Genomic DNA, 57,671 nt, shown 5'->3' with positions numbered 1-57,671 from the left:
ACGCCCTGGCGGTTATGTATGGGCCGCCAGGCAAAGGTAAATCCTTTCTTGCGCTGGATATGTCTTGCTGTATAGCCACTGACACACCCTTCCATGGGCATTCTGTGAAGAACGGCGCCGTGTTTTATATAGCGGGTGAGGGTCACAATGGCCTGGCCCGCCGGCTGCGGGCCTGGGCGGAACACAACGCCAATGAAATGCCCGAGCTGTTATTTGTTTCGGAAGCGCCTGCTGAGCTTTCGAGCGCTTCCAGCGCGGCCAGTGTTGCCCAGGCTGTAGAACAGCTGGCGGACATCACCGGTGAGGCGCCAGCATTGATTGTTGTGGATACTCTGGCCCGCAACTTTGGCGGTGACGAAAACAGCGCTACGGATATGGGGCAATTCGTTCGTAACGCTGACGCACTGCGCCGCCGATGGAAGGCAACTGTACTTATCGTCCATCACAGCGGAAAAGATGGAGACAGGGGCGCACGCGGATCTTCAGCATTGAAAGGTGCGGCTGATGCTGAGTATGAGGTTAGTCGCAGCGAGGAAGACGAGCTTATTCGCCTCACTCCGAGAAAAATGAAGGATGCCGAAGAACCCCAGCCGCTCGCATTCGAACTGGTGACGGTGCCAATACATGATGACACTGGAGAACCAATCGCAGGTGCTGCGCTGAGAGCTTCTGAATACACCGCACCTACGCCTGTGACTGCGAAGTTGGGCAAACAGCAAAAAGCGGCTCTTGGGATATTGGAGCAACTCCACTGCCAAATTGCGGAAGAACTTGCCAGCCAGGGGAGAGAGGATCACGCCGTCAACGTGACGGTGGATCTATGGAAGAAGCGTTGCGAGAAGGAGGGCATTCCTCGCCAGCGGTTTCATGATGCCAAGAATACTTTGGCCGAGCGTGAGCAGGTGCGGCTTGATGGGCCTCACGTTTATTTTGTCCGTCCGGTTCGGAGTTCCTTAGAGACACCGGACAGGACGGACAGCCCCAACAAAACCAAAATCGGACAAACCGGACGGGAACCGGACAGAAACCGGACGCAGAACGGACTAAAAAAGACTCGACGGATCAGCGGAGAATGTGACCATGAGTGATATGAAGTCAGACACGCAGCATGCGGCTCCGCAACGTCAAGAAAGCGCCCAACAGGCGTTGTCCCGGACGATCACTACCCCAGAGTGCCTGAGTGCTTCTGTGCTGACGATTTGCCAGAATGTGGATCAATCTCAGATCGCCGAGTTGGTGAGTGAACTCAAAAGGCAGTCAGCCGCGATTAACTCCGATGATCTATCGCGAGCAGAGGGCATGCTTACGGCGCAGGCTCACACACTCGATGGCCTGTTTGCAAAGTTGACGAGTGATGCCCTCACAAGCGGGGATCTCGACAGGCTTGAACGGTATATGAAACTGGCCCTCAAAGCCCAAAGCCAAGCCCGAACCACCCTGCAAACTCTAGTTGAACTCAAGGCGCCCAAGAGGGTGGCATTTTTTCAGCAGGCCAACATCGGCAACCAGGTACAGGTTAACAATGAAGGACAACGCGCGCGCACGCGAAAAAAGCGAAAAGCGCCAAACAAACTATTGGAGGCAGACCATGGCGAACGGCTGGACACCCGAGCGGCGGGCAAGACAGGCGGAGTTGATCCGGCAATGGCAACCGTGGAAAAGCAGCACCGGCCCCACAAGCGCTGAGGGAAAGTCGCAGGTTGCGCGGAATGCCTGGAAGGGAGGAGTTAGGCCACAATTACGGGAGTTGGCAAGTATGCTCAGGGAGGTAGAGCGGCAGCAGCGGGACCTCTTGTAGGCCCCGCCCCCTTTTACGCTGGCCAAGGCGCTACTCGTAGTAACGATCCAGGTATCTGGATATCCGGGCATTGCTCCAATCGTTGGCCGCTGTCAGCAATTCATCTTGCAAGTAAACCACCACATCATCCTCGAATACTGGGTAGCTCTCGCGCTCTTCTTCCAGTTCGGTGTCCCAATCATCACCCCTCTGGGTGCGCAGCCATAGCGCATCTAGTTCATAGGGCTGAAGTTGGTTTACCCGTTGCTCGATATACGCTTCCATTGCAGCCACGTAGGCATGCCAAGAGAAAGAATGCTCCCGTTGCTGTTGGACACAAATTTCATCCCAGGTGTTATCTAAACCGGAATCTTCTCCTGCCAGAAGGGTATCCTTCATAGCCTGAAGGTCACGAATACAACTGGAAATCAGCCGTTTTCGCAGTGCCTCTGCTAGGTCGCGGGCGATTCGATACTCTGAAAGTTTCCGTGTCATAGATCATCCTTCTGACTGGGGCTTTGTTCGGGATTTGCGTATGCCAACTACCTAATTCAGTGACCGTAGGGCGCGCTATCAGAAGTGGGGCGATACCCCAATAAGCTTATTGTCGCGCCCACCTGATCCATGAAGTTCGAGCGATACCTTTTGCTCAGAAGGTCGGTCGCGGCGCCCAGCACTGACGTCCAGTAGTCTACCTGAGCCTGCGGCGCTTCATCTTGCTCGACGAGCTCATTAGAAGCTTTCTGAAGCTGAAACAAACCGTCATTTCCCTCGAGTAGGAGAGTTAAAACCACTCTGAAATATGCTTCCTCGCGAACAAGCTCTCGGAACATCTTTTTGGTATGCGGTTGGATTGTGTCCCAAGCTTTATCTACCGTTACATCCTGGCGCAGAAGCGACTCAAAAAAGCTGGTGTCCCTTTGCTTTTGTGCCAGCAGCCAAAGAATGGCTCTGGAGAGTAGCGGTGGCACATCGGGGTTTGATGAGTAAACGGCTCCTGCCTCCAGTAAAAGCCGCTCAATTTCACGCAATGAAAGCGTATAGGATTCAGCCAGCCGAGCAATGAAATCGGCAGAAAAAGCGTTCCGATCAGCGTTTGCTAAGCCTCGCCCTTCGAAAATGTCTGCCATGCTGAGTCGTTTGATCGTATTCAAGCAAAATGCCGTAAGGTCTGGCTCGGGCAGTTTGAGCTGTAAATGAAAGAACTTGTTCAGGTATCGGTGCCCATCGTAACCCTGGCCATAATGACCTTTTATTGCTTCTCCAAGCTGGTCAATATCCACTCCGATTACGAAGACGACGCCATCGACATTGAAGAAGTGCTTAATTGACTCAAGGAGCTCTACGGCATAGTTGGGGCGACAGCGATCCAGCTCATCCACGATGATCACCAGGGGGAAACCGTTGTTCTCTTCCTCAAGCTTCTTGGCGTATCCGCTAAGTGATTCCCGGAACCGGGTTGCGGAAAGCTTAGCGTTCTCGTGATCTGCCAGTTTCTTTTCGACTAGTTTTTCAGTGAGTTCATCAACCCCGTTGATATCGACCAAGCCACTGGTCAGAGCCTTCAAGGCAAGGGGGCCTAGGTGTCGCAGTAATTCGCCCCCTTTGGCCTTGATTAGTTCAATCGACCTGGAATCGCTATCGCCATCATCAGTTAGTTGCTCGCTCAGTTCCTGAATCAGCGCAACAAGAGCATCGTGTGTGTAATCAACTTCCCAGGCGCTGAACTTGACCACCTTCGCGCCATCCAACCGGAGCGACGCTGACCACATATCTAAAAAGCTGGTCTTTCCCGTACCCCATGGGGCGGTAAGGGAAATAACCGCTGGCCCCTCAGCTTGCTTAACGAGATTGGTAAGCCGTTCCCCCGTATCGCTCAGCTGAAAGGCGCTGGCCGCCCATGGGTCGCTGTCGATGATTTCCAGTTTTTGTGGCTCGAATCGCATTAGTCCGTATGCTCCGTAATAGTGCTCGCTCGCATAGCTGGCGCCAGGCTAAGCGCTGGCAGTTAGATAGCTTGCTCGTCAGGTTTAGCCCCGTTCTATCACTTCTCCGGATCGGCTGGTAGACTTTCGTGTTGATCACTTTCCTGGTTTCAATTAAATCAGCACCTTACGAGATTGTTGAAGGCGTATTGTCAATGAACGCAGTAGAAATCGAAGAAGCAATATCCGACCTTGCCCTGGAGGCGTTCGACAAAGAAGAATTCCCCTTTGCTTTCCTGCGCGCCTTTGGCAACAAAGAAACCACCATCAAGCGGCTGAGGGCTGGGGCCACCAACAAGTCAGACGTTGGCGGCGTGTTACAGACCAACAACATCCACATTGCCGTGGCCGATGTTGGAGAGGTTACTCATAAGCTGGATGAGCTAAGGGGGCGCCCGGCGACTGCCCGGGCTAAAGCGCGGTTTATCCTCTCTACAGACGGCGCTGATTTTGAGGCTGAGGATCTGGAGACGGGTGAAACGGTTGCCTGTGAGTACCAGCAGTTCCCTGACCACTTCGGTTTCTTCCTGCCGCTGGCGGGCATTTCTGCCGTTAAGCAGCTGCGTGACAGCTCTTTTGATATTCGGGCCACCAGCCGCCTGAACCGCCTGTATGTTGAGCTGCTGAAAGACAACCCTGACTGGGGAAGTAGTGAGCAGCGCCATGAAATGAACCACTTCATGGCCAGGCTGATCTTCTGCTTCTTTGCTGAAGATACCGATATTTTTGCCGGTGAAAGCCTGTTCACGGACACCGTGGAGCAGATGAGTGCCCGGGATTCCTCCAACACCCATGAAGTGATCAGCGAAGTCTTCCGAGCCATGAACACCCGGGCGGCTGATCGCCAGGCTGAGAATCTGCCAAGGTGGACGGAGCGCTTCCCCTATGTAAATGGCGGTTTGTTCTCCGGCGGCGTCCAAGTTCCAAAGTTCAGCAAGATCGCCCGCTCCTATCTCCTTCACATCGGTAATCTGGATTGGACTCAGATCAATCCGGATATCTTCGGTTCAATGATCCAGGCCGTTGCTGATGATGAGGAACGTGGTTCGCTGGGAATGCATTACACCAGCGTTCCAAACATCCTCAAGGTGCTAAATCCTTTGTTCTTGGATGACATCCGAGAGAAGTTCGAGGAGGCTGGTGACAGCCCTCGCAAGCTGCTGAATCTCCGTAATCGAATGGCTCGGATTCGTGTGTTTGATCCGGCATGTGGCTCCGGAAACTTCCTGGTAATCGCCTATAAGCAGATGCGAGAGATTGAAAGCGAGATCAATGAACGACGGGATGAGCCGGGGCGGAAAAGCGATATCCCACTGACGAACTTTCGTGGTATTGAGCTGCGGGACTTCTCGGCAGAGATTGCCCGGCTGGCGCTGATAATTGCGGAGTACCAGTGCGATGTACTTTACAGGGGGCAGAAAGAAGCGCTTCAGGAATTCCTTCCGCTTGACGCTGAGAACTGGATTACTTGCGGCAACGCGCTGAGATTAGACTGGCTGACGGTATGCTCCCCCACAGGTAGTAGCATCAAACTCAGTTCGGACGATCTTTTTGAGACGCCCCTGGATCAAGCAGTAATTGATTTCGAGAATGAGGGGGGCGAAACATACCTCTGTGGCAATCCCCCGTATCTGGGATCAACGTGGCAGAGCAAAGAACAGAAAGAAGATCTGAGAAGGCTTTTTGACGGTCGACTGAAAGGTTGGAAATCGCTCGACTATGTGGCCGGGTGGTTTGTTAAAGCAGCCGATTACGGGCGCCATACGCCCAGTGCGGCAGCATTTGTATCGACAAATTCAATTTGCCAAGGACAGCAGGTGCCGATCCTCTGGCCTCTGATTTTTGATACCGGGCATCGAATAACCTTCGCGCATACGAGCTTTAAGTGGGCCAATCTTGCAAGCCATAATGCTGGTGTAACGGTTGTCGTTGTGGGTATCTCCAATCTTTTGGGAGCCACGAAGCGTCGGCTGTTCACCCCGTCAGCAGAGGATGCTAGTGCTGCCGGCAACTCTGACGTTCGCCCTTCCTCTGATGGCACGGTTTGTCGAGTGGTATCGAATATAAATGCGTACTTGATTGCTGCTCCAGACATCATCGTCAACAAGGCTTCGAAGCCCCTGACAAGTGTCCCTGAGATGAGCTTTGGTAATAAACCTGTTGATGGAGGGAACCTTCTCTTAACAAGGAGCGAGGTTGATAGGCTGGGGTTAACTACAGAGCAGCGAAAGCGGTTTATTAAACAAATTTTTGGCTCGGCAGAGTTCATTCGTGGCCTTGAGAGATACTGTATTTGGATTGAAGGTCAAGATCTTGATGAGGCCATGGCAGTCGATTCAATTCGTTTGCGTATTGAGGAAGTAAAGTCTGTGCGTCTGGCGAGTCGCGACAAGAGCGCCAACGATTTGGCTAAACGAGCGCACCAGATGAGGGAAATGAATATCGGCTGCTCACACACCATTGCGGTCGCTGCGATTTCATCCGAAGGACGAGAATTTTTACCATGCGGTCTTCTGAGCAATCAGCAGGCTGTCACGAACAAACTCTACGCCTTATACGATGCTCCGCTTTGGAACCTCGCTATTCTGGCATCACGCATTCACTGGGTTTGGATTGCCGCCGTTTGCGTGAGGTTGGAAATGCGTTTTTCGTATTCAAATACATTGGGGTGGAACACATTTCCCTTGCCAACACTAACGGAGAAGAACAAAGCTGATCTTTCTAGGTGCGCTGAGGATATTTTGCTGGCCCGTGAGGCTCATTTCCCCGCCACGATTGCTGAGCTTTACGACCCGAAAAGCATGCCTGCTGATTTGCGGGAGGCTCATGAGCGTAACGATGAGGTACTTGAGCGCATCTACATAGGTCGCCGGTTCAAAAACGATACTGAACGGCTGGAAAAATTGTTCGATCTCTACACTAAAATGACATCAAAGCAGCGTGATCAAGCAAAAAGCGTGAAACCCGAACAAGGACGTAACCAGTGAGCGAACTGATCCTCTACACCTCCGAAGATGGCCAAACCCAGCTCCACCTGCGAGCAGAGAGTGGCAGCGTTTGGCTGAGCCAGATAGAAATTGCTGAACTGTTCCAGACCAGCAAGCAGAACGTCTCCCTTCACGCAAAGAATATCTTTTCTGACGGAGAGCTAAAGCAGGATTCAGTTGTCAAGGAATCCTTGACAACTGCCTCTGACGGAAAGGATTACCGCACCAAGCTATACAACTTGGATCTGATCCTTGCCATTGGCTACCGCGTCCGCTCTCCAAGAGGTGTTCAGTTCCGCCAGTGGGCCAGTGCGCATCTGAAGGAATTCCTGCTCAAAGGTTTTGTCATGGACGACGAGCGCCTGAAGAATCCTGGCGGCTGGGATTACTTCGATGAACTGCTCGAGCGTATCCGCGAGATTCGAGCATCGGAGAAGCGCTTCTACCAGAAGGTGCGTGATCTCTTTGCGCTCAGTTCGGATTACCGGGTCAGGGAGCGGGAAACCTCGATTTTCTTTGCCGAGGTTCAGAACAAGCTGATTTACGCCGTAACCGGTTACACAGCCGCTGAGCTGGTGTTGAAGCGTTCAGACCCGGATCAGCCGAACATGGCGCTGACCAGCTGGAAAGGCTCCCGGGTGCGCAAGAATGATGTGCTCACGGCCAAAAACTACCTGACCGCCGATGAAATGGACAGCCTCAATCGTCTGGTGGTGATCTTCCTCGAGCAAGCGGAGCTGCGGGTGAAGAATCAGAAAGAGCTCACGCTGGATTTCTGGCGAAATAATGTAGACCGAATGTTGGCGTTCAACGATCAGCCGATTCTGCAAGGGACGGGCTCTGTAAGTCACGACAGGATGGAAAAGATTGCTCACCAGCGTTATGACGAGTTCGACCAGAAGCGTAAGGCCAACGAAGCCAGGTTGGCTGATGAGGAAGACCTCAAGGAGCTTGAGCAGCTGGAGGAACAGGTAAAGCGCCAGGCCCGCACGCCAGATAAATAATCAGACCGGGATTAAAACAGGAAGTACCCAATGACCAAAACCGTTCCGTCCGTTTCAGTCTCTTATGCCAGCAACGGCAGCTCTACCAAGTCCAATGAGCTGGGTATGCGGCCAATGCAAGAGCGTGCCTTTGAGCGGCGCGGAGAGCAGTATCTGTTGATCAAATCGCCACCGGCTTCCGGCAAAAGCCGGGCGTTGATGTTCATCGCTTTAGATAAGCTACACAACCAAGGCTTGAAACAGGCGATTATTGTGGTGCCGGAGAAGTCCATAGGCTCCAGTTTCGCCGATGAGCCGCTGAGCGAATTTGGCTTCTGGGCAGATTGGCATGTAGAGCCGAAGTGGAACCTGTGTAATGCGCCCGGTTCTGACAACGGTGGCAAGGTGAAGTCGGTTGGTGCCTTCCTGGCCAGCGACGACAAGGTGTTGGTGTGTACTCACGCCACATTCCGCTTTGCCGTGGATCAGTTTGGTGTTGAGGCGTTCGATGACCGGCTGATTGCCGTGGATGAATTCCATCACGTTTCTGCTAACCCTGATAATCGGCTTGGCTCTCACCTCGGGCAGTTCATTTCTCGGGATAAGGTCCATATCGTGGCCATGACTGGCTCTTACTTCCGGGGTGATGCGGAGGCGGTGCTGGGCCCCACAGATGAGGCTCGCTTTGATACGGTCACCTATACCTATTACGAGCAGCTTAATGGCTATGAGTATTTGAAGCAGCTCGATATTGGTTACTTCTTCTATTCTGGCGCCTACTCAGACAGCATCTTGGAAGTGCTGAACCCGAATGAGAAAACCATCGTTCATATTCCTAATGTGAACTCTCGTGAGAGCACGAAAGACAAAGTCCGGGAAGTCGAGCATATCATTGAGGAGCTGGGGGAGTGGCAGGGCACAGACCCGGAGACCGGGTTCCAGTTGGTAAAAATCGCAAGCGGGAAGGTGCTGCGTATTGCAGACTTGGTGGATGATGATTCGTCCAAGAGAGACCGAGTATCCGCAGCATTGAAAGATCCCGCCCAGAAGAACAATCGTGACCATGTGGATATCATCATTGCCCTGGGCATGGCCAAAGAAGGCTTTGACTGGATCTGGTGTGAGCACGCGCTGACCGTTGGCTATCGTTCGAGCTTGACCGAAATTGTTCAGATCATTGGCCGTTCCACCCGAGACGCTCCAGGCAAAACCCGCGCGCGTTTCACAAATTTGATTGCAGAGCCGGACGCTTCGGAGCAGGCGGTGACGGAGGCGGTGAACGACACCCTGAAGGCCATTGCCGCCAGTTTGTTGATGGAGCAGGTCCTGGCCCCTCGCTTCGAGTTTAAGCCTAAAGCAACAGCCCTTGGCCCGGTAGAGGGTTATGACTACGGTGAGGGAGGGTATGATCCCAAAAAATGCAATGTCGGAATCAATGAAGAGTCCGGCCAGTTCCAGATTGAGATCAAAGGATTGGCCGAACCCAAAAGTGAAGAAGCCAGTCGAATCTGTACGGAAGATCTGAACGAAGTGATTGCCAGCTTTGTTCAGGACAAGACTACGATTGAGCGGGGTCTGTTCGATGAGGAGATGATTCCGGAAGAGCTGACCCAGGTTTCCATGGGCAAAATCATAAAAGATCGTTACCCGGAACTGGATGCTGAAGATCAGGAGGCAGTCCGACAGCACGCCATTGCAGCATTGAATATGACTCAGCAAGCGCAACAGGCATTGCTTGAAACCATTGGCGGCGGGGATGGTGAGACCACTGGCACCGGCAGTGAGCCCGATGCGAAGCCAAACACGGCGTTGATTGCCGGCGTGCGTAAATTCGCTATGGATGTCACCGAACTAGATATTGACCTGATCGACCGGATTAACCCGTTCAGCGAGGCCTATGCGATTCTGGCCAAAACCATGAGCGAGGACAGCCTGAAGCAAATTGCTGCGATTATCTCAGCCAAACGAACCTCGTTGTCGCCGGAAGACGCCAAAGAACTAGCTATCCGTGCGGTTAAGTTCAAGCGAGAGCGGGGCCGAGCGCCTTCAAATACCTCTCAGGATGCCTGGGAAAGGCGAATGGCAGAGGGTGCTGCTGCGTTTATGAGGTACAGAGAAGAGGGCCGTTACGATGGATCTTGATGATCTGAGCGCTGAGCTACAGGAATTTGCCCAGCCCAAGAAAGAAAAGAATCTGACAGCCCGGGAAGAGCGAATCATTGCAGGCTTTGTAGAGGTTCAGCGCTTTGTAGAGGAGCATGGCCGAGCACCGCAGCATGGGGAAGATCGCGATATCTTTGAGCGTTTGTACGCTGTGCGGCTGGATCGTATTCGTGCCCTGGAGGAATGCCGAGAGCTAGTGGCTGGGATTGACCATCAAGGTTTGTTAGAGGGCGGCGCCACTGTTCAAGAAGAATCTGCGGAGAACATGGATGATGACGAGCTGCTGGCGGAGCTTAGCCACATGGTGCCTGGCGGTGAGCTGACGGAATTGCGCCATGTTCGGTCTACAGCTGAAAAACGTGCGGTAGACGATATTGCCAACCGGACTCTTTGTGAGGACTTTGACCAGTTCAAGCCATTGTTCCGCCAGGTTGAGGCCGAGCTCAAGGCCGGTATTCGGGAAACCCGGCGCTTTGGCCAGGATGCCAGTATCGAGCAGGGCAATTTCTTTATCTTGAATGGCCAGATGGTTTATGTCGCGGAAGTGGGGGCAATGTTCAAGGCACCTAATGGAGACAACGATGCCAGGCTGCGGGTGATCTATTCCAATGAAACGGAGAGCGATATCTTGCTGCGTTCGCTTCAGCGTGCTCTTTATAAAGACGAAACGGGCCGGAGGATCACAGAGCACGACGCTGGGCCACTGTTTCGGGATACTTTGGAGGATGACGACGTTGAGGCGGGCACAATCTATGTGCTCCGGAGTAAGTCTCAGAATCCTTTTGTGGCTGAGCATCGGGAATTGATCCATAAGATTGGCGTGACCGGTGGCAAAGTAGAAGCTCGCATAGCCAATGCCGAGCATGACGCGACATACCTGCTGGCGGGCGTGGAATTGGTGGCCACATATAAGCTGGTGGGGGTCAACCGCACCAAACTCGAGGCGCTGATCCATCGAGTGTTTGCCCCTGCTCAGTTGGATCTCCAGATCAAAGACCGGTTCGGGCACCCCGTTAAGCCCAAGGAATGGTTTCTGGTGCCCCTTTCGATAATCGATGAGGCCGTTGAGCGGATTCGGGATAGATCGATTACCCGATTCATTTATGATCCAAAGAATGCGAGGCTGTCCGAATAGCTTGATATTCGCTTTTGATCGGTGGAGTCCAGATATTCCGTTCCGGGAACTGGGCTTTCAGAGGATTTTTGAAAGTTTGGGGGTCAAGGGGCGGAGTACAGAGTTAACGGGGCTTTTCCATTGCTGCCAGCCTATCCTTATGATCGAAGTCGTCTTCTCCGAGTAGCAGTTCCCTCATGTACACCTCCGGCAGCACCAAAAGATCTTCTTGCCGAATACAGAATATCAGGAGTTGGTGCTCTATTGACGTCGCCAGAACTCCCTTGGCGAACTCCAGCGCCCGTCTGTCGTGCTCCGTGAACTCGGCCAATTTTCCAACCTGTCTTTCCTTAAACACGCTTGCCGCCGTGACGGCCTTTGCCTTCATTTTTTCTAGATCCGCCACTGGCCGTATCCGTTGATCGTCAATGTCAGAAATAAAGCCTCGCTTCAGAGACCTTTCCATTCGGGCAGAGTATGACATTGCTGCCTCGTATAAAAGAAAGCGGTTGAATCAGGTCTCACAGGCTGGCGATCTGCGATCATTGAGGTAGCTCAGCAGGTAGGGCGATGAAAAACGAATTGTCTGATTTGGTGGGGCAAAAAGTGGGGCAAAAAGCTGAAGTGGCAAAAATTGCTAAACATAAAAAAATCCAGACACCGCTAAGCGACTGGATTTTAAAGGGAATTCTGGTCGGGACGGTAGGATTTGAACCTACGACCCCTTGCACCCCATAAAAGTTAATAGCCATCCAACAGGGTCTAATCCAATCTAGCCTAAAACCCTTTCTAACTGATTTAATTGATTTTTCCGTTTTGTGTTTTCCAACGGAATCCAATACCATCCAGTTTAAGCGATCGAGAAACGGTGACCAAACGGTGACGAGAATCCGGCCTTAACTGAGTGGGTGGTAATGGGAACGATTACAGACAAGCAAATGAACTCTAAGCCAGGCAAGTCGGTCTGGTTGACTGAGGATGCTCCGAGGGGGTGTGGGCGTTTTATGGCTCGTATTCTGAAAAGCGGAGACAGGCTGTTTTACTTCCGATATACAAATTCCCAGAGCGAACGGGTTTTCCTTCCCATAGGCAATTACGATCAGTCCGGTAAAGACGGCTTGACCCTGAGAGAAGCGCGAACGAAGGCCGGTGAGCTTTCCCGCTTATATCAGGCTGGCATTCGGGATTTGAGGGAGTATCAGGAAGCGGAGGAAGACGCACGTAAGGCCACCCATGAGGCAGAGATGGCCAGGCTGCGGGCTGAGCGAGAGGCTGCAGAAGCAGAAAAAGCACGCCAGGCCGCGCGTAAGACGGTGAAAGAGCTTTTTGAGCATTGGGCGGATATTGACCTTAAGAACCGAAAAGATGGCGGTGTAGAGGTTCGTAGACTCTTTGAAAAGGACGTGCTTCCTAAAATTGGTCAGCTTGCGGTTGAAGATGTCAAAAAGGGCCACGTCATAGAGGTCGTTGATGCACAGCTTAATCGGGGTGTGACCCGCATGGCCAAGCTGACGCTGAGCCTAATTCGGCAGATGTTTCGTTTTGCAGTCGACCGGGATTTGATCGAGTACGACCCCACAGCCAGTATCCGGAAGTCAAAGATTGGTGGCAAAGACGTTGAGCGCGACAGAGTATTGAGTGACGACGAAATTAAAGCACTTGCCAATCAGATTTCCGATGCTCAGATGTTGCCTTCCACATCCATCGCTATCTGGATCATGCTGACAACCTGTTGCAGAATTGGGGAATTGATTAAGGCAGAGTGGGTCGATGTGGATTTGAAACGAGGTACTTGGAAGATACCCGCTGAAAACAGCAAGAATGGCAAACCTCACGAGATTGCCTTATCCAGCTTCGCAATAGCCTGGTTTAAAAACCTGAAAACTCTTACCGAGGATTCCCGGTGGTGTTACCCAAATTCATCTGACTCTGGTCCTGTGTGTCCAAAATCGATCACCAAGCAAATTCGTGATCGACAGTTGCCAGCGGGCAAGGAGCCGAATAAGGGACGGAGCTCAAAGGCCCAGGCACTGATCCTTCCAGGAGGGAAATGGACCCCACATGATCTCCGGCGAACTGGAGCGACGATAATGACAGCATTGGGTGTCATGCCTGAGGTTGCCGAGCGATGCTTGAATCATACGGAAGAGAACAAAGTTAAGCGGGTCTACCAACGTCATAGCTATGGTCCAGAAAAGAGGGGGGCATGGGATACTCTCGGCAATCATCTTTCAGAGGTTCATAAGGCTGGTTTGCGATTGGGCTCACCGGAGGTTGTAAGTGGTAAGTAAGGTTGACCAAGTTGAGATGACGTTTCTGACGGATCTCCCCAAAGGCACCGGGCTCGACGTCAAAGAGTTTCTGAGGGCGCAGATGCGGAATGGAAGAGATGTTTGGTGCCGTATTCCTGACCACCTCCAGGCTTTTGTTCGCAGGGTGTCATATGGGATAGGAGGTGAAGTGCAACGAACGGAGCATTTCCCCTTGTCGAGTGACCACCGGTATCTATCGGTTCCCGATCAGGTTATCAGAGAAATACTTGCTGTCGGTCGGAGCGAAGTAAGCAAAACGGAGTTGGTTGCCTCGATAGATGAGAGCCTCGAACTCATAAAATCGGACCTGGGACGTGCGGCGCTCGAAAGGTGGAGAAAAGACCTATCGGAGAAGCAAACCTTTATTAAAAGTCTCCAAAGTTCGTCAACACGAAGGATGTCGGACCAAGAGGTGTTTGTCGTTGGAATATCTACCAAAAACGACGAAGATGGCATCGTTTCAGGCAAGGTGAAGGAACGGAGCTTCTCAATCAAACTGTCAGACTTATTCGTCTTGGGGACTCACTACCAGAAATCCTTGTCGGAAGCTCAAGCTAATGATGCCGTGCCTTTTATGGACGAATGGATGCCTGAAGATCTGCGCCTGCTCAATCGCTACGCTGCTGATTACAACAAAAAGTATCCTGAGCCTGGCCAAGCGAGTATGGATAACGATGCGCTTAAAAAACTACGTAAAGATTTGACGAGTGATTTAAAGGCGAGGGATTCAAATGGACCGAAGATAACGGCTGCAATCAAGATTATACTTGGCAAGAGAGAGTATAATCCGAAAGCACCTATTAAAGCGATTCCCGGGGAAGCGAAGGTTTCTTTGTTGGACATTGCAAATGCGCTGGCGCGGTCCTATTGGAAAGGTACGGTGGATGAAACGCAGCGAACTTATAAAGCTGATGTTGATCGATTCAATCAGAATATTGAGCAACTCCTCGGAAGTCATGGAGTAATTAAGCCTGCGGCCTTAAGTAGAGAACTCAGTCGGTTTATCAGATTTACTCGTTAGTGGCACATTGATTTTGACGGGCTCATATCTCACGGTAACAATCCTCATCGGGTTTATCCCGTTGCTGCTTTTTGATTACATCCCTGTAATATTTTATTTTTGATGGTAAATTAGTGGTTAGAACTACCAATTATGGGTATGTAGGAAACGTATCAATGTGCCAGGTTTTGGTTATATCCCGATAAGTCTTAATATATCCATGGCATTCAAGATAATCCAGTGCTTCTCTGAATCTACCTTGCTGTCTAAGTGGGCCGGAGCAGTACTGTCGGGCGTATCGTTTTTGTATATACCGGAGACCTTTCTGTCGGATATGTACAGTTAACCAATCGTTTAGCATCATGGCATCAAGGAAAAATTGAGGTTGAGTGTTGAAAATGCTGAGATATTCTTTTGAAAAAAATATGCATATTTGTATGCTGATATTTAACGTTTCCCAGCTTATATCTCCCTCATACCCATTTACGACGTGAATTATTGCTGATAATCGGGCAATATTTTCCATTAATTTCGATGCGTGGTCGCTTGCATTCTCATATAACCCGCCGGGCCTCGTATTTTCCTCGATTTCGTTAAAAGTTTCGACATAAAGCTGATGCGCCTGCTCATCAAAACTGAGTACAGTTCGGCTCTTTTTTGGATTTTGTCCTCGTTTCAAGTTCTTTTTTAATAATTTTTGGAGTCGGTCGAAATAGTGAGATGGATCGAAAAATTCTTGCTTATTTTCTGAAGCCAAACGATAGCCAATAGTTGATGATTGTGCGCTACAAGTAATTGCTCTCGCCCAGAGTCCGGCAGACTTTGCCATGTCTGATTTACGTTCCCGATACTCTGAAAATGGTCCTGGCTGAATGGACAGCAAGAAAGCTATGCGTGGATCTGGAAGATTGAAAGACTCGGAAGTCTTTCTTCCGATGGTTATCTCCATCATGCTCCATGCGGAATTTAACATGGACATCCCCGGGGTCACTAAACGGTTAAGAGTGCCGGTACCTTCATCGGCAAGTACACAGACGTTTTTGCAATTTTCATGCATCCCCTCAATTAGGGCTTGATAAGTGACGTCATCTTGGATGAATTGTGTTTTCCTCGGCTTTTTCGGTTTAGCCGTCAGGTGCGCGGTTAGGAGCTTTTGTGCTTTTGCTTCGTTTATTTTGGCCATAAGCCATTAACCCTCCATGCTTGAATTTAGGTCTTGACTGATAGCACTGGTCAGCGCTTTTTCTAACACTTTGCACCGCAGATCCCAGATGTGAATTTCTTGCTTCCATTTGTTGAGCAGGGCGTTATATTCTTCCTCTGCGAGAGTCTCAGCCTCCCGAATTGGACGAAAAAAATACTTGATTAGGCTGGATTTTCGCTCCCCAGAGTTCGCGATCATCAAAGTAAACAGAGATAGGGACGTTTTTCCTCCTACAGGCTTTTCTACATCACACAGCGCCTGGGTTACCGTGGAAGCTGCAGTTACAGCTACAAGGAGTGTATGTGGATAGGGCGCTTGAATAGACTCGCCAGCATTCCCCACTGCCTGCCCCAGTAAACCAAGACATGAAAGGTCTGGTAGTCCTTGGTACCGATCGAATAAATTTAGCTGTGGGCTCGATACCGGTCCCCAGCGACTATTTGTTGTTTGCTGGCCTGAATACATGTTCTGACTCCTCTCTTTAATGTCATGATCAACCACGTGTAATCTCAATCTGATTCAGCATCCAGGCGTCGACCTCACATTCGATCCATGCTACCGCTCCGCCACCAAGCCTGATTTGATTAGGAAAGGTCGGGTCGAAGTATTTCGAATCCGACTTAATTTTGTTGTATATCGTTGAGCGCGACAGGCCGGTCTTATCTATAACGGTCCTCAGCCGTATAAAGCGGATGTTTTTCTTTGGTTGGCCTGACATTTATTGTCTCCTCATCAGTATGTTGATCAGGCTAATCGGAAGGACGAGGCGTGGGAATTTTGTACCGGGAATAATCCAGAATATTCTGAATCGCTTTTTTTTTGCGAAGGATAGTGGCGAAGATGTTGCTACGTTTGCTACGCGTAGCAAACGTAGCTGGTTATTCGGTCATTCCAGAATTTTTCAAACCTATATCACCTCTGTGAACCAGGGCACTGACTGTGCCTTGCCTCCCAATTCACAGAGGTAACTCCAATGTCTGAACAATGCCCCAACTGCCTATCCGTCCGGATCGGCAAGAATAACTACGGCAAGAAAACCGCTGGCGTGGTCGGTGCGTCCGCAGGTACCTATGGAGGATTTGCAGCTGCCACGGCTGGTGCTAAGGCTGGTGCCGCCCTCGGAATTGTCGGCGGTCCGGTAGGCGCGACTGTCGGTGGTATTGGCGGTGCCGTCATCGGTGCGCTACTGGGTGGCGCAACCGGCGCTTCCGCTGGCGTGATTCTTGGCGATGTCCTGGATGATCGTGTCCTCGACAACTACCGCTGCCTCGACTGCGGCTATTCCTTCGGCGATGACCCTAACTCCAATGGGGAATAGCGCTAACGCCCGAGGGCGACCCCGAACTCCCACGGGATGAATTACCGACGCCCGAGGGCGAACCCGAAATCCCACTGGATAGATTACTGACGCCCAAGGGTGTGCCCGGTATCCCTCGGGTGAAGAGACTCACGCCCTCGGCAAAGACGTTAATTTTATTAGGAAAATTTCAAAGGAGAACAACCATGGCTCATCTCATCGAGCAAATGGCCTACGTTGGCCAAACCCCGTGGCATGGCCTGGGGAATGAACTGACTTCAAACCAACCCCTGGAAGTCTGGGCAAGGCAAGCCGGTCTGGACTGGCAGATTCAGGAAAGCCCGGTGCGCTATGTCACCAATTCTGGTGGCACCCTGGGCGAAATTCTGTCTTACCCTGATTCAAAGGTGCTTTACCGTTCGGATACACGGGCACCGCTATCGGTGGTCGGTAACCGCTTCAAAGTGGTTCAGCCGGAAGAGATCCTGGAGTTCTATCGGGATCTGACCGAAGTCTCCGGTTTTGAGCTGGAAACCGCCGGTGTTCTGAAGGGCGGCCGAAAAATGTGGGCACTCGCCCGCACTGGTCAAACCGGCATGCTCAAGGGAAATGACCAGACCAATGCCTACGTGCTGCTGGCCACGGCCTGTGACGGCACCATGGCAACCACTGCGCAGTTCACCAGTATTCGTGTGGTCTGCAACAACACCCTGGCTGTCGCCTTGAAGGGCTCCACCGCCAATGCCGTCAAGGTAAAGCACAACACGGCCTTCGATGCTGACCTGGTGAAGAAGCAACTAGGTATCTCAGTCTCCGCCTGGGATGACTTCATGTACCGCTTGAAGACCCTGAGCGAGCGGAAGGTGAAGACCACTGAGGCCAGAAACTACTTCCTCAAGGTGTTCACGGATGATTCCGGTGCTGGTGTGGGCAAAACCAACGAACGTTCCATGGCGAAGGCCCTGGGTCTTTATAAAGGCGAGGGCATGGGTGCCAATCTGGCGTCCTCCGAAGGCACGGCCTACGGGCTACTGAATGCAGTAACTGAGTTCATCGACCATCAGCGCCGTGCCAAAACCGTTGACCACCGGCTGGATTCCGCCTGGTTCGGAACCGGTGCGGCCGTCAAGAACCGTGCATTAGAGCAGGCCATGTCACTTGTGGCCTGAGCCAACCCTACAAATCTCAAAACCGCCATAAAGCCCACCGGAGCCTGATGCTCTGGTGGGCTTTTTTTATGTCTGGAGGAAAACACCATGGGCATGAGTGCAAACACAATTCAAAAGCAACGACCGGCATTGCGCCTGGTCTCCACCAAGGGCCTTAGCAGGGATGAGTGGCTGAAAGTCCGCAAGCAGGGCATAGGTAGTAGCGATGCGGCTGCATCTGTCGGCATGAATCCTTACCAGTCCCAACTGGAACTTTGGATGGTCAAGACTGGCAGGGATGCTGGCTTGCCCAAGCCGGATTCGGATGATCCCACGTCACCGGTCTACTGGGGCCATATCCTGGAACCGATAGTAGCCGAGCAGTACAGCCAGCAAACGGACAGAAAGGTGCGACGGGTGAATGCGGTGCTGCAACATCCTGATCCGGAGAAGCACTGGATGCTGGCCAACCTGGATTACTCCGTGGTGGCCGATGACGACGTGCAGATCCTGGAGTGCAAGACGGCAGGGGAGTTCGGGGCACGGCTCTGGAAAGAGGGCGTACCCGATTACATCCAGTGCCAGGTTCAGCACCAGCTGGCTGTCACCGGCAAACAGTCGGCAGATGTCTGCGTTTTGCTGTGTGGTCAGGAGCTGAAGATCTACCGCGTTGAACGGAACGAGGAGCTCATCGAGGCACTGTATGTGCTGGAGCGCCAGTTCTGGGATTTTGTCGAGACGGATACGCCGCCCCCTGTTGACGGTTCGGATTCTGCCGAGCGCGCCTTGCGCCACCTGTATCCGGTGGATAGAGGCGAGACACTGGACTTCAGCCAAAGCAAGGAACTGTCCGATGCGTTCGACGAGCTGCTGGCCATCCGCTCGGAAATGGAAAGCCTCAAATCCACTGAATCCCACCTGAAACAGCGAATCGAAAGCCAGATGGGCGAAGCGTCAAAGGCGACCTTCCCCAGTGGCAGCGTGAGCTGGAAGCGGAGCAAGGATTCCGTCGGGCTCAATGTGAAGCAACTGTTGAAGGATCAGCCGGGGCTTCTGGAGCAGTACCCAATCACCAAACCGGGCAGTCGGCGGTTTCTCATTCAAGCATAAAACCCCCATTGGCCACGCGGGCGTGACGAGCGCCCCGTGGTCCTTTTTCCCAGGAGAGACATCATGATTAAAGGTTTAGCCATAACGCCTCCCGTGTTGGGGCGTATCAGCATTGGTCGGGTCGTTGAAAAGAACGGCATCCGGCTGCCGCAGAAGGATGATCAATTCACCATCACCTCCCAGATCCAGGACAAGGACGCCGGGTGGGTTTTGCACCCCATGGACGAAGAGCTCAGAAAGGATGCGCCGAACGGCAAACTGCGAACCATCCCGGTACGCATGCTGTTCAACGACGCAGATCTTAACCTGCGAGCTGAGTACACCATGTTCGACCGCAAAAGTGGGCGACCCATGTGTGTAGGTAATGGCGACATATGCAAGCGCCTGACACAATCAGGAGTGCAGTCCTTACCATGCCCCGGGCCGACGCTCTGTGAGTTCGGCAAAGGTGGTCTGTGCAAGCCCTATGGCCGCCTGAACGTGAAGGTCGGTGACGACAATGATCTCGGCACCTTCATCTTCAGGACGACCGGTTACAACAGTATCCGGACGCTTGCGGCCAGGCTGAGCTACTACCAGGCAGTCTCTGGTGGTCTGCTAGCGTACATGCCGTTGGAATTGAAGCTGAGAGGGAAAAGCACGACGCAGAGCCATCGAACTCCAATCTATTATGTGGATCTGGTGATCAAGGAGGGACTGTCACTGCAGGAAGCCGTAGTTGAAGCGAGGGAAAAGGCAAACCAAGTAAAGAAGGAGGGCGTTGACCAGGCGGCGCTGGATGCGGCGGCTGCCAGGGGATTTGGCAATGCGCTGTTCGAGTACGACGAGGATGAAATAGCGCAGGTCATCGAAGAGTTTTATCCGCCACCAGCAGACGAGGGATCGACGGGGAATGCTGCCGTCGTGTCGAAGTTGCGGGAAGATCTGGGCTCTGCTCGTTCGGCTTCTGGGTAGAGCTTGAGCGAGCGGCCGGGTTCGGCCGCTCGTCTCGATCTGCAGGACGCTTTAATTTTTTGTTGGAATTGCACCGTGTATCAATACTAGAAGTCCTGGACAGCGAAGCACATGCTGCTGACTGTTGATTCATTGGTAAAACTGATCAGCTCACCATATTTTGGCCAGTGTCAGAATGAATTTGTCCGCTATGACCACAAAGCGGACCTTTTTGCCGTGCTTTGATATCGGCATTTGTCTCTCGTTCAAAGTCGATCAAATGGGCTGATGCTTCCCGCTCGTTTGTCTCCGATAATGTGCGTGTAGGTCTCAGTTGTGCGGATATCGCTGTGCCCCAGAATATCCTGAGCGGCACGGATGTCACTTCCCGTTTTAAGAAGCTCAGTTGCAAAGGCATGTCTGAAGGTATGTGCGGTCACACGCTTCTGGATCCCAGCTGGCAAGCATGGCCTCTCGAAGTCGCTTGGAAAAGGCAGGGTAAACGGATTTAATGGTTGATGGGGCACTTTAACACCACCAACCGGATACCACTCTCAGATGGTTGATAGATCGACCCCGTAGTTGAGTTCTTCTGCGAAGTCCGGTAATCCGTACCCGATGGTTTTCTTATAAAACGTAGAGACCTTCGCAGCCGGAGCCTTCTTCCTGTGCCTGTGCTTCGTGGTGCAAAGCATTCGTCCCCGCATCACTTCGAAGGAGTAACCGCGCCCTTCACGGTTCTTGTCCTTGGCCGGTCGGTTTATGGTCTCAGTTTAAGCGTTGGTGACGGGCATGTCCGTCTCGAAGTAGGTCATGATCTCTTCGTGCCAGTTGCCCACAGCCCTGACCAGATCGTTCCAGACTTCCTTCTGGCCTTTCGAAATGGTGGCCATCCACTCATCAAGGGCAGCTTCTTCCTGAGGCCGTGTGGTGGCGTCCCAGATGCCGTAGAAACGTTCCGTTTGCTTGTAGGCGGCTAGCAGTTGCGGAAATGCGCCTGTCCAAATCTCCATGATAAGCCATTCCCGATCTGACTTATCGTGAGCGCGTTTCAGCAAGATTTTCCGGTCACCTTTGAGGGTTCGGCTTTGGGATGGATTCAGCTCCTTTCTGAGGCCCTTGCGCACCTTCTCAAGGGCATCGTTGGCCATGCGCACTACATGGAATTTATCGACCACAATGCGAGCTTGTGGCAGCACTGTCTTGACCACAGTCCGGTAAGGGTTCCACATGTCCATGCTGACGATCTCGACCTTCTGGGGGTCTTTCAGCTTCATCAGGTAGTTGATCACTACGTCCTGACGGCGGGTGGCCAGCAGGTCGAGCAGGGTTTTCTCCTCGATGTTGGTCAGGATGCAGCGGTAGCGCTTGTTCAGGTACAGCTCGTCAATACCCAGAATGCGGGGCGTCTCGAAGCGATGCCAGCGGCCTAAGAATTCGGCACGAGCGCTGAAGATGTCGCGTACGGTCTTCTCGTCCAGGCCGGTCTGGGCCGCCACGAAGGTGTAGGGTTGGTTGAAGGACTCCTTCTCCACGTATTCATACAGACGCAACGTCATGCGAAAGCCGTCCACCATCTCAGGTAATAACGGCCTGAATGTAGACTTGCAGGCTCGGCAGGAGTACCGGCGGCGGACCACCCAAAGGGTGACCCGCTTGCCGTGGATCGGCAGATTTCGATAGGGAACATCACGCTTTCCGAACCGCACAAATTCATCGTGCACGCCGCATTCTTCGCAGGCAATAGGATCAGGCGCGTCCACCTGAAAGTGCATGTCGTCGTCGGTGGAATCGTATCCCAGCACCTCATATGACGGCAGATGCAGAATATTGTCAGGCATTCGAGCCATCAGCACCCATCCTTCAATGACCTTCAGATCGACAATGCAGGTGTCGCTCGCAGCAACTTAACCAACCTGATGTTCACGATACTTCGTCCCGCCCGGTCCATATCTCCTTTGCCAGCCGGTGCTTCTGGCCTGGCACAGGTGCAAAGCGTTCATCTCGTAGTGCCCGCACCATGCCCACCACCATGGCCAGCATCACAGCGGAAAACGGCAGCCCAGCGGTAATCACCGCATCCTGAAGCACCTGAACGCCGCCGGCGACTAGCAGCACTGCCGTCAGTGCGCCGACACCCAGCCCCCATAGCACCCTCTGAAGCCGGGGAGGCTCCGGGTCGCCGTGGGCCATGATGGTGGTAATCACCAGCGTGCCCGAGTCTGCTGAAGTGATGAAATAGACCGCGATTAACAGGGTCGCCACACCACCGGTGAGAGCAATTGCCTCGCTCGGCATGGGCAGTGTGCCGATGGTCTGATACAGGGCCACGGCCACGTCCTCGCGAACCGCCTCCAGAATCGTGCCGGTGCCGGTCAACTCCATATACAGGGCCGTTCCGCCGAGTAGCGCGATCCAGACGAATGTGATCAATGAAGGCACCAGAAGAACCCCGAAAACGAACTCGCGGATGGTGCGTCCTTTCGACACCCGGGCGATAAACATGCCTACGAAAGGCGCCCAAGAGATCCACCAGCCCCAGTAAAACACGGTCCAGTCAAACTGCCATTGGTAGTCGGTGCTCACGCCGGTCCAGAAGCTCATCGCCAGCAGCGAGTCCAGATAGTCGCCAGTAGCCTGAACGAGCATCGCACAGAGGACGACTGTGGGACCGGCCACCAGGAAGACAAGCAGTAATACCATCGACAGCCCGAGATTGAACTCACTCAATCTTCGCACGCCGCGGTTAACGCCGGTGACGACCGATCCCGTGGCGATGACGGTGACAACGGCGATGATTACCAATTGGGTCGTGGAAGTCACGCCGATGCCAAAGAGCCAGTCCAGTCCAGTGTTCATCTGACTTGCGCCCAGCCCTAAGGTGGTGGCGATACCAAAAACCGTGGCCACCACGGCAAAAATATCTACGGCATGACCAATCGGGCCGTTGATACGGTCGCCCATCAGTGGGTACAGCGCCGAGCGAATAGTCAGCGGCAGCCCTCGCCGGAAGCTGAAATAAGCCAGCGACAGCCCGACCACGGAGAAAATCGCCCAGCCGTTCAGTCCCCAGTGGAAAAACGACAGGCTCAGACTCTTGATGGCGGCCGAAGGCGTGCCGGCCTCCTCGCTAAATGGGTTGCCACCAAAATGCGTTATCGGCTCAGCAATGCTCCAGAACAGCAGCCCCACCCCCGTTCCGGCCGCGAACAGCATCGCGATCCATGGAAAGGTGGCAAACTCTGGGGGTTCGTCGTCCGGACCCAGGCGCACGTTCTTGTATCGGCCCATCCCCAACCACACCACGAAGACGAGAAAGAAGCCCACCAGGGCAACGTAATACGTCGCCAGTATTGGGGACAGCGCCTCGCGCAGCGACGTCAGCCAAGCCAAGCTTACCTCGGGCAAAGTAATGGCCAGGGCCATTGCCGCCAGAGTCAAGGCGGCCGAGCCCAGGGTGACAATCGGATTCATGCCGCGCAAGGGGCCGCGCTGTGCCTTTCCGGTGGTCATACTTTTTTCGTCGTTATCATTTTCAGTGTTCATTGTTTCAATCCAGAATGGTGGCGCTGCGCTGACTTTCCCTGGTAAGCAGGAGATACAGGCATGGCACGATGATGAGAGAGAGCGCCGTCGAAGCAACCAGACCGAAGATAATCGCGTAGCACAGTGGCGCATACATCGGGCTACCGATGGCGAGCGGTACGAGCCCGACAACGGTGGTTATCGAGGTGGTGAGGATCGGGCGCAATCGTGTTGCGGCGCCTTCAGCCGCAGCCTCGGCGATTTCAGCGCCGTTCCGCAACAGCCGGTTCATGGTGTCCACCATGACGATGCCATTATTGGCGACGATACCGATCAGCGACACCACCCCGATGACGGCGAAAAAGCTGAGTGACATGCCCGTCAGCCAGAAACCGAGAAATGTACCGATCAAGGCGAGCGGCATGGTTGTCATCAGTATCAGTGCCTGACTAAATGAGCCGAACACAATGACCAGAACGCCGAAGACCATGATCAGTGCTACTACCAGCATGGCCCCTGCAGATCCAAAGGTTTCGGCCATTTCTTCTGATTCGCCGCCAATCGACCAAGCATATCCCGAGGGCCAATTACGTTGCGCCTGATCAAGCTTCGGTGTCAGTTCAGCGATGATCTCGTTGACGTTGCGACCATCAATTTTCGAAAGGACGGTAATTGTTCGTTTACCATCCTTATGTATAACCGAAATAGGCGCTTCCGTGACGTGTGGATCGAGCAGCGACAGGAGGGGAACGGTCTCACCGCCCGGGGTGAAGGCGCGGATCATCGACATTTCTGCAAGCTGGGTTGGACCGCCGGCCCCACCATCTCGACTTTGCCAGCTGAGGCCCAGATGAATGTCGAGATCGTCTTCCGTGCCGGTTGTTGCGAAAGAGCCGATTTTGTCGTTAGCCATTGAAAAACGGACTTGGGTAGCGAGATCCTGTTGGCTCAGGCCATAGAAATCTGTTGCTTCACGGTTAGGTGTTAATGTTATTTCAGATTTGACGCTGCCCAGATTATCGCGAACATCGGTTGTGCCAGCGATGCGGTTAAGCATGCCCTGTATTTGGGATGAGAGACGCTGCAGTTCGTTCATATCATCACCGGAGACGGCAATGGAAATGGGATCTTCCGTGCTCGGCCCCCCAGTTTCAGCTTGCACGAGAAGAGAGGCACCTGGCACGTTCGCCTTCAGATAGCTCGAAAGTTCGGCGCGGATATCCTGTGCAAGTACATAACTGGGCTTCTCGCGTTCGCCAAGCTCAACCAAAGTGATCGAAAAGCCGATAAAATTTTCCGCATCGGAAGGGTTCAACGCGGATGATATCGAGCCGCCGACCATTGGACTCTTGCTGCCAACCAGCTTGATGACCGTGTCAAAGGAGGGCTTGTCGCGCAGCAATTCACCCACGGCGTCGGCCACTTCTTGAGAGGTGTCGAGGGTCGTTGAGGGGGGAAGCTCGATATTGATGCCAAGGTTAAGCCCGTCATTATCAGGGAAAAGAACAAGCGGCACACGGGTTGCCGCTAGCATCGAGAGTACAAACAGAACAAGCGCCCCCGCCACCATGGCACTCGCCCTTTTTTTGCTTACCAACGTTGTTTGCAGGCTCCATGTCTTAAGCCTGTTGGCGATGTTGTTCATGGCACGGTCAGTGCGCGTCTCCTGGGTGTCAGCTCCCTGACGCGCAACACCGCCGAGAACAAACCTTGAAAGCGGCACGCTGGCGAGCATGGCGACAATGAAGGCGGCCACAAGGGACACAATGGCTGTGACGGGTAGCACCTGAATGAATTTGCCGGCCGTGCCGGCAATCGCGATCAGTGGCGCAAGGGCAAGGATGGTGGTTAGCTGTCCGGCAAACGCCGGCATACCATATTTTCCAATCGTAGCGAGCGCGGCTTGCCCGAACGTTTTTTTGTTAGTGTAAATTTCCTCGTGCAAACCTTCCATCATCAGGATGAACACATCGACGAGCAGGCCAAGCGCGAGTACCATGCCGATAATCACCAGCTCGTTAAGGCTGTAATCAAGCAACCAGAGCGCAAGCATGGCGGCAAAAAATGAAAGTGGTATTGACAGGCTGGCGACCAGGCCCTCACGCCAGGTGAGGATCAAAAACAAAATGAAAAAAACCGCCACCATGGCCTGCAGGCCGCTCATAAAGACGTTCGACAGAGAATCCCAGATCTGTTCGGCTTCGTCCTGAGTGACTTTGTAGCTCACGCCTTGCGGCCAGAAATTGTCGCCGTGCCAGAGGCTGAGGTCTGCTTTGATCTGCTCGATCAGTTTTACCGTGTCGGCACCGGGTGCCTTTTTGATACTGACTTCAATGGTCTGGCTGAAAGGGCTGCCCGCTTCACTGAAAAAAGCGCGAGTCTCCTCTTTCTCAAGTTGGCGGCGTACTTGACCGATATCGCTCAATCGAAGCAATCGTTCGTTGATGGTGTTGCCAAGTCGCACCACGGGCATTTGTGCAAGGTCTTCAATACTCTGAAATTGCCCGGCGAGACGCACGACCGCGCCGATATCATCGCTCTCGATTTCCCCGAAGGGTTGATCAAGATTGGCGGCGGATATGGCCTGGCTGACCTGGTTCGGTGGAATGCCGAGCGCGAGCAGGCGTTCAGGGTCAAGCAGGATCTGGATGATTTCGTCCCGTGAGCCACCGAGGTTGACTTCGTTGACGCCACTAACGGTCTCAATTCGCTCCTGGAGGGTTTTAGCAAGCTTGTTGAGCTCAGCATCAGACGCTGCGCCATGCAAAGCGATAGTCATAATCGGTCGGTCGTCTACGGAAACCTGTTGGATGGAGGGTGATTCAGCATCGCCAGGAAGCTCGCCTTCAGCATCCGAGACGGCAGTGCGCAAGCGCTGCATCGCCTGATTCGAGTCTGAGTCTGCAGTGAACTCAACCGCGATAATAGAAAAAGAATCAAATGATGCACTCGAAAAGGTCTTCAAACCTTTTAGTGTCGCAATCTCATCCTCTAATTCCTTGGTGACCTGGCTTTCAATCGTCTGAGGGTCGGCACCGGGCCAGGCAGTGGTGATCATTGCCATCGGAATGTCGAGATCAGGAAGGGATTCCTTGACCAGATTCGTATAGGCGAAGTAGCCACCTGCAGTCAGCAAAACGGTAAAGAGAACCGCAAATGTTGTCTGCAGGAAAAAGAAACGGGCAAGAGGATGGGCGCGTGTGACCTCATCCGTCTCGCGTGGCGTGTTGCTGGTTGTGGATGATTCGTCGATATCGCTCATTGGCTGTTCACCCCCTTGTCGGTGCCACCAATGATCCGAACGGTGTCGCCATCCGATAGTCGAGCACGGCCTTCAGTGACGATGCGGTCGCCTTTGTTCAGGCCCTGCAACACCTGTTGGTGTTCGCGCCCCTGCAAGCCAAGGGTGACATTGACGCGTGAAACCTCATTTGCCTCAGGATCCGCCCTGAATACGAAGGGCTGGTCATTGTCAAAACGCGTCACGCCGAGCGGGATGAGAAGGGCATCTTCCGCATTGGGCCCCGCAATCCAGGCCGTCAGGAATTCGCCGTCCTGTAAACGGTCGGCGCCTTGGGTGGTGCGCAACTTCACTGAAAAACTGCGCGTTTGCGGATCAACCGATGGGCTGATCGCATAAACCTCGCCACGAATGTTGAAACGTTCAGGCACACGGGATGGAGCTTCTGTACTTTGCGAATTGAGTCTGCCTACACCGCCTTGCCCCACGCCAGGCTGAAACAGAACCGGGGAGCCGACCGTCACCTGTCTATGAGCGTAAGAGGGCAACTTAACCGTTACTTCAAAGGCCGACGGGTCGATGATGACCACTGGTACTGTATTGAGAGCACCCGCCTCACTGTTGGACTGAATTTGCTGTGGGGAAAAATAGAAGCCCTGCTCGACATTAAGACGTGCAAGCACGCCACCGATCGGCGACACAATGCGTGATTCATCCGCGATGACTCGGGCCCGGTTCGCTTGTGCCTTGGCGGCCTCAATTTGAGATGTCGCAGCTGCAAGCTGTCGCTCTGCGCGAACCTTGGAGGCGCGTGCCTGCTCAAGTTTCGCTCTGGCGTCCTCAAGTTCTTGCTGCGATGCGGATTTTTGCTCAATCAGCGTTTGAAATCGCCGAAATGTGTTTTGTGCGACATCCAGGTTGGCTGCGGCCTCTTCGACTGTAGCTTGCGCAATGGCTTTCTGGCCTTGTGCATCCACGATACTGGCGCGGGCATTTGCGACATCTGCCTGCGGACGATCCTGTTGCTGATACGCGATGACTTGTCCCTGGCTGATGGAATCACCCTCTTTCAGGTCAGGATCGACATAGGCAATTCGGCCTGCGCTTTCGAAACTGAGAAACTCCCGTTTTACAGCGCGGGCAGTGCCTTCAGCAAAGACCCATGTCTGAAGTGCACCACCAGAGTCTACTTCAGCAATACGAACACTGATCGCCGTAGCTTCTGGATCATCCGTCCCGGATGTAGTTGAGCTGTCGCAAGCCGACAGTATCAATAAAACGAAGGCGCCCATGATCAGCGAGCGGTAGATATTCATTCGGTTGTCTCCTGTGATGAACCAAAACCACCGCCGAGGGCGAGATGCAGATCCACGCGGTTGTCGAGGCGGGCCCGCCGTGCGGCAATCCACGCGCTTCTTGTGTCAAGGGCTCGCTGCTGCGACTCCAGAACTGTGATAAAGGGCGTCAAGCCCTGCGCATAGCGATTGAAAGCGATGCGCTGCGCATTTCCCGCGGCTTCGGCTGCCGCTCGAAGCGATGCCTCGCGATCTGCCAGGTAGCGATCGGCGGCCAGCGCATTTTCAACTTCACGCAGCGCCTGTAAAACGATTTCAGCGTAAGCTTCCGCCGCCTCTCGCTGTCGTCCCTCGGCAAGGTCCAGACTGGCGCTCAGACGGCCGCCCTGGAAAATTGGCTGAACGATCTGGCCGGCAATGGACCACACCGAAAAACCGCCATTGAGAAGATTGTCGAGCTCGCTGCTCTGCCTGCCCGAGGATCCGGTCAGGGTAATGGCGGGCAAAAAAGCCTTACGGGCTGCCTCCGTTCGCAGTCCCGTTGCACGAAGGTTGCGCTCAGCCGCGGATATATCGGGGCGGCGCAGCAAGAGCTCGGCGGGAAGTCCCGCCGGAGGAGCGGCCGGTATGGGTGGGAGCGCTTCCGGCGCGTGGATTTCGCCGGCCGGATAATCCCGCAGGATGGTTTCAAGCTGTCTTGATGAGCGTTGTTCGGAGTCCAGGCGCTGCTGCAGTCCACCCCGGGCGGTTTCCAGGTTGGTGATGGCAAGCTGCTTGTCGGCGGGGGAAATGGCTCCGACATCGGCCCGGTTTCCGACCTGGCGTGCGGTCTCGGCGAGGGCAGAAACCGTTTCTTCCGAGAATGCCACCTGCTCACGGGCCTCGATGACCGCGAAGTAGGCTTTGGCGGTTTGCCCCGCAATCGACTGACGGACCGATCGCAGTGTATCGGCCGAGGCGAGGTATTCCTCGCGCGCTGCTTCCGATTGCGCGCCCAAGCGGCCCCAGAGATCGATTTCCCAGGATATATTCAACGACGCGCCGTAGTTTTCGGTGATTGCGCTGTCGCCGCCAGGCAGGGGTTGTTTTTGCCGACTGGCGTCAAAGGCGCCGCTGAGCTGGGGCAGACGGTCCGCGCCGGCGATTTCCGCTTGCGCCCGGGCCTGCTGCTCACGTGCCTCGGCCTGACCGATACCCGTGTTGAGTCGTTGTGCTTCGTTGATCAGCGCATTCAGCCGCTCATCCTGGAAGCGAAGCCACCACTCAGGTTCGACCTCTGAAGCCGCTGACTCTGTCGTCCAGGTGGCAGGTAGGTCATCAAGATTACTCCCGGTTTCCGGCCCAGCCGTGGAAGCACATCCTGCAAGAATAGCTAGACTCAAAATGGCGGCTAAGCGCAGGGAGTGAAGAACATGTTGATGTGGAAGTTGGACCATGACCCTTTTATGCTCCATCTTCAGAGGATTGCGACTTCAATCGCTTCAACAACTCTTTGGAGCTATCGTGGTACAGCGTGTAGAACCGCTCCAGGTCAGCGAGTTTGGTGCGAGTATGATCTGCAGTAATCGCCGATTTGGTTTCGGCGACAACTGCCTTTGCCGCCTCAAAGCGTTTTACCTGTCCTTCAACCAGGGCAGCGTAGGGGTTAGGCCGGATCGAGAAAAAATCCTGCCGTTCGCCAGGTTTTGACCCTCGTTCAACGATGCCGAGCATTTCAAGAAGGCGTGTATTCGTACTGATGCTGCCCTTGCTGATATGCAGCAGTTCCATCAAATCTGATGAACTTACTCGGTCATCAGAGATAATGAGCGCAGCCCAAATTTGTCCTGCGATGCGAGGAAGTCCATCGGATTGAGCCTGCTGACCCAAGCGCTCAATAAAGTGCGATTCTGGTTCAGTGAGTATTTTCATAGTTAACGAATTCCCATTTTTGTCAGTCCGTCGAATGGATTCACCCCCGTCTGTTTGCTGTTTTAAAACCAGGTCGAGATAACGATCGACCCAAACTGATCGAAGCTTTCCTGTTGCTCAAACTCGTCACTGCGCCAAAGGTAGGTATAAGCCAGCTGCCAGCGATCCCAAGTCAACGCAGCACCCACCTGGGCATCGCCGACCCATTCACGACGATCTACGGAGTGGCTGTCCTCAAAGGTATTGCCGTCAAGTAGCAGGTTGTGCGCCATGTAGCGGCCTGCGACAGCGGCAAAGACGTACCAGCTGAAGCCCTGGTCGCGCTGAAAGGACGATTGCCCTCCATACGCAGGGGCCACGGCGGGAATGCCAAAGCTACGATCGAGCCCTTCTCCCAAGCGAAGCCCCAGGCCGCTGGACGCGTAGGTATACAAGTTGCCTAGAGCAAAACCCGCAGACGGTCCGTATTCGACTTCAAGACCGGCGAAACGCTGCTGAAATATCCAGCCGCGCTTGTACGCAAGATTGGCGATTAGCTCATTCTCAAGCTGATTATCCCAGCCCTTCGGATCGTCCAAGGCAATCCACTCATGATAACCCCTCTGCAAAGCCCCGGCTCCGGAAGCCGGCCCTACAATGCCGATATCGATGTGTAGGCTTTCTGCCAGTCGCCATCTGTCATGCTGGTGATTGTTTAGAAGCGAGACTCCGCCGAAGAGCAGGCCAGCATAGGGGCGATCGTCTTCGATGAGCGCTTCGACCTCGATATCTTCCGGCGTATACATCTGCTGTCCAAAGCGATAGGCCACGCCGACCAGGCTGTCGGCCGACCATCCCGGAAGCGCCTCGGCGAAACGGCGGGTCCAATGCCCTTCAACGGGTTCAAATGCCCAAATCGCCTCGATGCCATTGGTGTAGTGACGATCGCCGCCAGCAGAGAAGGCATCGTTTTCTACTTTGAGAGAGAGGAGACCATCGGCGAATGCAGAGGGGGCAAGGCCGGCGAACATTAGCCCGAAGCAAAACCGAGTCAATGCACACCCGCGCTGCATTCAAAGTTTCCAGTCATGACCATATTGGCCCAGCTAGGGAGCAAGCACCCGCTCCTTGCCCTCTCTAGACATTCCAGACAACAGCGTCTTGGCGTGGGAACTGCAACATGATTCATAAGTTACTTGCTCTAATAAAGCCAATTGTTTAGTTTGTTCAGTTTAAACTGAACAAACTAATCGCACAACAAACGATAACAATCTTTCACTCGTCAAATACGAACTGCGCTAATGACAGAGACTGGCGAGTGTAAAGAACTCCTGCGGCGATTCAGGGATTTGCAGAAACCATTAACCAATAAATCCGATGAGAAATTAACTAGTTATCTATCTCAGGATCTTGTTTAGCAATCATTAAATCAGGGTGCCCAGAAAAATTAGAAGGAACGTTCGATAACGAGTGCCTAAGGATCTGGGCTTCCAATTGGTTCGGCGAGCGAACGTTATTGAAGCAGGACCAGATGACAAGGGTTAGAGCAACCATTCAATAGGCAATATCGAGAGTAGAAGAACCCCGGTCCGTTTCAGAAAACCGGTGGCAGGCTCTTTCTCGTGACGAACTTCCCTATCACCTACACGCTCAAGCCAATACAGGTCGCCATCGTCATCAATACGAACTTCGTAGGCATTGCGCGGTATGGCAGTCTCAAAAGCACGGTGAACGTTCTGTGCCAGTACGGGGCTTTCAATCACAAACCCGAGTTCTGTATTCAAGTTGAACGACCGGGGGTCGAAATTAAACGAACCAACAAACATCCGCTCACCGTCTACAGCGAACGTTTTTGCGTGCAAGCTGGAACCTGAGCTGCCAAATGGGCCAGCACTCAGGTTACGGTTAACTTCTGGAGAAAGGCGTCGCATCTCGAACAAACGGATACCTGCCTCAAGCAAGGTTTTGCGCCGCTTGGCGTAGCCTGCATGCACCGCGGCGACATCCGTTGCATCGAGTGAGTTGGTTAAAATACTTACCTCAATTCCCCGAGCCGCTAAAGCTGAAAAGACCTCAACACCGGCTTCGGTGGGCACAAAGTACGGAGATACCAAAGCAACTTGGCTCTCCGGCGCACCCAAAATCTCGCCAAGCTGATGCGTGAGGAGCCCTTTCTTTTCTGCCAATCCTAGACCCTTTGCCGGATCATCGCTGACCATTCGGGCGCGGGCCCACTCCATTTTTAATTCATTTTCCAGCAATTTTTCAATGAATTCTGATTCGGATATTGCGTTTACGTACGCTGAAGCGGCACTGTCGCGCTCTATCAGAGAAGCCCTTGTACTGAGTTGATCCAAAGCCATCTCTGAAACCGGTGACACAATATTATCAATGGGGTACGCAGAATCACTGGCCCAGTAGCGGTCAAAGTCTGCCGACACGTCGGCAACGACCGGCCCAACGGATAGCACATCCAGATCGGCGAACAGCACACCGCCCGTTGCGCCGAAATACTCGTCACCCACGTTACGCCCGCCAATAATCGATGCCTGATTATCGGCCGTGAACGATTTGTTGTGCATGCGCCGGTTAGCTCGGGAAAAATCCGTCAAATACCCCAACCATTTTGGTGAACGGACAACAAAGGGGTTGAACAGCCGAATCTCGATCAACGGATGTAACGCCAGTGCTGCGAGCTCTGTGTCGATCCCTGAGGTGCCGTTGTCATCCACCAGCAACCGAACCCGAACGCCGCGGTCGGCTGCCGTATGGAGTTCTTCCAAAAGAAGCGTTCCGGTGATATCCCCGTGCCAGATGTAGTACTGCACATCGAGCGTTCGGTCAGCCACTCTCGCCAGTAAAATCCTTGCGGCGAAGGCATCTCTGGGGTTTGTCAGTGCATAGATGCCGCTTTTTCCCGGATGATCCGAGAGCTTTGGCGCAATCGCTTTTCCCAGCCGGGTTAATTGTGATTCAGACAGGCTTAATGCATTGGATTCGGACTTATCAACAGGAGGTAGGGAGCAGCCCGCCAACCACAAACCCGCAAAGCAGACAGGCAACAGAGGTTTCCACACAGAGCGTTTCAAGAAAACGCAGAACCGATAAAAAAGAAGATGCCTCAAGATAACTACCCGGATTCCAAAATATTGATTTGATTTAGGTGTATCCAAGTCCACCACCTTCTCCTTAAGGCCCGCCAGCTTTTCCAGCTCGGCGTTAAGTCGGGCCCAGGTGATGCCCGAGTTTTCGGCAAAGTCCCGGATGATTTTGTGATAGTTCGGCTCATAGACCGAATGCTGGTACTCCAGCGGCCAGATTGTCGTCCGAGCAATGGCTTCCTCGTTCAGCACCATCGGTGGCCGGGGACATGGGGACCAACGGCCCGCTCATCCTTGAGAGACAGACGCTCCTTCGAAGTAGTGATCACGTCCACATATGGGCGCATTCCGGAGGAATCCTGACGCCTCCTAAGCTCCGCTTTTCGAGCCCTTTCGCCAGTCTCCGAAATCCTCAATCAGCTTGTAGAACAGCGGCACAAAGAACAGCGCAAGTGTGCTGGCGGCGATCATGCCACCAACGACGACGGTTCCGATTTCCTGTCGGCTGACGGCACCGGCACCGGTGCTGAACGCCAGTGGCAGAGAGCCAACGATGAAGGTCAGGGCGGTCATCATAATGGCACGGAAACGCTGTCTGGCTGCCGCACTGGCGGCTTCCGCTGCGGACATGCCAGCTTTACGATTCTGGGCGGCAAATTCCACAATCAGAATGGCGTTCTTCGCTGCCAGGCCAATCAGCACCAGCAAGCCAACCTGAAAGTAGATGTCGTTGGGGAAACCGCGCAGCATGGCGGCCAGAATGGCACCGAAAACCCCGAACGGAACGGCCGTGGCGACCGCTACCGGTAAACCCCATCGCTCATACTGTGCTGCCAGAATAAGCAGAACCAGCAACAGGCCCATGCCGAATGCCAGCATACCGGAGTCTGCGGAATCCTGAAGCTGGAATGCTTCGCCAGTCCAGCCCATCAGTGTGTTGCGGTCAAACACTTCGTCCCCAACCTCCTGCAAAGCCGCAAGCGCATCGCCAGAGGTAAATCCCGGCCCCGGGTCCGCCAACAGCTTGGCGGCCGGGTAAACGTTAAAGCGATTGAGAATGTCCGGGCCGCTGGTGCGCTCAAGATCTACCAGGGAACTTACGGGAATCATCTCACCATAGTTGGACCGTACAAACACCTTGCGCAGATCGTCCGGATGGCTGCGGAACTGACCTTCAGACTGCAGCGTTACCTGCCAGTTCCGGCCCTGCAGCGTGAAATCGTTCACATAGAGCCCGCCAAAGGTGCTCTGCATGGTGGTGAAAATCTGGTCAACGGGTACCCCCGAGGCCAAAGCCTTCTCCCGATCGACGTTGGCGCGGTACTTGGGAATGCCGGTATCGAGCGTCACCCTCACGTTCTGCAGCTCTGGCCGTTCGTTTGCTTTGCGAGTGAACTCGTCAGCAATGGCCTTGATGTCTTCGGGTGTCCTGCCGCCCCGGGCCTGAATATAGCCCTCGACACCACCGGTGGTTGACAGTCCCTGGATTGGCGGCGGCGTGAAAGCTATTACAAACCCCTCAGGTAGAGCACCACCGACGCCCATGATCTTCCCTGCCACACTGGCGGCATCCTCGCCATCACCGCTGCGTTTGTCCCAGTCTTCCAGGGTGACAAAAGCAACGCCACTGTTGGTCCGCAACGCACTGGATATAATATCAAAGCCAGAAAACGCCACCACATCGCTAACTTCGGGCATGTCCATCATGTGACCAACCAGATCGTCGCGGAAATCCGATGTGCGGCTCAGGGAAGACACCGGGGGCAGGGAATACGCGGCAAGAACGAAGCCCTGATCTTCCTGGGGCACAAGGCCGGTGGGCATTCGGTCAATCAAAAGAACAACGCCACCAATCATGGCCGCAAATAACAGGACGCCCACCACGGCATGGCGTAGCAGCCAGTCGACAACCGCACAGAACCCATTGGTTAGCCGATTAAAGCCGGCATCGAACCAGCGGAATGGTGCCCATTGTTTATCAGACTGGCCACCGAGCAGCAGGGCGCACATGGCCGGTGTCAGGGTGAGCGCCACAACGCCGGAAATCACTACCGACACGGCGATGGTGATGGCGAACTGGCGGTACAGCTCACCACTCAGCCCGCCCAGGAAGGCAACCGGTGCAAAGACTGCCACCAGCACCAGCGTGGATGAAATCACCGCCCCGGAAACCTGCTGAATGGTTGCCACAGCGGCATCGTAGGCAGACAGCCCTTCTTCTTTCATCAGCCGTTCGGCGTTCTCCATAATGATGATGGCGTTATCCACCACCACGCCGATAGCCAGTATCAACCCGAACAATGTCAGCAGATTGACGGAAAACCCCATCGCCTGCATGCCCGCGAAGGTACCGATCAGCGAGACCGGAATAGCCACCAGCGGTATCAGCGTTGCCCGCAGGTGTTGCAGGAACAGAAAGGTCACCACGACAACCAACAGGATGGCGATAACGAAGGTGGTAATGACCTCCTGGATGGAAATAGCAATGAATCGAGTGGTGTCGTATGGAACGTCATACTCAAGGCCTTCCGGGAAGCGTTCGCTGATTTCCTCCATGGCTTCAGCTACGGCGTCCGCCGCATCCAACGCGTTGGCGCCTGGTTGCAGGTAGATCCCCACAGGCACGGTATCATCTCCGTTATAGGCGGCAGCAAAGTCATAGTTCTGGGCACCCAACTCTATTCGGGCAACGTCCTTGAGCCGCAGCGAGGCTCCGTCCTCGTCACTGCGAAGGATCACTTCACCAAATTCTTCCGGGCTGGTCAGTCGCCCGGGTGCCGACACACTGAAAGTGAAAGCCTGCCCTTCCGGCGCTGGCTCGGCGCCGATGCGGCCGGCCGCAAACTGGGCGTTCTGTGCTCGCAACGAGGCGGCTACATCCGCTGGTGTAAGCTCATACTGAGCCAGTTTGTCCGGGCGCAGCCAGACTCGCATGGAGTAATCCTGAGCGCCAAACAGGGAGGCGTTACCAATACCCGGCAGGCGCACCAGTTCGTCCAGCACGTTCAGCAGGGCATAGTTGGAAATTTCCACTACATCCATGCTGTTATCGGGCGAAGACAATGTCAGAACCTGCAGTATCGATGTGGATCGGGCCTCTACCGTCAGGCCCTGGTCGCGCACAGTTTGAGGCAGTCTCGCCAGGGCCTGCTGCACCCGGTTGTTAACGTTGATGGTGGCCTGGTCGGGGTCGGTGCCGATTTCAAACGAGACCGTGATACTGAAACTGCCGGAGTCCGTGCCGTTGGACTCCATGTAGATCATGTTGTCCACACCGTTGATTTCCTGCTCCAGCGGCGCCACAACGCTGTCTGAAATAACGTCAGCATTGGCACCCTGATAACGGCCTTCAACCACGATCTGGGGCGGAACCACATTGGGGTATTGCTCTACAGGCAATCCCAAAAGCGAGATTGCACCAGCGATGACAATGATGATGGAAACAACCGATGCGAAGATCGGACGGTCAATGAAGGTACGCAGCATTACTCGGCCTCCTCGCTGTCATCACCGGTCTTCACCTCGGCTCCGTTTCGGAGATTGACCAGGCCGCTGGTAATGAAGATTTCGTTTGCCTCCAGCCCTTCCAGTATGACCCTGCGCCCATCCACGACCGGCCCAAGGCGAACTGGGCGCGCACGGGCCACGCTGTCGTCATCAACCACGAAAACCTGCGGCCCGTCTGCGCCTTCGGTCACCGCTTTTTCCGGCACGGTTACCACATTCTCAAGGGTCTGAAGCTGAACTCTCACCCTGACAAACTGCCCGGGGATAATCTGGTTGTCGAGGTTGGGGAAGACGGCCCTGGCGGATACGGTACCCGTCCGAGGGTCTAAAGTGGAGGCCGTGAAATCCACTTTGCCGGTGCGGTCATATACCTCACCATTCGCCATAATCAGCGTGGCAGCCACGTCTCTGGCGCTGGCCGCATCCGTCATTGCCTCACGAGCGGTGCGCTGTATTGCCGCATCGTTCTCGGGTAATGAAAACCGGACATGCACCGGGTTCTGTTGCACGATGGTGGTCAGCAGCGTGCCCTGGTTAATCAGGCTACCTTCGGGCAAATCTTCAAGACTGGTCACACCGTTAGCCGGGGCCCTGACATCGGTATAGCCAACGTTCAGTTCGGCCTCAGTAACGCCTGCCTCGGCAACTGCCAGATTGGCCTGGGCCAGTTCCAGGGCAGAGCGGGCAGAGTCGCGGTCGCGTTCACTGACCGCATTACGCTCGTATAACGAGGAAATGCGGTTCCATTCGCGCTCAGCCTGACGCAAGTCAGCCCTGGCTACCTGACGCTGTGCCTTTGCGCCCTGCAAGGCGGCTTCCGCGGGCTTGGGGTCAATGCGGAACAGGGAGTCACCTTCACTTACAATCTGGCCTTCACGATACAGGCGCTCCTCAAGGATGCCCTGAATGCGGGCGCGAACTTCTACCTCCCGGGCACCGCGAGCTCGCCCGGCATAGTCCTGACGCACTTCCACATCCCCGGTTTCAGCCGTTTCTACGATGACCTTTGGGGCTGGCTGCCCGCCACCACCTCCACCGGCGTTTGCATTTTTGTCGCCGCTGCAGGCGGCGAGACTGACTACAAGTAATGAAAGCAGCAGGGCCTGAAACAGCGATTTGGGTATATACAGCAGGGCAGCATGCGACGGCATGACAGAGATCTCCTCGGGTAAGACGCGTTCGAATTAGTGGCAAGATACATTCATTCATGGATGTATGCAAAAAACTTTGGCATGATACTGTCCTGAATATTGAGGCAGGAGCGTGCCGGACGGCACTGCCAACTCTCGTAACGATGGAAACCTACTATGGCCAGAAAAACCAAGGCGGAAGCCGAAGTCACGCGTCAGGCTGTACTGGATGCAGCAGAGCAGGTCTTTCTCAGCAAGGGCGTGGCCCGAGCCTCACTGGAGGAAATCGCCCGCACGGCCCAAGTTACCCGTGGCGCGGTTTACTGGCACTTCCGAAATAAGTCAGAGGTTTTCAACGCCATGCTCGAACGGGTGCGACTGCCAATGGCAGAGATGACGGAAAACGCCGCCGACGAACAGACTGGTGATCTACAGACCCTCAGAAACCTGTGCATCTACGCGCTTAAGCAACTCGTTGAAGATAAACGCCACTTCCGCGTCTACAAGATCCTGTTCCACCATACGGAATCGGAACACGGCCTGAGGCTGCAGGATGAAATGGCGCAGGAAGCCGTCGATACACTGACACGATTTTTCAGCAGCCACCCGCCTCACCCGTCACTGACCGCCAAACAGGCCGCCCGTTCCCTGCACGCCCATATGCTGGGCATCTACTTCGACTGGCTCAGGGATCCAGGCGCCTACGATCTGAGCTCCGAAGCGGAAGGCCTGGTCGACACGCTGTTCCGGGGCCTCTGCCCTGACAACGAATCATTTCTCAAAAACAAGGAAACCCCATGAACAGACGCCTGCTGCCAGGCCTTGTGGCCGCGATCGCAGCCCAACCCGTGCTGGCCATGAACCTAATCGAGACTTACGAGAAAGCGCTTACCTACGATTCCGGTATTGCCGAGGCCCGGGCTACTCTGCAGGCCGAGCAGGCGAGCATTGATATTAGTCGCGCCGACCTGTTGCCCCGGGTCAATGCGTTCGGCGATGCCCGGCACACTGACACCGACCCGGACAACGCCAGTGGAGACTCCTACAAGACCTTTAGCTACGGTGTTGAACTGACTCAGCCGCTGTTCCGCGCTGACGCCTGGTTTGGTTTCGAAACCAGCCAGATCCGGAGCGAGGCCGCCCGAGCTCAATACAACCTGGCCCAGCAGCAGTTGATCCTCGACGTAGCGGAAGGCTACTTCAATGTGTTGCGTGCTGCGGATGCGCTGACCACTGCACAGGCCACCGAGATGGCCATCCGCAGGCAGTACGATCAGGCCCAGGAGCGATTCGACGTCGGCCTGATCGCAATTACCGAGGTGTACGAGGCCCGCGCGAGCTACGATGACTCCAAAAGCCAGCGCATTGCCGCCGAAAGTGATCTGGCCATCGCCCGGGAAGAGCTCGCCCGTTTGACTGGTGAATACACCGAGCAACTGGACAACCTGCGTCAGGAATTCCCCCTGGCCAGACCTACGCCCATGAACCCCACTGACTGGGAGCAAATCGCACTGGGACAGAACTGGGAAATCCAGACTGCCCTGCTTGAACTGGATGCCAGCAAGTCCACCCTTGAGAGCCGCAAGGCCGGACATTACCCGGCGCTGGATCTGAATGCCTCCTATGGTGTGACGGATATCAGCGGCCTTGGGCCCGGCGGCACAGGCTCGACAGCTGGCAGCGGCGGCGCTACCCGTTCTGGAAACGGGGCGACCACCGAGGGTGTCATCAGCCTGACCCTGAACGTGCCGTTGTACCTTGGCGGCGGTATCCAGGCCGGAGTGCGGCAACAGAGATCACTGGTCACGGTGGCCGATCAAGCCCTGAATACCGTGCGCCGGGACGTACGTGTCAACACCCGCAGCCTGTTTCGTCAGGTCAACACCAACATCGAGTCCGCCTCAGCGCTGGAGCAGACCATCATCTCCCGTCGAAGCGCCCTGGATGCCACCCGAGCAGGCTACGATGTCGGTACCCGCAACATTGTCGAAGTTCTGGATGCCGAACAGGACTATTACGAAGCCCTGCAGAATTACGCCAACGCCCGCTACGACTATGTGCTCAATACACTCAACTTGAAGCAGTCAGCCGGCACGTTAAGCCCGCAGGATCTGATGGACCTGAACCGCTGGCTCAGTGCGTCCGCTCCGGGCATCGAAGCTCTGGCCGAGGATGATGAAACCATCGACGATCCAACTGAAAACTGAAGGCGATAAGGTTATGTTACCCAACAAATATGCGCCCACAGCCATGGCCCTGTCATTGGTAGTGCTCTGTCCAACCGTGCTTGCAGCCGCTGATTGGCAGACCGCCATGACCAGCTCTGACTGGGATGGCAGTATCGGGGCGGGTGCCTTCTACGCACCCGACTATCTTGGCAGCGATGACTACAAAACCCGTGGACTGCCCAACCTGAACCTGAGTTATGGCGACCGGTTCTACCTGAATATTCGTGATGGCCTGGGGTGGAATTTCATTAACCGGGATTCGTGGTCGCTATCGACGTTCATCGGTTATGTCGACGGACGTGACAACGAGGATGACCTGAGCGACTTGGATAAGGTAGAGGGTGGGGCTGCCATTGGTCTACGCCTTGCCCTGGAAGACGGGCCTTTCAAGTACAGTGCGTCGGTGAAGACACCGTTCACCGGTGACGTCGACGGGTATCAGTTGACTCTGAAGGGAAGTTGGCGCACCCCGCTGACAGAGAACCTTTTTCTGTCGGCCGGCCCCGGCCTCACCTACAGCAGTGAGCGCTGGACCGAGAGCATGTTTGGTATCTCTGAGTCAGAGAGTGCCCGCTCGGGCCTGACCGCCTACGATGTTGATAATGGCTACCTGCGAGTGCGTTTTGGCGGTGCTATGACTTACAGCTTGAGTGCTGACTGGTCGCTGACCGGCTTGGCAGGAGTGGCCTACCTGACTGGAGAGGCCAAAGACAGCCCTATTGTTGCGGATATTGGAGATCCTGTTCAGGGCTTCGGCGGGTTATTGATGAACTATCGTTTTTAACGGGGCTGAGCTTTCTTGAGATTAATCATTCTTCTGTTTGCACTCATTCCCGGCTTTGCCGGGGCCAGTTCCGGGGCCCTCAGTATTTCCTGGGACAACGATCTGCTGACAGGGTCGGATAAGGGCTATACCAATGGCGGTCGATTGTCCTATCTGACTCCCTCAGCCGAGAACAACAACGACTGCAAGGTGTGTCTAGCCCAAAATGCCAGGGATGCTTTTGACTGGCTGCCGGTTATCGGTCAGACGGGTAACGCTCATGCCCTGAGTTTTAGCTTGAGCCAATTGATGGTAACGCCGGAGAACATACAAGCCTCTGGCCCGGTTTATGAGGACTTGCCTTACGTCGGCTACCTCTCCGGCTCGGTCACTCTGTGGAGCTGGAATTCAGAATCACTGACCGGATATGGCATTGGTTTGGGTGTCGTTGGACCGAGTTCCGGCGCCGAAGTTACGCAAAAATGGGTTCACAAACTGACCGGTAGCACCAACCCGAATGGCTGGGATAACCAGCTTGGCACCGATGTGATCGGCGAACTTCACGCCTTTCATGCCCGCAGGTTGTTTCGCGATGAAATTGGCAGCGGGATGCACCAGGAGATGGCCTGGGTAGCCGGCGGCAGGCTTTCGAATTTTATCAGCAGTGGCGAGCTGGGCGTGTCGTGGCGAATCGGCGCCAACCTCCCCGCCAATATCATCCCCGATTATGCCGGGGCCTCCTCAACCATCGGCTTGCCAGGTTCACTAAATGCCCCCGGCCCGGGTTGGTCAGCGTTCATCGGCTTGGGTATAGAAGCCATACCTTATTCCTATCTGGATGAGCAGTCGGGTCGTTATGATTACGACCAACGTCCGCTTGTCGGCCTGGCTGGCGTGGGAGCTGGATGGCACTCATCTGGAATCCAGGTTGCCATCACGCTAAGGGCGACGACCAGTCAGGTGGAAACTAATAAAGATGCACTTTCCTTTGGGACTATTTCGGCTACATATCGCTTCTGATGGGAGAAGCCCGTATTCCCGCGCCCGTCGCAAGCCCTTGGGCAACGCATGTCGCAGGATCCGCCAAAGAAACCGGGGGTCCGGTTCGGTCAGGGTCTGGCTGCGTCCGAAATCGGGTTTTCTGCAGCCTGGTTAGGCTGCACATGAACCGCACTTCCAAATTCGGCTCCTGGCAATGCTCCTAGGCGTTATCTTGTTCGTTGCTGCAGTGCTCTGGCGAGCTTACTTCGCCTTTCCCGAACCTGACCCCAGCCCTGAGAAGTCCGCACAAATTCAATTGCTCTCAATTCTTTCAGACTGGCTCATGCGCATAGCTGCCGGCGTATTTCTGGGTTCGTGCATCACCCCTGCGGTAGGACTGCTCGACAAAAAGCGGAATAAGGACATCTTTACTAAACGCATGCGCGAGTTTTCGCTGTCTGTTCCGTTCGCCAGCCCACACCTAATTGGGAACAAACAAGTTACTTAGCGAATGATTTCTGGTATATGGAGGCAAGTTGAAGAGGCGGCATATCCTGTTGGAGGAATTTATTACTTGGGTTCTACCCCGTTACTGTTGTCACTTCTAGAAGGAGGCCCGTTGGGCCTCAACAGAACATCTTAATCAGGCCCTGCTCAAACAGACGTTGGAGTACTTATCGAGGCCACCCGAAATAGCCCGTTTGGGCGCGGCAAAAAGGTCCGCTTTCCAATGTTTTCACCGACTAGACTATGGTGCCAAAGACCACGAAGCAGACCTTTTTCTAGTCTGCAAGGCCCCGTTTTAACTCCCGCTCCGATTCACTCAAAGACCTGACGCCATGGGATACCTGGAAAAACGCCAATGGCTCTCCAGCACTTGCTCAGGGCGGTACCGCCCTTGAAAGCGGTTGAGTGAGCGCCAAGCAGGTTCTCGTTGTTGAGTAGACGAAGGGCCTCGGCTACCCAGATATCTTTCTCCAAGAAATTCTGGGCCAGTCCAGCAGGATGCTTTTGGGCGCCAAGGTTCAGGATGGTCTTCAGCTCGTCATGCTTTTTGGGATCGCGATAAAGATCGAAAATATCAGTCAAGCCATCATTTCCTTTTCGAACTGCTCTAGTTTGGCGAGCCACCCTTCAGGCAGATGCGTCGACTTGAGCTTTCTGATAGCCGTTCGGCTTTCTGATTCGGAAAGCTTCAGCCTGGAAAGGGCTTTTTTCAGTCCGCTGAGCTTAACGGAATTGGCTGGGGTGACGGTTAAGCTTCGCAGTAACTCACCTTCCGGGCGTGATTTCCATCGTAGCTTTGATTCCGCGACATGCCGCACTTCGACGACTTCATTGCCTATGGAAAACGTTCTGCTGGCACCGTTACTCCAGAACACTGTTTTGACAGGGGCCTGGGTTTGCAGGCCGAGTCGATAAGCGGACTCAACCCCTTGCCTCACCAGCGTGTAACCATGCTGCTGTGCCCATTTCCTGGCAATCTGTTCGGCACTTGCCGTGATCTTGATGGATGGCATGCTGGCCAAGGGCTTTGGGCGAACATACATACCTTTGGCCACGCGCTCGACCACGCCTTCTTGAGCAAGTCTGCTTAGTGTTTTTTGCACAGACATACTCGAGCCCAGCTCATGGAATTGACTAATGGAAAACGGGACGCCCCGCCTCATGTGCCGCAATCGACGGGTTATTTTTTCTGACGTAGACATGGTTTAACCTGACATAGCGATAACATAGTGGATTTAGCCTAGCCCTTTACTGACGCGGAGCGCAAGAATTCTAATGTCAGGACCGTATAATTTACTACGGTGAACAAAGAAAGTCTGGAGCTTACGCATCCTGTTCCGGTTTTATTTCACATTGTGTAACCTCTTGGGGCAGGTGACCTCATGGCTGTGGTCACGAACATCAACAATGGCCCGAGATGGAGTAAACATGAGCTTAGGTAACAATATCGACGATTCAGATCTTGAGCGCTCTGCAATCCTGAAAGAGGCAGCGGAACTGATGGTGGTGAAGGGGCTTGCCAAGGATGAGGCAATTGAAATGGCTGAGCAGCTGGCAACCAAGCGTGCCGAAGCTGAAAAATTCGGGCAAGTGGAGTCAGATAACCAGGGTAATACCGTAGGGTATAACGTTACTGCGCTGAACCCAGAGCCAGTGCCAGCAAATAAGCGGGAAGCGGTTAACAGTACTTATCAGGAATTGTGTGAGAACGAGGGCGTTGAGGCGCTCTGATTGGCACGGCCGATATCCGCTTCGTAAAGACAGGCAACCACGAGTCACTCATAGTCGCGGCGCCTGTCTAGCTTTGAGGGAGGGTGGACAACGATTCGGTCAGACAGGGTAATACGATCTACTCTGATAATCCCAACGGAAAGTGGCTCCTTGGTATCCCTGTTGCCCGATCGCAGTGCAATCAACGTCCGCTACATCCTCTGTATTGAACTGCGGCGCAATAGTGCCAAGCTCTCCCGATACCTGAACGAGTTGCCGACCCTTGAGTTGTTGAGTGACTGTGATGAGCCATGGAGCACTTGGTGTATCACGCCGAGCTTTGGTTGAATAGCCTACCCAGTTAACAACCTGCGCTCTGATCTCTTGTGGCGTACCCTGTAGACGTTCGACTTGAACTCTTGGGGTGTATTGTTGCTGCAAAGCGGACCCCCATGCAGCGGCCCACCGCTTTGTTGACATGTAGTTGTTGCCAGCGAACATTGAGGGTCTGACCAGCAAAAGACAATGGAAGTGAGGGTGTGCGGTATTTGGATCTGACTGACCAACGCTGACCTCGGTATACCGAATTGCACCGAGCACGTTCTCTTGCCAAAAGTGCCTTCTCGTCATGCGCTGGAACGCATCTTTCATTTTTTTCAGTGTGTCCCGAAGATCCCAGGTCTCGCAGTTTCTGGCTGTGAGTGTCAGGAAAATCCATTTTCCCTCGGCAAGGTCCGGCCTATGGTCAAAAAGTTGATGCATCTCCGCGCATGCTCTTTGGGAGCGTCGCCATTGGCAGATTGGGCACTGTCGTTGTTTGCAGTAGAACGTAACAGGCTTTGGAGAAAAGGGAGAGTTGTAAGACAGGGATACTTGTTCAGCACATTCTAAGATTTTCATGCCTGCACCCGCAGTAAGCGGGTTACTGAGCAAGATTTGGCCAGTCCATTCTGCTTGGCGCTTTAAGATGGTTAGTTGTTCAAGGACGGGGTCTTGATTATTGGTAATGGTCATCAGTTTATCTCCCAATGCGGTGATGTCGATTTATCTGGTTGAGATTGATGTGCAGGGTTGATTTGTGCCTAATTTACCGAGGAAGGCCATTGATTAGGCCTGGTATCATGCTGATATATAGGTGTTTTATGATGTCGAGTAGTTGACTAATAATAGATATAAAGAAGGAAGATTGACGTGCCTGCCGGAGTTAACGGGGGCTTGCCATTAAATGCAGTGCCCAATCCACACCTCAATCTCAGATTCTGCGCAGTCGATAGGGCGCCGATGTAGGGGGATGGGCTTCGGAAACTGCAAAGGGGCATTTAAACTGGTGTGTTAAACGGATCTTCAGCTTCTTTCCTGCTAGATCGCTGATTTTTCGATATGCTTGGTCTCCTGTTGGTAGTTACCCTCAGAAGATCACGGCAGCGTGTAAAGAATGATCTATGGAACGCTATAGGCGTTTATGCATGTCTCTCGTGCCGAAGTTGTTTGGTCTATAGTCTGTTGCGGGCTTTGAAGTCAGCGGCGGGGCAGTCTGAGCGACGATAGGGTTCGTTAACTCCGTTCGCATTTAAATACTCCAGACCGATGCAGTTTCAAGGAGCTCGTTTTTGATCACCGCCTACCATGCAAAATACTACGCGCATGAACTGACGCGAAGGCATGCCGTTGAAGGCGTGGATCGGCTTTCGCAGTCACTTTTTGACGCAAGTGTTGACCTTAACCCGCATCAGATTGAGGCGGCGCTTTTTGCGATGCGCAACCCGCTTCAGCAGGGTGTTCTGCTTGCTGATGAAGTGGGTCTGGGGAAAACCATTGAAGCGGCCTTGGTCGTGTGCCAGCTGTGGGCAGAGCGGCGCCGAAAACTTCTAATAATTGCACCAGCCAGTCTGCGCAAGCAATGGGCGCAAGAGTTGCTGGAAAAGTTTGCTGTTCCAACCACCGTCCTGGATGCTGTGGCGCTCCGCAAGCAGTCTGCTGGAAGTGCGCTGGATACCCTTCAGCGGTTGGCAGGCAAAACCGTCATTATTATGTCCTATCAGTTTGCGGCCCGGCTGGAAGCAGAACTGCGGGCTGTGCCCTGGGATGTGGTGGTTATTGATGAGGCACACAAGCTGCGCAATGCTCATCGTCCCAGCAATCGGACCGGGCAAGCATTGCGCCGGGCATTAGAAGGTCGCAAAAAACTCCTGCTCACGGCGACGCCGCTGCAAAACTCCCTCATGGAACTGTATGGCCTATCAACCTTGATTGACGAACATCTGTTCGGGGATGAAAAGGCTTTCCGTAAACAGTACGTGAATAGTCCGAGTGGGCTTGAGGATTTACGCGGTCGGTTAGCTGGCTTTACTCAACGAACGCTTCGTAAAGATGTGTTGGAGTACATTCAGTACACCGAACGCAAGGCGCTTACCCAGCCATTTAATCCTACGGATGAAGAGCAGGCTGTTTATGAACGCATTTCAGCTTTTCTGGTGCGGGAGGAGTCGTATGCCCTGCCTAAACGCCAGCGTCACTTAACCGGGCTGATTCTTCGAAAGCTGCTCGCCTCCAGCACGCCTGCAATCCTGGCAACGCTCGCAACTATCTGTGCAAGGCTGGAACAGATGCTGATTGACGAAGCCGACGCCGACAAGATTAATTTGATTGAACAGTGGGTCGAAGACGATGACCTTGAAACCGACTACCTTGAGGAAGACCAGGAAGAGAACCGCGAGGCTGAAAACGCAGATGCAGGTGAGATTGCTGTCAGTGATCTGGTAACCCGAGGGCCAGAGCAAAAAAAACAGGCGATACGGCAAGAGCTCGTTGAGTTAAACGAAATCATCGCTCTAGCCCAGGGGCTGAGTGGTGATACCAAAGCTCAATCACTGCTCACAGCACTCAAGCACGGTTTCAGCAACATGGCCGAGCTGGGCGCTCCTCGCAAAGCCATAATTTTCACTGAATCCAAGCGTACTCAAGAGTATCTCTATCAATTTCTAGCGATGAACGGCTATGGCGGTACACTGGCGCTTTTCAGTGGAACGAATAATCATCCAGACACCACGCTGATCTATCAGCGGTGGCTGGCTGAACATCAGGGCACGGACCGAGTCACTGGCTCGCCTCAGGTGGATCGACGTACTGCGCTGATTGACCATTTCCGTAAGGATGATGGGACCGGCGCCGATATCATGATCGCCACGGAAGCCGCTGCCGAAGGGGTCAACCTGCAGTTTTGCGCGCTGGTCATTAATTATGACCTGCCTTGGAACCCTCAGCGGGTAGAACAGCGTATTGGCCGCTGCCATCGTTACGGTCAGCGCTATGATGTTGTCGTCATAAATTTTCTCAATACCCGCAATCAGGCAGATCAGCGCGTACTGGAACTGTTGTCTGAGAAGTTCAACCTGTTCTCCGGCGTTTTTGGTGCATCAGACGAAGTGCTGGGGCGCATCGAAAGCGGTATCGACTTTGAAAAGCGAATTCTCACTATTTATGAGACCTGTCGACATCCGGATGATATCGAGCAAGCCTTCAATACGTTGCAGGCCGAGTTGGAAGAAGCGATCAACGATCGGATTCAAGATACTCAGAGCCAGCTGCTGGAAAACTTCGATGAAGATGTTCACGACCGCCTCAAGTTACGCCTGGATGAAGCAGAAGCGCGCCTCGATAAATTGGGTCGATGGTTCTGGGGTGCGACGCGTTTTGCATTGGAAAAGCAAGCACGCTTTGATCATGCCAGCTATGCCTTTGCGCTCAAGCAGTCTCCAACCGGGATCAGCCCACCGGTCGCTCCTGGTCGCTACCAACTGATTCGTGGCGCGGCTCAGCCAGACATGCTTGCTTATGCTTACCGTCTCAGTCACCCGTTAGGCGAATGGACGCTGGAAACCAGCTTGGCGTCTCCGACACCTGCGGCACAACTCGTTTTCAATTACAGCGCCCATGGCAGCAAGATCAGCCTAATCGAAAGCCTGGTTGGAAAGGCTGGCTGGCTTCGCCTGGACAGACTTGAGGTAACTGCGTTTGAAACCACTGACGAACTGTTATTCTCTGGCCTGACCGATGATGGTCGCATTCTTGACCAGGAGGCCTGTAAAAAGCTCATGGCCGTTGAGGCCCAGGGCCAACCGGAAAGACTGACCGATCAGCCCCCTGCTGAATTAAACGCTAACAGTGATCGCCACATTGCTGCGGCTATCGCAGATATCCTCGAAATCAATCAGCGCCTGTTCAACGATGAACGCGACAAGCTGGAAAAGTGGGCGGAAGACAAGCTGATGGCCGCAGAGGAAGCGCTGAGGAATACAAAGGCACGAATCACGCAGCTCAAACGCGATGCCCGTAAGGCTGCAACCCTTCAAGAACAGTCTGGTATCCAGCAGGAGATTTCAGCACTGGAAAAGCAGCAGCGCCGCCAACGGCAGGAGATCTTTGCCGTGGAGGATGAAATCATCGACCAGCGCGATCAACTTATTGAATCTCTGCAGCAACGTTTGCAGGAAAAGACCGAAACCAACACCCTATTCACCCTGCGCTGGCATGTGGTGTAACACCCCCGGCAAATTATCCAGGGAAATTACCTTTAAGGTTTGAATCATGAGCGCAATGAAAAACGCTAAATTCCAGGAGCTCGTAGCGAAGCTGCGCGAGATCTTCCAGATTGACCGCCCGGAGCTAGATTTCGGTATCTATCGAATTCTCAATGCCCGTGCTGATGAAATTAATGAGTACCTGGAGCAGCGCCTGCCTGAAAAAGTTCAAACAGCTCTTAGCAGTGGTAACGAAGCTCAGCGTGAGCAGGTTGTGCGTGAGCTGAAAGAAAAAGAAGAGCAGTACACCGCCGATGGGATTGACCCTGCCAACGTGCCGAAGGTAAAGGATCTGCGCAAGAAGTTGGCCGAGTACAGTGCCGGTGCGTCTGAGCACGAGAACGCCGTTTTCTCCCATCTACTGGCTTTTTTCTCGCGCTATTACGATAACGGCGACTTCATTAGCCAGCGTCGGTACAAGGGCGATACCTACGCTATTCCCTATTCTGGGGAAGAAGTCATGCTGCACTGGGCCAACAAAGATCAGTACTACACTAAAAGCGGCGAAAACTTCTCCAACTACAGCTTTAAATTAGAAGATGGCCGCACGGTGCACTTTCGCCTAGTCTCGGCCGATACCGCCAAGGACAATCGCAAGGACAATGACAAGGAGCGCCGCTTCGCCCTGGTTCAGCCAAAGACGGTTATTCGGACTGACGATCAGGGCGATGAGTATGAAGATGATCTGATTCCAGTTGAGGAAATCGGTAACGATGACAGCCAAGAACTGGTGATTCGCTTCGAGTACGTGCCTCGGCCCAAAGGCACCAAACAGGAATCATTGGTTAAACAAGCTGCGGATTTTGTGTTAGACGATGAGGTCGTTAAAGCTCGCTGGCTGGATCTTGCCAACCGAGCTTCTACTGAAAAGAATCCCCAGCGAACGCTGTTGGAAAAGTATCTGACCGACTATACGACTAAGAACACCGCTGATTACTTTATCCACAAGGACCTAGGTCGGTTTCTGCGTCGGGAGCTGGATTTTTACATCAAGAACGAAGTTATGCACCTGGATGATGTGCAAAACGCGGGGTCCTTTGCTGACATCGAAAAAAACCTTCGTATGATCCAGTGCCTGCGTGCGATTGCGCTAGAGCTGACCGACTTTCTAGCGCAATTGGAAGACTTCCAGAAGAAACTGTGGATGAAGAAGAAATTTGTGGTTTCGAGTCATTATTGCATCACCCTGGACCGGGTGCCTCAAGAGTTATATCCACAAATTGCCGCCAATGAACGCCAATGGGAGCAGTGGCAGAGACTAGGAATATGGGACGGTGCGATTCCTGGCACAGTTGAAAATTTGGGGGCTGGGCTATATCGGATGGTGGATACCTCCCTTTTTGATGAGGTATTTGCGCAAAAACTGTTGCTCAGTATTGATGACCTGGATCAGGCTACAGAGGGCTTGCTGATTCATGGGGATAATTTCCAAGGTATATCGGTGCTGCAGGAAAAGTATAGGGAACAGATAAACTGTATTTATATTGACCCGCCATATAACACAGATGCGTCCGCGATTATTTATAAGAACGGCTATAAAGATTCATCTTGGCTTTCTCTTATCAGTAATAGAATTGATGCAGCAAAAAATCTGATGAAACCGGAGGCTTTGATCAGTGTAGCGATAGACGATCAAGAGGCTTCACCGCTCATTCAGGTTCTAGACGAATCTTTTGCAAAGCAGATCGGGATAGCGGTAGTAAAGTCCAATCCTCAGAGTCGTAAGACGAGAGGTAAATTTTCACCGGTTCACGAATATGCTTTTTTCTATGGGAAAAGCGAAAATTCGTTACCTTACTCAATCGGGTTCAGCACAAGTAAGGCGGCTAGGTATCCATTGGAAGATGAGCAGGGAAGATACTCATGGATGAACTTCATTCGAGCTGGGACTGGCGACCGAAGAGAAGACCGACCAAAATCGTTTTATCCAATAGCGGTCAGTGCTGAAAATGAAATCCGCATACCCAAGATGGAGTGGGACGAAGCTAAGCAGGAATACACTTTATTGGAGACATTGAGGGATTCAGAGACTCTGGTTTATCCAATAAAAACTGAAGATGGTAAAACTATCGAGAAAAGGTGGCAGCGAGGGTATAAGCGAGTTGCGACAGAGTATGACGAGTATCGTGTACGACGCAGCGCAAGCGGCGATATCACCATTGACTTTAAGACGAGAATGGATGGGGAAGCGGCCCCAACTTCGTGGTGGGACAAAGGTGAATATGCTTCAGCCAATTATGGTGCTGCCGAACTCAAAGAACTTTTTGGAGAAAAGCCTTTTGATTTTCCTAAAGCGGAGAAGTTGGTAGAGGACGCAATTCGAGCCTGTGGAGCGGTTGAGCCGGAGAGTATCACACTCGATTTTTTTGCCGGGTCAGGAACGACAGGCGAGGCCGTCATTTGCATAGCACGCCAAACAAAGTCAGTTCATCGTTACATACTGATTGAACAGGGACATTATTTTGATGACATAGTGAAGCCTCGAATGCAAAAAATGGCCTATTCGTCAGATTGGAAAGGCGGAAAACCCTTGGCTCCTGAGGCTGGCATCTCCCACTGTTTTAAAGTCCTCAAGCTGGAAAGCTACGAAGACACCTTGAACAATTTACAGCTGCGTCGTGATGCTAAACAGAACCAAACCCTGGGTCTGCTTGATCAAACAGCCAAAGATGATTACTTGCTGCACTATATGCTGGATGTAGAAAGTCGGGGATCGCTGCTTTCTGTAGAGGATTTCAAAAAGCCCTTTGACTACAGCATGAACATCTCGGTTGATTCAGCGGGTGCCTTTAAGCGAACCAAGGTTGATTTGGTCGAAACATTCATCTATCTGATTGGCTTGCGTGTAAAACACATGGATGCTCAGCCGGAGCGAGGTTTTATTAACGTCACCGGCACCTTGCCCAGCGGTGAGAGCTGCTTGGTGCTTTGGCGCGATTGCGATGTGCTGGATTATGAAGGTGTCACTCGCCTATGTGAAAAGTTGGCCATCAACCCGGCCGACAATGAATTCGATGTGGTGTATATCAACGGTGATCACAACATTCCCACGGTGTTGACCCAGACTGCTGAGGAGGGCGGCGCGACTCGTGTGTTGAAGTTGCGCCAGATCGAGCCGGAATTTCTGGAGCGCATGTTCTCAGTGGAGGATGTGTAATGGCTGACCAGGAATCTACCCCCCTTACAGATCCAGAGATGGCCGGTGAGCTGGTTATCTACCCTGGCAAGGATGGTCGCCTGCGAGTGGAAGCACGGCTGCATGATGAAAGCCTATGGCTGACGCAAAAGCAGATGGCTGAGCTGTTCGGTGTCTCGGTACCAACCATCAACGAACACCTGAAAAACATTTTTCAGGACAATGAGCTGCAAGAAGAGGCAGTTATTCGGAAATCCCGAATAACTGCCTCTGATGGTAAGCGTTATCTAACGGGGTTCTACCACTTAGACGCCATTATTTCAGTGGGCTACCGGGTGAACTCAGTGCGGGCTACTCAGTTTCGCCAGTGGGCTACCCAGGTTCTGCGTGAGTATATCGTCAAAGGCTTTGCCATGGACGATGAGCGACTGAAAAACCCGCCAGTGGCTGGGTCTGGAGTCCCCGATCGCTTTGACGAATTGTTGGAGCGAATTCGCGATATTCGTGCGAGCGAACGGCGCATGTACTTGCGGGTGCGGGAGATCTTTGCTCTGGCAGCGGATTACCAGCCGTCGCTGAGGGAAACGACCCGTTTCTTTCAGACCATACAAAATAAACTTCATTTTGCAGTTGCCGGGATGACCGCACCGGAGATTATCGCTCAGCGCATTAATCACCAGATGCCCAATGCTGGGCTTACCAGTTGGGCGGGTGATGAGGTGCGCAAGCGGGATGTGACTATAGCGAAGAACTACCTGAGCGAGGACGAGATTCGCGAGCTGAATCGCATCATCACCATGTGGCTTGATTTTGCTGAGGACCAAGCTGAGCGTCGTAAGCAGGTTTTCATGGCCGATTGGGAACAGAAATTGGACGATTTTCTGAGGTTCAATGATCGTCAGGTGCTGTCGGATGCAGGCAAGCGCAGCCGCAAGCAAGCAGACGCCATTGCACATGCCGAGTTCGAGAAATTTGAAGTGCGCCGCCGCGAGGAAAAAGAAACGCTTGGCGCCATCGATAATATTCGCGAGTTAGAGTCCGCAGCTCGAATGCTGGAAACCAAACCCGGTAAAGCCAAGGGCAGCAAAACGAATAAGCCCAAGGGGGATGCTGAGTGAGCAAAAGTAAACAGAAACGCAGCTTCCACCAAGAACTGGTCCTTAACCGTTGGATGCTGACCTTCTTCAACACCGAAAAGCTCGCTGGCTTGAAATTACGCCTGGGTGAAGGCTGGCATGAAGGTATTGATGATGATGGGCAAAGCAAGTTCTTCCAGGAACTGATGCGTGGCCTGTTCAATCCCAATCTGATTGCCGAAGCGGATCTTCGCCGATATGACCTGAACATCGTCGGTTACTGGCAAGCAATCACTGCCGGGCGAAACAAGCTGGAAGGCCATGAACTGCAGATGAAGTACTTTCAGTATTTATCGCTGCTGTTCAGCGAAATCTACCTGGACTGGTACTTCAACAAACGACAGGCTTTGCTCGATGGTGTAAACGAGCAATTGGCTCGCTACAGGGAGGAAAAGGGGTCTGAACCTTTCCGCGATTTTACGGCGGATGACCTAAATAAGGTGGCGTTTTGGAACGCTACGGGCAGTGGCAAAACCCTGCTGTTACACGTCAACATCAAACAGTACCTGAATTACTTTCAAGCAGGTCACGTAGATAGCCACCCGGACAAGATCATCCTGTTGACACCTAACGAGGGGCTGTCACGGCAGCATTTGGAAGAGCTCAAGTTGTCTGGATTTCCGGCGCAGCACTTTAATAAAAATCAAACGCTGAAGTACCCCGGCATGGTCGAGGTCATCGACATTAACAAGCTGGGCGACGAAATGGGCGACAAGACCGTCGCGGTTGAAGCCTTCGAGGGCAATAATTTAGTTTTGGTGGATGAGGGCCATCGTGGTACCGGTAAAGATGCCACGGCATGGATGCGGCGCCGCAATGCCCTGGTTCAAGGAGGCTTTGCGTTCGAGTATTCAGCAACCTTCGGGCAGGCCGTTGCCAAAGGCTATACAGTCGAAATGGCTGAGCTGGAGATTCAGAAAAAGCGTGCAAAGATGCTATTTGGCACGACTAATCTTAGAAAGCTGGACGATGGCCAGGTCGCGCAACTGGCACTGAGCCAAGAAGAGAAGCGTCTAGCCAGGGTGACGGCCACCAGAGAGAGCTACGCCAAATGCATTCTGTTCGATTATTCCTACAAATTCTTTTATGAAGATGGCTACGGCAAAGAGTCGCTGATTCTCAATATGAACGGCGAGGCCTACGAGCAGGAAGATAATGCGGCCAAATACTTCACTGCCTGCCTGCTGGCCTTCTATCAACAACTTTGGCTTTGGAACACCCACCGCGATAAATTGAACGAGTTCAACATCGAAAAGCCACTTTGGGTGTTTGTCGGCAACACGGTGTCTGGTGAGGAGTCGGACATTTTGACGGTGATGAGGTTCCTGGCTGACTTCCTGAACAATGACGCGCAGATTAAGGTCTGGCTGGCGGATTTGGTTGCTGATAAAGCGCAGATTCTGGACGCCAAAGGAAATAATATTTTCAAGGGTCGCTTTACGCCCCTGATGGGCTTTTCGGACAACGTTGATGCTCTCTACTCCGATATCCTTCAACGGGTGTTTAATGCCCGATCACGACAGCGACTGAAGCTTGTTAATATTAAGAGCAGTAAAGGCGAGTTGGCATTGCGCGTCGGTGATGAAGAGCCATTTGGCTTGATCAACATTGGGGAAGACAGCAAATTCTTTGGTTTGGCTGAGGATGTGGCTGCGTTCGATACCGAACGCGATGACTTTGGCGGCGCCTTATTTGGCACATTGAACAATAAAAATAGTCAGCTCAATGTGTTGGTTGGTTCGCGAAAATTCACTGAAGGCTGGAGCAGTTGGCGAGTGTCTACCATGGGATTGTTGAACATGGGGCAGGGTGAAGGCTCGCAGATCATCCAGTTATTTGGTCGCGGTGTGCGACTCAAAGGTAAGAACTTTTCGCTCAAACGCACCACTCCGCAAGAGCGTCCCAAGGGCGTGCACCTGGAGAAGCTGGAAACACTCAACGTGTTCGGTGTCCGTGCCAGCTATATGGCAGCCTTCAAAGATTACTTGCGCGAGGAAGGGATTACGCCCAGTGACGAGATCCTGGAGCTGGACTTCCCCACACGGGCGAATTTGCCGGCAGGCAAGCTGAAGACCCTGGCGCTGAAAGATGGTTATAAAGATAACCAGAAACTTGGCTTCAAGCGCACGCATTACCCCTGGCTCTACGAGGTCCCGGCGGAGTTTGAGAATAAAATCAAAAGTCCTCATGTGGTCCTGGATTTGTATCCCCGCGTGGAAGCTCTCAGTACAGAGCGCAGCTCGGGTAACCCGGTAACCACAGAGGCACGCCACAAAGGCAAGCTCAGTGCTGATCTGTTTACTCTGTTTAATTGGGACCGTATTTACTTGGCATTACAGGATTACAAAATTCAGCGCAGCTGGAGCAACCTGCGACTGGATCGCCAAAAGCTCATTAATTTCTGTTCAGGCTCAGCTGAGTGGTACACCCTGTTCATTCCAGCGGCAGAACTGGCGGTGCGAAGCTTCGGCGATGTTGATAAGCAGGAAGACATTTTAATTCGCCTGCTGATTGATTACACCGACCGTTTCTACAACGCGTTGAAGAAAGGCTATGAAGGCCAGTTCTACGATATCGCTCATATAGACGAAGACCATGGGTCGATGCTGAAGCTGTATCAATTTGAAATCGACAATACCGATGACGGGCTGGCGTACATCAAAAAACTGGAGGTGCTGAAACAGTTGGTGGCCGATGGGAAAATCGGCGAAGCAAGCCAATGGAATGCGCCACACATGGTGGCCATCAGTTTTGATCGCCACTTGTATTACCCGTTGCTGGCACTTGAGGACAAGGATGCAGTGCCGCTGAAACTTCGCCCCTTGGGCTTTGATGCACCCAGCGAGTGGCAGTTTGTTCAGGATTTGGAAAAGTATTATCGGTCGCCACAGGGCAGGGAAGTGATTGGGGCCCGTAGCCTGTACTTGCTGCGCAATGCCGATAGTGAAAAGAAAGGGCTCGGTTTTGCGCTGGCAGGCAACTTCTATCCGGATTTCTTGTTGTGGTTGGTAGACGAGGCGACTGGGCAGCAGTGGCTATCTTTTGTTGATCCTAAAGGGCTACGCAACCTGGATCTATCGCATCCCAAGCTTGGGCTCTATAAAGAAGTTAAATCGCTGGAGCAAACGCTTTCCGCACAGGCCAAGCCTGGCGAGCCGCCTTTGACCCTGAACGCTTTCGTGCTGTCACCGACCAAGTTTTCGGATTTGCTGAATGTGGGAGACCCGACTCAGAAAGGTGAGCTGGAGAATCGACACGTGTTGTTTATGGAGGAGGGTGGTCAGTCTTATCTCAATAAGCTGTTTGCCAAGCTTCAATAAAAAAATGGTTTGGAGTAGTTCGGAGAATTATTTCGCTAAATGGACTTTATAGTTGGGTAAAGAGATGCACTTGAGCACGATCAGACTAAGAAATTACCGCCGCCTCGCGGATGTTAATATCGATTTGGATCGTGAAATCTCGATCTTTGTAGGGGCGAATAACAGCGGTAAGACGTCTGTTGCACATGCAATGCACTTCTTTGTCGGTGGTGCCCGGGACCGTTTCAGCTTTCACGACATTAGCGCGAGCCGCTGGAGTGACGTTGACGCTGTTGAGGCTGGGAAGGAGGGAGCTTCCCTCCCCATCTTGTCCATTGATCTTTGGTTCGGAGTCGAGCAGGCGGATCTTCACCGAGTAATTGACCTTCTCCCAAACCTTCATTGGCAGGGGGCAAAGGTCGGTGTCCGCATTGCGTTCGAACCCCGAAACGAAGATGAAACGTTGGCTCGCTTTCGTGAAAGGCATGAGCGGGCACAAGAAGCGGTAGCTGATTTGGAGAGGCCGGAAGGCGAAGAGCCTTATATCGCTCCGCCAAGGTCTTTGCGTGAGTTTCTGGAAGAGGAAATCCAGAAAGAATATGAATTCAAATACTTCGTCCTTGATGAAACCCAGTTTGACGATGATCTGGAACCAAACGAAGGCTACGAACCACAGGAGCTGCTGCGGGATCAGGGACGCACAGGGAAGGATATTGTCAATTCGTTAGTCAAGGTCGATTTCCTGCACGCACAACGCCACCTTTCCGATAGTGAGGGAGGCAGCCGGTCCGAGGAGCTTTCCCGACACCTCAGTCGCTATTATCAAAGAAATTTAGAGCGCCATGGCGACGATTACAATGCGATCAGGGCTCTCGCAGAATCCGAGACACTGCTCAATCAGCATCTGGAGAAAGTATTTTCGGATACGCTTGGTCGTCTAGCGCGACTCGGATATCCGGGATTGACCAACCCACGTCTGATGATCAAATCGGCACTTAACCCCGCGACAGTAATGAACAGTCAGGACGGTGCCCATGTTCACTATGCCCTGAACGACGAGGGCCTGACTCTCCCGGACAAATACAATGGTCTCGGTTTCAAAAATCTCATCTATATGGTCGTCGAACTGCTCGATCTGAATGCCCAGTGGCTTGGGACAGAAGAAAAACGACCGCCCCTACATCTGGTTTTTGTTGAAGAGCCCGAAGCCCATATGCACGCTCAGTTGCAGCAAGTTTTCATCAGCAAGGTCATGGAGATCCTGGCGGCAGAAGATGACACGCCTGATGGCTTTCACACTCAATTAGCGTTGTCCACGCACTCACCGCATATTCTTTATGAGCGTGGCTTCCAGCCCATTCGCTACTTCCGGCGTGAAGGTTCTGGAGTGGAGCAGGCATCGAAGGTCCTGAACTTATCCGAGTTTTACCGTACCACGGGCAGCCCAAGCTGTGACTTCCTGGAGCGGTACTTGAAGCTAACTCACTGCGATCTCTTCTTCGCGGACGCGGCAGTGCTCGTCGAGGGCAATGTCGAACGACTGGTCATGCCGCTAATGATCTCCAAAGCAGCACCCGGGCTGCGATCCTGCTACCTTAGCGTCCTCGAAATCGGCGGTGCCTATGCTCA

The 57,671-nt window shown here is 53.4% G+C and carries 42 protein-coding genes and 3 pseudogenes (2 of these 45 running past the window's edge); 23 read left to right on the top strand and 22 right to left on the bottom strand.

Annotated elements, in window-relative coordinates; genetic code table 11:
- Positions 1–1,088, top strand: the 3' portion of a protein-coding gene (locus M8010_RS08740) for an AAA family ATPase (RefSeq protein WP_250090463.1). The gene continues 136 nt to the left of window position 1, outside the view; 1,088 of the gene's 1,224 nt are visible here — the last part of the coding sequence; its start codon lies beyond the left edge, outside the window; its stop codon occupies positions 1,086–1,088.
- Positions 1,081–1,686 (top strand): hypothetical protein, encoded by a 606-nt coding sequence (locus M8010_RS08735; RefSeq protein ID WP_250090461.1) that lies wholly within the window; start codon positions 1,081–1,083, stop codon positions 1,684–1,686. Before M8010_RS08740 ends, M8010_RS08735 begins: the two co-directional genes overlap by 8 nt.
- Before the next feature lie 142 nt (positions 1,687–1,828).
- On the opposite strand, the gene M8010_RS08730 is transcribed toward M8010_RS08735, so the two are convergent.
- Positions 1,829–2,272 carry a hypothetical protein gene (locus tag M8010_RS08730; protein WP_250090460.1) on the bottom strand — a complete coding sequence of 148 codons (444 nt, stop codon included), beginning with the start codon at positions 2,270–2,272 and terminating at the stop codon, positions 1,829–1,831.
- Between the two features lie 56 nt (positions 2,273–2,328).
- The gene (locus M8010_RS08725) at positions 2,329–3,723 is read right to left on the bottom strand and encodes a KAP family P-loop NTPase fold protein (protein WP_250090458.1); all 1,395 of its coding nucleotides are present in this window, start codon (positions 3,721–3,723) and stop codon (positions 2,329–2,331) included.
- 194 nt (positions 3,724–3,917) lie between these two features.
- Here M8010_RS08725 and M8010_RS08720 point away from each other — a divergent pair, with 194 nt between their 5' ends.
- Genes M8010_RS08720 through M8010_RS08705 form a run of 4 tightly spaced genes read left to right on the top strand, consistent with a single transcriptional unit; the run spans position 3,918 to position 11,030 of the window.
- Positions 3,918–6,749: a class I SAM-dependent DNA methyltransferase gene (locus M8010_RS08720; protein WP_250091146.1), complete on the top strand. Its 2,832-nt coding sequence runs from the start codon at positions 3,918–3,920 to the stop codon at positions 6,747–6,749.
- Positions 6,746–7,753: a virulence RhuM family protein gene (locus M8010_RS08715; RefSeq protein WP_250090456.1), complete on the top strand. Its 1,008-nt coding sequence runs from the start codon at positions 6,746–6,748 to the stop codon at positions 7,751–7,753. The genes M8010_RS08720 and M8010_RS08715 overlap by 4 nt, the downstream gene beginning before the upstream one ends.
- A 30-nt stretch (positions 7,754–7,783) precedes the next feature.
- Positions 7,784–9,874 (top strand): DEAD/DEAH box helicase, encoded by a 2,091-nt coding sequence (locus M8010_RS08710; RefSeq protein ID WP_250090454.1) that lies wholly within the window; start codon positions 7,784–7,786, stop codon positions 9,872–9,874.
- Positions 9,864–11,030, top strand: a complete 1,167-nt coding sequence (locus tag M8010_RS08705; protein ID WP_250090452.1) for a GIY-YIG nuclease family protein — start codon at positions 9,864–9,866, stop codon at positions 11,028–11,030. Before M8010_RS08710 ends, M8010_RS08705 begins: the two co-directional genes overlap by 11 nt.
- Positions 11,031–11,133: 103 nt before the next feature.
- Here the strand turns inward: M8010_RS08705 and M8010_RS08700 are convergent, their stop codons facing one another.
- Entirely contained in the window at positions 11,134–11,415 is a 282-nt protein-coding gene (locus tag M8010_RS08700; RefSeq protein WP_250090450.1) for a hypothetical protein, read from the bottom strand.
- Positions 11,416–11,579: 164 nt separating this feature from the next.
- Here M8010_RS08700 and M8010_RS08695 point away from each other — a divergent pair, with 164 nt between their 5' ends.
- The 3 genes from M8010_RS08695 (at position 11,580) to M8010_RS08685 (ending at position 14,342) form a co-directional block, all read left to right on the top strand.
- Positions 11,580–11,747: a hypothetical protein gene (locus M8010_RS08695; protein ID WP_250090448.1), complete on the top strand. Its 168-nt coding sequence runs from the start codon at positions 11,580–11,582 to the stop codon at positions 11,745–11,747.
- A 176-nt stretch (positions 11,748–11,923) separates the two neighbouring features.
- Complete coding sequence (locus tag M8010_RS08690; RefSeq protein WP_250090447.1) at positions 11,924–13,300, top strand: tyrosine-type recombinase/integrase; 1,377 nt, start codon at positions 11,924–11,926, stop codon at positions 13,298–13,300.
- Positions 13,290–14,342, top strand: coding sequence for a hypothetical protein (locus M8010_RS08685; protein ID WP_250090445.1), 1,053 nt, complete (start codon positions 13,290–13,292; stop codon positions 14,340–14,342). Before M8010_RS08690 ends, M8010_RS08685 begins: the two co-directional genes overlap by 11 nt.
- A gap of 130 nt (positions 14,343–14,472) precedes the next feature.
- Here M8010_RS08685 and M8010_RS20130 read toward each other — a convergent pair whose 3' ends face one another.
- The 3 genes and pseudogenes from M8010_RS20130 to M8010_RS08675 all read right to left on the bottom strand — a co-directional run bounded on the left by M8010_RS20130 (position 14,473) and on the right by M8010_RS08675 (position 16,243).
- The gene (locus M8010_RS20130; protein ID WP_502846214.1) at positions 14,473–14,682 is read right to left on the bottom strand and encodes a hypothetical protein; all 210 of its coding nucleotides are present in this window, start codon (positions 14,680–14,682) and stop codon (positions 14,473–14,475) included.
- Positions 14,683–14,724: 42 nt separating this feature from the next.
- Positions 14,725–15,990: pseudogene (locus tag M8010_RS08680) on the bottom strand (YfjI family protein); the annotation flags it as partial.
- Positions 15,991–16,018: 28 nt separating this feature from the next.
- Entirely contained in the window at positions 16,019–16,243 is a 225-nt protein-coding gene (locus M8010_RS08675) for a helix-turn-helix transcriptional regulator (RefSeq protein WP_250090443.1), read from the bottom strand.
- A 255-nt stretch (positions 16,244–16,498) separates the two neighbouring features.
- Here M8010_RS08675 and M8010_RS08670 point away from each other — a divergent pair, with 255 nt between their 5' ends.
- The 4 genes from M8010_RS08670 (at position 16,499) to M8010_RS08655 (ending at position 20,034) form a co-directional block, all read left to right on the top strand.
- A complete protein-coding gene (locus tag M8010_RS08670) occupies positions 16,499–16,843 on the top strand; it encodes a hypothetical protein (protein WP_250090442.1) in 345 nt (114 codons plus the stop codon).
- A 185-nt stretch (positions 16,844–17,028) separates the two neighbouring features.
- On the top strand, positions 17,029–17,991 hold the full coding sequence (locus M8010_RS08665) for a DUF932 domain-containing protein (RefSeq protein WP_250090441.1): 963 nt from the start codon (positions 17,029–17,031) through the stop codon (positions 17,989–17,991).
- 87 nt (positions 17,992–18,078) lie between these two features.
- Positions 18,079–19,080, top strand: a complete 1,002-nt coding sequence (locus M8010_RS08660; protein ID WP_250090439.1) for a YqaJ viral recombinase family nuclease — start codon at positions 18,079–18,081, stop codon at positions 19,078–19,080.
- A gap of 63 nt (positions 19,081–19,143) precedes the next feature.
- Positions 19,144–20,034, top strand: coding sequence for a recombination directionality factor (locus M8010_RS08655; RefSeq protein WP_250090438.1), 891 nt, complete (start codon positions 19,144–19,146; stop codon positions 20,032–20,034).
- A 245-nt stretch (positions 20,035–20,279) separates the two neighbouring features.
- On the opposite strand, the gene M8010_RS08650 is transcribed toward M8010_RS08655, so the two are convergent.
- From M8010_RS08650 to M8010_RS08600, 11 genes and pseudogenes are all read right to left on the bottom strand, one after another.
- A complete protein-coding gene (locus M8010_RS08650) occupies positions 20,280–20,453 on the bottom strand; it encodes a tyrosine-type recombinase/integrase (RefSeq protein ID WP_502846208.1) in 174 nt (57 codons plus the stop codon).
- A gap of 114 nt (positions 20,454–20,567) precedes the next feature.
- Positions 20,568–21,863, bottom strand: a pseudogene (locus tag M8010_RS08645) (ISL3 family transposase).
- Positions 21,864–21,936: 73 nt separating this feature from the next.
- Positions 21,937–23,559: a BCCT family transporter gene (locus M8010_RS08640; protein ID WP_250090437.1), complete on the bottom strand. Its 1,623-nt coding sequence runs from the start codon at positions 23,557–23,559 to the stop codon at positions 21,937–21,939.
- Between the two features lie 4 nt (positions 23,560–23,563).
- Positions 23,564–26,800 carry an efflux RND transporter permease subunit gene (locus M8010_RS08635; protein ID WP_250090436.1) on the bottom strand — a complete coding sequence of 1,079 codons (3,237 nt, stop codon included), beginning with the start codon at positions 26,798–26,800 and terminating at the stop codon, positions 23,564–23,566.
- Positions 26,797–28,095, bottom strand: a complete 1,299-nt coding sequence (locus M8010_RS08630; RefSeq protein WP_250090435.1) for an efflux RND transporter periplasmic adaptor subunit — start codon at positions 28,093–28,095, stop codon at positions 26,797–26,799. Before M8010_RS08630 ends, M8010_RS08635 begins: the two co-directional genes overlap by 4 nt.
- On the bottom strand, positions 28,092–29,456 hold the full coding sequence (locus tag M8010_RS08625; protein ID WP_250090433.1) for an efflux transporter outer membrane subunit: 1,365 nt from the start codon (positions 29,454–29,456) through the stop codon (positions 28,092–28,094). Before M8010_RS08625 ends, M8010_RS08630 begins: the two co-directional genes overlap by 4 nt.
- Positions 29,457–29,517: 61 nt before the next feature.
- Positions 29,518–29,985, bottom strand: a complete 468-nt coding sequence (locus M8010_RS08620; RefSeq protein ID WP_250090432.1) for a GbsR/MarR family transcriptional regulator — start codon at positions 29,983–29,985, stop codon at positions 29,518–29,520.
- 62 nt (positions 29,986–30,047) lie between these two features.
- Positions 30,048–31,037 (bottom strand): lipid A deacylase LpxR family protein, encoded by a 990-nt coding sequence (locus M8010_RS08615; protein WP_250090431.1) that lies wholly within the window; start codon positions 31,035–31,037, stop codon positions 30,048–30,050.
- 468 nt (positions 31,038–31,505) lie between these two features.
- Positions 31,506–33,320 carry a phospholipase D family protein gene (locus tag M8010_RS08610; protein ID WP_284048043.1) on the bottom strand — a complete coding sequence of 605 codons (1,815 nt, stop codon included), beginning with the start codon at positions 33,318–33,320 and terminating at the stop codon, positions 31,506–31,508.
- 114 nt (positions 33,321–33,434) lie between these two features.
- Positions 33,435–36,551, bottom strand: coding sequence for an efflux RND transporter permease subunit (locus M8010_RS08605; RefSeq protein WP_250090429.1), 3,117 nt, complete (start codon positions 36,549–36,551; stop codon positions 33,435–33,437).
- Positions 36,551–37,723: an efflux RND transporter periplasmic adaptor subunit gene (locus tag M8010_RS08600; protein WP_250090427.1), complete on the bottom strand. Its 1,173-nt coding sequence runs from the start codon at positions 37,721–37,723 to the stop codon at positions 36,551–36,553. The genes M8010_RS08605 and M8010_RS08600 overlap by 1 nt, the downstream gene beginning before the upstream one ends.
- A 156-nt stretch (positions 37,724–37,879) precedes the next feature.
- Here M8010_RS08600 and M8010_RS08590 point away from each other — a divergent pair, with 156 nt between their 5' ends.
- The 4 genes from M8010_RS08590 to M8010_RS08575 are packed head-to-tail and all read left to right on the top strand — an operon-like array spanning position 37,880 to position 41,713.
- Positions 37,880–38,503, top strand: coding sequence for a TetR family transcriptional regulator (locus M8010_RS08590; protein WP_284048042.1), 624 nt, complete (start codon positions 37,880–37,882; stop codon positions 38,501–38,503).
- The gene (locus M8010_RS08585; protein WP_250090425.1) at positions 38,500–39,909 is read left to right on the top strand and encodes a TolC family outer membrane protein; all 1,410 of its coding nucleotides are present in this window, start codon (positions 38,500–38,502) and stop codon (positions 39,907–39,909) included. The genes M8010_RS08590 and M8010_RS08585 overlap by 4 nt, the downstream gene beginning before the upstream one ends.
- Before the next feature lie 13 nt (positions 39,910–39,922).
- On the top strand, positions 39,923–40,714 hold the full coding sequence (locus M8010_RS08580; RefSeq protein WP_250090422.1) for a MipA/OmpV family protein: 792 nt from the start codon (positions 39,923–39,925) through the stop codon (positions 40,712–40,714).
- Between the two features lie 15 nt (positions 40,715–40,729).
- Positions 40,730–41,713, top strand: coding sequence for a lipid A deacylase LpxR family protein (locus M8010_RS08575; protein ID WP_284048041.1), 984 nt, complete (start codon positions 40,730–40,732; stop codon positions 41,711–41,713).
- A gap of 3 nt (positions 41,714–41,716) precedes the next feature.
- Here the strand turns inward: M8010_RS08575 and M8010_RS20125 are convergent.
- The 3 genes and pseudogenes from M8010_RS20125 to M8010_RS08565 all read right to left on the bottom strand — a co-directional run.
- A pseudogene (locus M8010_RS20125) lies at positions 41,717–41,818 on the bottom strand (transposase); the annotation flags it as partial.
- A 675-nt stretch (positions 41,819–42,493) separates the two neighbouring features.
- Positions 42,494–42,763, bottom strand: a complete 270-nt coding sequence (locus M8010_RS08570) for a hypothetical protein (RefSeq protein WP_250090418.1) — start codon at positions 42,761–42,763, stop codon at positions 42,494–42,496.
- A complete protein-coding gene (locus M8010_RS08565; RefSeq protein WP_284048040.1) occupies positions 42,760–43,383 on the bottom strand; it encodes a DUF6088 family protein in 624 nt (207 codons plus the stop codon). Before M8010_RS08565 ends, M8010_RS08570 begins: the two co-directional genes overlap by 4 nt.
- A 226-nt stretch (positions 43,384–43,609) precedes the next feature.
- Here M8010_RS08565 and M8010_RS08560 point away from each other — a divergent pair, with 226 nt between their 5' ends.
- The gene (locus M8010_RS08560; protein WP_250090417.1) at positions 43,610–43,912 is read left to right on the top strand and encodes a hypothetical protein; all 303 of its coding nucleotides are present in this window, start codon (positions 43,610–43,612) and stop codon (positions 43,910–43,912) included.
- 99 nt (positions 43,913–44,011) lie between these two features.
- On the opposite strand, the gene M8010_RS08555 is transcribed toward M8010_RS08560, so the two are convergent.
- Both M8010_RS08555 and M8010_RS20120 read right to left on the bottom strand, forming a co-directional pair.
- The gene (locus tag M8010_RS08555; RefSeq protein WP_250090415.1) at positions 44,012–44,905 is read right to left on the bottom strand and encodes a protein rep; all 894 of its coding nucleotides are present in this window, start codon (positions 44,903–44,905) and stop codon (positions 44,012–44,014) included.
- Positions 44,906–45,112: 207 nt separating this feature from the next.
- Positions 45,113–45,202, bottom strand: coding sequence for an AlpA family phage regulatory protein (locus M8010_RS20120; protein WP_502846207.1), 90 nt, complete (start codon positions 45,200–45,202; stop codon positions 45,113–45,115).
- A gap of 299 nt (positions 45,203–45,501) precedes the next feature.
- On the opposite strand from M8010_RS20120, the gene M8010_RS08550 reads away from it, so the two are divergent.
- The 5 genes from M8010_RS08550 to M8010_RS08530 form a co-directional block, all read left to right on the top strand.
- Positions 45,502–48,432, top strand: coding sequence for an SNF2-related protein (locus tag M8010_RS08550; RefSeq protein WP_250090413.1), 2,931 nt, complete (start codon positions 45,502–45,504; stop codon positions 48,430–48,432).
- Positions 48,433–48,478: 46 nt separating this feature from the next.
- Positions 48,479–51,628: a site-specific DNA-methyltransferase gene (locus tag M8010_RS08545; protein ID WP_250090412.1), complete on the top strand. Its 3,150-nt coding sequence runs from the start codon at positions 48,479–48,481 to the stop codon at positions 51,626–51,628.
- Positions 51,628–52,725 carry a RhuM family protein gene (rhuM, locus tag M8010_RS08540; RefSeq protein WP_250090410.1) on the top strand — a complete coding sequence of 366 codons (1,098 nt, stop codon included), beginning with the start codon at positions 51,628–51,630 and terminating at the stop codon, positions 52,723–52,725. The genes M8010_RS08545 and rhuM overlap by 1 nt, the downstream gene beginning before the upstream one ends.
- Positions 52,722–56,063 (top strand): DEAD/DEAH box helicase family protein, encoded by a 3,342-nt coding sequence (locus tag M8010_RS08535; protein WP_250090407.1) that lies wholly within the window; start codon positions 52,722–52,724, stop codon positions 56,061–56,063. Before rhuM ends, M8010_RS08535 begins: the two co-directional genes overlap by 4 nt.
- A gap of 64 nt (positions 56,064–56,127) precedes the next feature.
- On the top strand, positions 56,128–57,671 hold the 5' portion of the coding sequence (locus M8010_RS08530; protein ID WP_250091137.1) for an ATP-dependent endonuclease. It continues 634 nt past the right edge of the window; the window shows 1,544 of its 2,178 coding nt (coding positions 1–1,544); the start codon lies at positions 56,128–56,130; the stop codon falls past the right edge of the window.

Origin of the sequence: Marinobacter sp. ATCH36, from assembly GCF_023555055.1 — a bacterium.
In the GTDB taxonomy this organism is placed as follows: Bacteria; Pseudomonadota; Gammaproteobacteria; order Pseudomonadales; family Oleiphilaceae; genus Marinobacter.
The sequence above is the reverse complement of the archived record's forward strand: the minus strand, read 5'-3'. Positions and strand labels throughout refer to the sequence as shown.

Excerpts from the sequence above, each read along its gene's own strand:
- M8010_RS08735 (WP_250090461.1), top strand. The coding sequence starts at position 1,081 with ATGAGTGATATGAAGTCAGACACGCAGCATGCGGCTCCGCAACGTCAA.
- M8010_RS08730 (WP_250090460.1), bottom strand. The coding sequence starts at position 2,272 with ATGACACGGAAACTTTCAGAGTATCGAATCGCCCGCGACCTAGCAGAG.
- M8010_RS08725 (WP_250090458.1), bottom strand. The coding sequence starts at position 3,723 with ATGCGATTCGAGCCACAAAAACTGGAAATCATCGACAGCGACCCATGG.
- M8010_RS08720 (WP_250091146.1), top strand. The coding sequence starts at position 3,918 with ATGAACGCAGTAGAAATCGAAGAAGCAATATCCGACCTTGCCCTGGAG.
- M8010_RS08710 (WP_250090454.1), top strand. The coding sequence starts at position 7,784 with ATGACCAAAACCGTTCCGTCCGTTTCAGTCTCTTATGCCAGCAACGGC.
- M8010_RS08705 (WP_250090452.1), top strand. The coding sequence starts at position 9,864 with ATGGATCTTGATGATCTGAGCGCTGAGCTACAGGAATTTGCCCAGCCC.
- M8010_RS08695 (WP_250090448.1), top strand. The coding sequence starts at position 11,580 with ATGAAAAACGAATTGTCTGATTTGGTGGGGCAAAAAGTGGGGCAAAAA.
- M8010_RS08690 (WP_250090447.1), top strand. The coding sequence starts at position 11,924 with ATGGGAACGATTACAGACAAGCAAATGAACTCTAAGCCAGGCAAGTCG.
- M8010_RS20130 (WP_502846214.1), bottom strand. The coding sequence starts at position 14,682 with ATGCTAAACGATTGGTTAACTGTACATATCCGACAGAAAGGTCTCCGG.
- M8010_RS08675 (WP_250090443.1), bottom strand. The coding sequence starts at position 16,243 with ATGTCAGGCCAACCAAAGAAAAACATCCGCTTTATACGGCTGAGGACC.
- M8010_RS08670 (WP_250090442.1), top strand. The coding sequence starts at position 16,499 with ATGTCTGAACAATGCCCCAACTGCCTATCCGTCCGGATCGGCAAGAAT.
- M8010_RS08665 (WP_250090441.1), top strand. The coding sequence starts at position 17,029 with ATGGCTCATCTCATCGAGCAAATGGCCTACGTTGGCCAAACCCCGTGG.
- M8010_RS08660 (WP_250090439.1), top strand. The coding sequence starts at position 18,079 with ATGGGCATGAGTGCAAACACAATTCAAAAGCAACGACCGGCATTGCGC.
- M8010_RS08655 (WP_250090438.1), top strand. The coding sequence starts at position 19,144 with ATGATTAAAGGTTTAGCCATAACGCCTCCCGTGTTGGGGCGTATCAGC.
- M8010_RS08640 (WP_250090437.1), bottom strand. The coding sequence starts at position 23,559 with ATGAACACTGAAAATGATAACGACGAAAAAAGTATGACCACCGGAAAG.
- M8010_RS08635 (WP_250090436.1), bottom strand. The coding sequence starts at position 26,800 with ATGAGCGATATCGACGAATCATCCACAACCAGCAACACGCCACGCGAG.
- M8010_RS08630 (WP_250090435.1), bottom strand. The coding sequence starts at position 28,095 with ATGAATATCTACCGCTCGCTGATCATGGGCGCCTTCGTTTTATTGATA.
- M8010_RS08620 (WP_250090432.1), bottom strand. The coding sequence starts at position 29,985 with ATGAAAATACTCACTGAACCAGAATCGCACTTTATTGAGCGCTTGGGT.
- M8010_RS08615 (WP_250090431.1), bottom strand. The coding sequence starts at position 31,037 with ATGCAGCGCGGGTGTGCATTGACTCGGTTTTGCTTCGGGCTAATGTTC.
- M8010_RS08610 (WP_284048043.1), bottom strand. The coding sequence starts at position 33,320 with ATGGTGCTGAACGAGGAAGCCATTGCTCGGACGACAATCTGGCCGCTG.
- M8010_RS08605 (WP_250090429.1), bottom strand. The coding sequence starts at position 36,551 with ATGCTGCGTACCTTCATTGACCGTCCGATCTTCGCATCGGTTGTTTCC.
- M8010_RS08600 (WP_250090427.1), bottom strand. The coding sequence starts at position 37,723 with ATGCCGTCGCATGCTGCCCTGCTGTATATACCCAAATCGCTGTTTCAG.
- M8010_RS08590 (WP_284048042.1), top strand. The coding sequence starts at position 37,880 with ATGGCCAGAAAAACCAAGGCGGAAGCCGAAGTCACGCGTCAGGCTGTA.
- M8010_RS08585 (WP_250090425.1), top strand. The coding sequence starts at position 38,500 with ATGAACAGACGCCTGCTGCCAGGCCTTGTGGCCGCGATCGCAGCCCAA.
- M8010_RS08580 (WP_250090422.1), top strand. The coding sequence starts at position 39,923 with ATGTTACCCAACAAATATGCGCCCACAGCCATGGCCCTGTCATTGGTA.
- M8010_RS08565 (WP_284048040.1), bottom strand. The coding sequence starts at position 43,383 with ATGTCTACGTCAGAAAAAATAACCCGTCGATTGCGGCACATGAGGCGG.
- M8010_RS08560 (WP_250090417.1), top strand. The coding sequence starts at position 43,610 with ATGAGCTTAGGTAACAATATCGACGATTCAGATCTTGAGCGCTCTGCA.
- M8010_RS08555 (WP_250090415.1), bottom strand. The coding sequence starts at position 44,905 with ATGACCATTACCAATAATCAAGACCCCGTCCTTGAACAACTAACCATC.
- M8010_RS08545 (WP_250090412.1), top strand. The coding sequence starts at position 48,479 with ATGAGCGCAATGAAAAACGCTAAATTCCAGGAGCTCGTAGCGAAGCTG.
- rhuM (WP_250090410.1), top strand. The coding sequence starts at position 51,628 with ATGGCTGACCAGGAATCTACCCCCCTTACAGATCCAGAGATGGCCGGT.